General features: G+C 61.5%; 52 protein-coding genes (2 of these 52 cut by a window edge). 37 read left to right on the top strand and 15 right to left on the bottom strand.

Annotation, left to right across the window (positions count from 1 at the left end):
- Positions 1–2,676 carry the 3' portion of an RNA polymerase-associated protein RapA gene (gene rapA, locus LUU92_RS07020; protein ID WP_071488858.1) on the top strand. The gene continues 171 nt to the left of window position 1, outside the view, so the window shows 2,676 of its 2,847 coding nt (coding positions 172–2,847); its start codon lies off the left edge, out of view; the stop codon is at positions 2,674–2,676.
- A gap of 168 nt (positions 2,677–2,844) precedes the next feature.
- On the opposite strand, the gene LUU92_RS07015 is transcribed toward rapA, so the two are convergent.
- Entirely contained in the window at positions 2,845–4,191 is a 1,347-nt protein-coding gene (locus LUU92_RS07015) for a spinster family MFS transporter (protein ID WP_092241254.1), read from the bottom strand.
- Between the two features lie 251 nt (positions 4,192–4,442).
- Between LUU92_RS07015 and LUU92_RS07010 the strand changes: the two genes are divergently transcribed.
- The 3 genes from LUU92_RS07010 to LUU92_RS07000 all read left to right on the top strand — a co-directional run bounded on the left by LUU92_RS07010 (position 4,443) and on the right by LUU92_RS07000 (position 9,594).
- Entirely contained in the window at positions 4,443–4,808 is a 366-nt protein-coding gene (locus tag LUU92_RS07010) for a YkgJ family cysteine cluster protein (RefSeq protein WP_071488855.1), read from the top strand.
- Between the two features lie 139 nt (positions 4,809–4,947).
- Entirely contained in the window at positions 4,948–7,212 is a 2,265-nt protein-coding gene (locus tag LUU92_RS07005; protein ID WP_071488854.1) for a putative bifunctional diguanylate cyclase/phosphodiesterase, read from the top strand.
- Positions 7,213–7,416: 204 nt separating this feature from the next.
- Positions 7,417–9,594, top strand: coding sequence for a hypothetical protein (locus LUU92_RS07000; protein ID WP_071488853.1), 2,178 nt, complete (start codon positions 7,417–7,419; stop codon positions 9,592–9,594).
- A gap of 288 nt (positions 9,595–9,882) precedes the next feature.
- Here the strand turns inward: LUU92_RS07000 and LUU92_RS06995 are convergent, their stop codons facing one another.
- On the bottom strand, positions 9,883–10,188 hold the full coding sequence (locus tag LUU92_RS06995) for a DUF2288 domain-containing protein (protein ID WP_016970387.1): 306 nt from the start codon (positions 10,186–10,188) through the stop codon (positions 9,883–9,885).
- Between the two features lie 341 nt (positions 10,189–10,529).
- Here LUU92_RS06995 and LUU92_RS06990 point away from each other — a divergent pair, with 341 nt between their 5' ends.
- The 9 genes from LUU92_RS06990 to LUU92_RS06950 all read left to right on the top strand — a co-directional run bounded on the left by LUU92_RS06990 (position 10,530) and on the right by LUU92_RS06950 (position 18,143).
- The gene (locus LUU92_RS06990; protein ID WP_058425228.1) at positions 10,530–11,657 is read left to right on the top strand and encodes a branched-chain amino acid ABC transporter substrate-binding protein; all 1,128 of its coding nucleotides are present in this window, start codon (positions 10,530–10,532) and stop codon (positions 11,655–11,657) included.
- Positions 11,658–11,886: 229 nt separating this feature from the next.
- Positions 11,887–12,810: a high-affinity branched-chain amino acid ABC transporter permease LivH gene (gene livH, locus LUU92_RS06985; protein ID WP_071488852.1), complete on the top strand. Its 924-nt coding sequence runs from the start codon at positions 11,887–11,889 to the stop codon at positions 12,808–12,810.
- Positions 12,807–14,060 (top strand): high-affinity branched-chain amino acid ABC transporter permease LivM, encoded by a 1,254-nt coding sequence (locus tag LUU92_RS06980; RefSeq protein WP_058425230.1) that lies wholly within the window; start codon positions 12,807–12,809, stop codon positions 14,058–14,060. The genes livH and LUU92_RS06980 overlap by 4 nt, the downstream gene beginning before the upstream one ends.
- Positions 14,057–14,824, top strand: coding sequence for a high-affinity branched-chain amino acid ABC transporter ATP-binding protein LivG (livG, locus tag LUU92_RS06975; RefSeq protein ID WP_016975067.1), 768 nt, complete (start codon positions 14,057–14,059; stop codon positions 14,822–14,824). The genes LUU92_RS06980 and livG overlap by 4 nt, the downstream gene beginning before the upstream one ends.
- A 1-nt stretch (position 14,825) precedes the next feature.
- Positions 14,826–15,527: an ABC transporter ATP-binding protein gene (locus LUU92_RS06970; RefSeq protein WP_017844798.1), complete on the top strand. Its 702-nt coding sequence runs from the start codon at positions 14,826–14,828 to the stop codon at positions 15,525–15,527.
- A gap of 162 nt (positions 15,528–15,689) precedes the next feature.
- Positions 15,690–15,986, top strand: a complete 297-nt coding sequence (locus tag LUU92_RS06965; protein WP_071488851.1) for a BufA1 family periplasmic bufferin-type metallophore — start codon at positions 15,690–15,692, stop codon at positions 15,984–15,986.
- Between the two features lie 23 nt (positions 15,987–16,009).
- A complete protein-coding gene (gene bufB / locus LUU92_RS06960; protein WP_071488850.1) occupies positions 16,010–16,888 on the top strand; it encodes an MNIO family bufferin maturase in 879 nt (292 codons plus the stop codon).
- Entirely contained in the window at positions 16,885–17,661 is a 777-nt protein-coding gene (locus tag LUU92_RS06955) for an HvfC/BufC N-terminal domain-containing protein (protein ID WP_222541132.1), read from the top strand. Before bufB ends, LUU92_RS06955 begins: the two co-directional genes overlap by 4 nt.
- Positions 17,658–18,143 carry a DoxX family protein gene (locus tag LUU92_RS06950; protein ID WP_071488848.1) on the top strand — a complete coding sequence of 162 codons (486 nt, stop codon included), beginning with the start codon at positions 17,658–17,660 and terminating at the stop codon, positions 18,141–18,143. Before LUU92_RS06955 ends, LUU92_RS06950 begins: the two co-directional genes overlap by 4 nt.
- On the opposite strand, the gene LUU92_RS06945 is transcribed toward LUU92_RS06950, so the two are convergent.
- Positions 18,140–19,048, bottom strand: coding sequence for a LysR family transcriptional regulator (locus tag LUU92_RS06945; RefSeq protein WP_257103342.1), 909 nt, complete (start codon positions 19,046–19,048; stop codon positions 18,140–18,142). The genes LUU92_RS06950 and LUU92_RS06945 overlap by 4 nt on opposite strands.
- 103 nt (positions 19,049–19,151) lie before the next feature.
- Here LUU92_RS06945 and LUU92_RS06940 point away from each other — a divergent pair, with 103 nt between their 5' ends.
- The gene (locus LUU92_RS06940; protein ID WP_071488846.1) at positions 19,152–19,751 is read left to right on the top strand and encodes a short chain dehydrogenase; all 600 of its coding nucleotides are present in this window, start codon (positions 19,152–19,154) and stop codon (positions 19,749–19,751) included.
- On the opposite strand, the gene LUU92_RS06935 is transcribed toward LUU92_RS06940, so the two are convergent.
- Positions 19,736–20,116: a hypothetical protein gene (locus LUU92_RS06935; RefSeq protein WP_257103341.1), complete on the bottom strand. Its 381-nt coding sequence runs from the start codon at positions 20,114–20,116 to the stop codon at positions 19,736–19,738. The two genes, LUU92_RS06940 and LUU92_RS06935, sit on opposite strands and share 16 nt — an antisense overlap.
- Positions 20,117–20,297: 181 nt before the next feature.
- Here LUU92_RS06935 and LUU92_RS06930 point away from each other — a divergent pair, with 181 nt between their 5' ends.
- Positions 20,298–20,969: a COG3650 family protein gene (locus tag LUU92_RS06930; RefSeq protein ID WP_071488845.1), complete on the top strand. Its 672-nt coding sequence runs from the start codon at positions 20,298–20,300 to the stop codon at positions 20,967–20,969.
- 106 nt (positions 20,970–21,075) lie between these two features.
- Positions 21,076–22,689 carry an NAD(P)/FAD-dependent oxidoreductase gene (locus LUU92_RS06925; protein ID WP_071488844.1) on the top strand — a complete coding sequence of 538 codons (1,614 nt, stop codon included), beginning with the start codon at positions 21,076–21,078 and terminating at the stop codon, positions 22,687–22,689.
- A 66-nt stretch (positions 22,690–22,755) separates the two neighbouring features.
- Here the strand turns inward: LUU92_RS06925 and LUU92_RS06920 are convergent, their stop codons facing one another.
- A complete protein-coding gene (locus LUU92_RS06920; protein WP_071488843.1) occupies positions 22,756–23,850 on the bottom strand; it encodes a PLP-dependent cysteine synthase family protein in 1,095 nt (364 codons plus the stop codon).
- A 216-nt stretch (positions 23,851–24,066) separates the two neighbouring features.
- Between LUU92_RS06920 and nhaA the strand changes: the two genes are divergently transcribed.
- Positions 24,067–25,254: a Na+/H+ antiporter NhaA gene (gene nhaA, locus LUU92_RS06915; protein WP_257103340.1), complete on the top strand. Its 1,188-nt coding sequence runs from the start codon at positions 24,067–24,069 to the stop codon at positions 25,252–25,254.
- Between the two features lie 72 nt (positions 25,255–25,326).
- Here the strand turns inward: nhaA and LUU92_RS06910 are convergent, their stop codons facing one another.
- Positions 25,327–25,791 carry an outer membrane lipoprotein gene (locus LUU92_RS06910; RefSeq protein ID WP_003189251.1) on the bottom strand — a complete coding sequence of 155 codons (465 nt, stop codon included), beginning with the start codon at positions 25,789–25,791 and terminating at the stop codon, positions 25,327–25,329.
- A gap of 157 nt (positions 25,792–25,948) precedes the next feature.
- On the opposite strand from LUU92_RS06910, the gene LUU92_RS06905 reads away from it, so the two are divergent.
- A complete protein-coding gene (locus LUU92_RS06905) occupies positions 25,949–26,209 on the top strand; it encodes a hypothetical protein (RefSeq protein ID WP_071488841.1) in 261 nt (86 codons plus the stop codon).
- 36 nt (positions 26,210–26,245) lie between these two features.
- On the opposite strand, the gene pdxH is transcribed toward LUU92_RS06905, so the two are convergent.
- The 5 genes from pdxH to dinG form a co-directional block, all read right to left on the bottom strand.
- Positions 26,246–26,893: a pyridoxamine 5'-phosphate oxidase gene (gene pdxH, locus LUU92_RS06900; RefSeq protein ID WP_071488840.1), complete on the bottom strand. Its 648-nt coding sequence runs from the start codon at positions 26,891–26,893 to the stop codon at positions 26,246–26,248.
- Between the two features lie 27 nt (positions 26,894–26,920).
- Positions 26,921–28,081 carry an OmpA family protein gene (locus LUU92_RS06895; protein WP_093527652.1) on the bottom strand — a complete coding sequence of 387 codons (1,161 nt, stop codon included), beginning with the start codon at positions 28,079–28,081 and terminating at the stop codon, positions 26,921–26,923.
- A gap of 142 nt (positions 28,082–28,223) precedes the next feature.
- Positions 28,224–29,369, bottom strand: a complete 1,146-nt coding sequence (locus LUU92_RS06890) for a serine hydrolase domain-containing protein (RefSeq protein ID WP_093527740.1) — start codon at positions 29,367–29,369, stop codon at positions 28,224–28,226.
- 82 nt (positions 29,370–29,451) lie between these two features.
- A complete protein-coding gene (locus tag LUU92_RS06885) occupies positions 29,452–31,749 on the bottom strand; it encodes a beta-galactosidase (RefSeq protein WP_222541125.1) in 2,298 nt (765 codons plus the stop codon).
- An 89-nt stretch (positions 31,750–31,838) separates the two neighbouring features.
- Positions 31,839–33,983: an ATP-dependent DNA helicase DinG gene (gene dinG, locus LUU92_RS06880; RefSeq protein WP_071488837.1), complete on the bottom strand. Its 2,145-nt coding sequence runs from the start codon at positions 33,981–33,983 to the stop codon at positions 31,839–31,841.
- A gap of 99 nt (positions 33,984–34,082) precedes the next feature.
- On the opposite strand from dinG, the gene LUU92_RS06875 reads away from it, so the two are divergent.
- Positions 34,083–34,547, top strand: coding sequence for a CopD family protein (locus LUU92_RS06875; RefSeq protein ID WP_257103339.1), 465 nt, complete (start codon positions 34,083–34,085; stop codon positions 34,545–34,547).
- A 101-nt stretch (positions 34,548–34,648) separates the two neighbouring features.
- On the opposite strand, the gene LUU92_RS06870 is transcribed toward LUU92_RS06875, so the two are convergent.
- Together LUU92_RS06870 and LUU92_RS06865 are read right to left on the bottom strand one after the other, a co-directional pair.
- Complete coding sequence (locus LUU92_RS06870) at positions 34,649–35,407, bottom strand: collagen-like triple helix repeat-containing protein (RefSeq protein WP_071489101.1); 759 nt, start codon at positions 35,405–35,407, stop codon at positions 34,649–34,651.
- Between the two features lie 160 nt (positions 35,408–35,567).
- Complete coding sequence (locus LUU92_RS06865; protein WP_257103338.1) at positions 35,568–36,263, bottom strand: PA1041 family peptidoglycan-binding anchor lipoprotein; 696 nt, start codon at positions 36,261–36,263, stop codon at positions 35,568–35,570.
- A gap of 190 nt (positions 36,264–36,453) precedes the next feature.
- Between LUU92_RS06865 and LUU92_RS06860 the strand changes: the two genes are divergently transcribed.
- Genes LUU92_RS06860 through LUU92_RS06845 form a run of 4 tightly spaced genes read left to right on the top strand, consistent with a single transcriptional unit; the run spans position 36,454 to position 38,125 of the window.
- Positions 36,454–36,951: a DUF6231 family protein gene (locus tag LUU92_RS06860; protein WP_071488834.1), complete on the top strand. Its 498-nt coding sequence runs from the start codon at positions 36,454–36,456 to the stop codon at positions 36,949–36,951.
- Positions 36,952–36,955: 4 nt separating this feature from the next.
- On the top strand, positions 36,956–37,426 hold the full coding sequence (locus tag LUU92_RS06855; protein ID WP_222541124.1) for a YchJ family protein: 471 nt from the start codon (positions 36,956–36,958) through the stop codon (positions 37,424–37,426).
- Between the two features lie 19 nt (positions 37,427–37,445).
- Positions 37,446–37,928 (top strand): LEA/WHy family protein, encoded by a 483-nt coding sequence (locus LUU92_RS06850; RefSeq protein WP_222541123.1) that lies wholly within the window; start codon positions 37,446–37,448, stop codon positions 37,926–37,928.
- Positions 37,925–38,125, top strand: a complete 201-nt coding sequence (locus LUU92_RS06845) for an SEC-C metal-binding domain-containing protein (RefSeq protein ID WP_003189235.1) — start codon at positions 37,925–37,927, stop codon at positions 38,123–38,125. The genes LUU92_RS06850 and LUU92_RS06845 overlap by 4 nt, the downstream gene beginning before the upstream one ends.
- Before the next feature lie 127 nt (positions 38,126–38,252).
- Here the strand turns inward: LUU92_RS06845 and LUU92_RS06840 are convergent, their stop codons facing one another.
- The gene (locus LUU92_RS06840) at positions 38,253–39,638 is read right to left on the bottom strand and encodes an ATP-binding protein (RefSeq protein ID WP_257103337.1); all 1,386 of its coding nucleotides are present in this window, start codon (positions 39,636–39,638) and stop codon (positions 38,253–38,255) included.
- Entirely contained in the window at positions 39,635–40,345 is a 711-nt protein-coding gene (locus tag LUU92_RS06835) for a response regulator (RefSeq protein ID WP_058425253.1), read from the bottom strand. The genes LUU92_RS06840 and LUU92_RS06835 overlap by 4 nt, the downstream gene beginning before the upstream one ends.
- Before the next feature lie 197 nt (positions 40,346–40,542).
- Here LUU92_RS06835 and LUU92_RS06830 point away from each other — a divergent pair, with 197 nt between their 5' ends.
- From LUU92_RS06830 to LUU92_RS06765, 14 genes are all read left to right on the top strand, one after another.
- Complete coding sequence (locus LUU92_RS06830) at positions 40,543–42,936, top strand: TonB-dependent receptor (RefSeq protein ID WP_257103336.1); 2,394 nt, start codon at positions 40,543–40,545, stop codon at positions 42,934–42,936.
- Between the two features lie 130 nt (positions 42,937–43,066).
- Positions 43,067–44,179 carry an ABC transporter substrate-binding protein gene (locus tag LUU92_RS06825; protein ID WP_071488830.1) on the top strand — a complete coding sequence of 371 codons (1,113 nt, stop codon included), beginning with the start codon at positions 43,067–43,069 and terminating at the stop codon, positions 44,177–44,179.
- Complete coding sequence (locus LUU92_RS06820) at positions 44,176–45,234, top strand: FecCD family ABC transporter permease (RefSeq protein ID WP_257103335.1); 1,059 nt, start codon at positions 44,176–44,178, stop codon at positions 45,232–45,234. The genes LUU92_RS06825 and LUU92_RS06820 overlap by 4 nt, the downstream gene beginning before the upstream one ends.
- Complete coding sequence (locus LUU92_RS06815; RefSeq protein WP_071488828.1) at positions 45,231–46,016, top strand: ABC transporter ATP-binding protein; 786 nt, start codon at positions 45,231–45,233, stop codon at positions 46,014–46,016. Before LUU92_RS06820 ends, LUU92_RS06815 begins: the two co-directional genes overlap by 4 nt.
- 105 nt (positions 46,017–46,121) lie before the next feature.
- Complete coding sequence (locus tag LUU92_RS06810) at positions 46,122–46,766, top strand: glutathione binding-like protein (protein ID WP_071488827.1); 645 nt, start codon at positions 46,122–46,124, stop codon at positions 46,764–46,766.
- Positions 46,767–46,868: 102 nt separating this feature from the next.
- Entirely contained in the window at positions 46,869–49,310 is a 2,442-nt protein-coding gene (locus tag LUU92_RS06805) for a penicillin acylase family protein (protein WP_071488826.1), read from the top strand.
- Between the two features lie 138 nt (positions 49,311–49,448).
- A complete protein-coding gene (locus LUU92_RS06800; protein WP_071488825.1) occupies positions 49,449–50,453 on the top strand; it encodes a ligase-associated DNA damage response exonuclease in 1,005 nt (334 codons plus the stop codon).
- Positions 50,450–52,084 carry an ATP-dependent DNA ligase gene (locus tag LUU92_RS06795; RefSeq protein WP_071488824.1) on the top strand — a complete coding sequence of 545 codons (1,635 nt, stop codon included), beginning with the start codon at positions 50,450–50,452 and terminating at the stop codon, positions 52,082–52,084. Before LUU92_RS06800 ends, LUU92_RS06795 begins: the two co-directional genes overlap by 4 nt.
- A 250-nt stretch (positions 52,085–52,334) precedes the next feature.
- Positions 52,335–53,114: a transporter substrate-binding domain-containing protein gene (locus LUU92_RS06790; RefSeq protein ID WP_021492416.1), complete on the top strand. Its 780-nt coding sequence runs from the start codon at positions 52,335–52,337 to the stop codon at positions 53,112–53,114.
- 57 nt (positions 53,115–53,171) lie between these two features.
- The gene (locus tag LUU92_RS06785; RefSeq protein ID WP_071488823.1) at positions 53,172–53,900 is read left to right on the top strand and encodes an ABC transporter permease; all 729 of its coding nucleotides are present in this window, start codon (positions 53,172–53,174) and stop codon (positions 53,898–53,900) included.
- Positions 53,897–54,607 (top strand): ABC transporter permease, encoded by a 711-nt coding sequence (locus LUU92_RS06780; RefSeq protein WP_071488822.1) that lies wholly within the window; start codon positions 53,897–53,899, stop codon positions 54,605–54,607. Before LUU92_RS06785 ends, LUU92_RS06780 begins: the two co-directional genes overlap by 4 nt.
- Positions 54,608–54,616: 9 nt before the next feature.
- Complete coding sequence (locus LUU92_RS06775; RefSeq protein ID WP_071488821.1) at positions 54,617–55,735, top strand: succinylglutamate desuccinylase/aspartoacylase family protein; 1,119 nt, start codon at positions 54,617–54,619, stop codon at positions 55,733–55,735.
- Between the two features lie 13 nt (positions 55,736–55,748).
- Positions 55,749–56,513, top strand: coding sequence for an ABC transporter ATP-binding protein (locus tag LUU92_RS06770; protein WP_016973168.1), 765 nt, complete (start codon positions 55,749–55,751; stop codon positions 56,511–56,513).
- A 56-nt stretch (positions 56,514–56,569) separates the two neighbouring features.
- A protein-coding gene (locus LUU92_RS06765) for a ligase-associated DNA damage response DEXH box helicase (RefSeq protein WP_257103334.1) crosses the window boundary here: on the top strand, positions 56,570–56,719 show its 5' portion. The gene runs 2,331 nt beyond the window's last position; 150 of the gene's 2,481 nt are visible here — the first part of the coding sequence; its start codon is at positions 56,570–56,572; its stop codon lies off the right edge, out of view.

Here is a 56,719-nt window from a genome sequence, read left to right as displayed (position 1 = left end):
TCGCCGGGCGACAGCATCACCCATTTCGAAGGCTGGAAAATGACCGTGCAGGAAGTCGACGACGTCGACGGCCTGCTGGTGTACCACGGCCTCAATGGGCAGAACGAGCAGGTCACCCTGCCGGAAACCCAACTCTCCAACTTCATCCAGTTCCGCCTGGCCAGCGACCGTCTGTTCGCCGGGCAGATCGACCCGCTGGCCTGGTTCTCGCTGCGCTATCACACCCTGGAACACACCAGCCGCCAGTTGCAGTCCTCGTTGTGGGGCCTGGGTGGCGTGCGTGCGCAGCCTATCGCGCACCAACTGCACATCGCCCGTGAAGTCGCCGACCGTATCGCGCCACGGGTCTTGCTGGCGGACGAAGTGGGCCTGGGCAAGACCATCGAAGCCGGCCTGGTGATCCATCGCCAACTGTTGTCGGGCCGCGCCAACCGCGTGTTGATCCTGGTTCCGGAAAACCTGCAGCACCAATGGCTGGTGGAAATGCGCCGCCGTTTCAACCTGCAGGTGGCGCTGTTCGACGAAGAACGTTTTATCGAAAGCGATGCCACCAACCCGTTCGAAGACACCCAGCTTGCGTTGGTCGCCCTGGAGTGGCTGGTCGACGACGAGAAGGCCCAGGACGCGCTATTTGCCGCCGGTTGGGACCTGCTGGTGGTCGACGAAGCCCACCACCTGGTGTGGCATGAAGACAAGGCCAGCCCCGAGTACGCGCTGGTCGAGCAACTGGCCGAAGTGATTCCCGGCGTGCTGCTGCTCACCGCCACCCCGGAGCAATTGGGCCAGGACAGCCACTTCGCGCGCCTGCGCCTGCTCGACCCGAACCGCTTCCATGACCTCGCCGCCTTCCGCGCCGAGAGCGAGAACTATCGCCCGGTGGCCGAAGCCGTGCAGGAGCTGCTGGACAAGGGTCGCCTGTCCCCTGCCGCACACAAGACCATCCAGGGTTTCCTCGGCGACGAAGGTGAAGCCCTGCTCACCGCCGTCAACGATGGCGACACCGAAGCCAGCGCCCGCCTGGTGCGTGAGCTGCTCGACCGCCACGGCACCGGCCGTGTGCTGTTCCGCAACACCCGCGCCGCCGTGCAGGGTTTCCCGGAGCGCAAGCTGCACGCCTACCCGCTGCCAAACCCGGACGAATACCTGGAGCTGCCGCTGGGCGAACACGCCGAGCTGTACCCCGAAGTCAGCTTCCAGGCGCAGCCGGACGTCGAAGAAGAAAACCGCTGGTGGCGCTTCGACCCTCGGGTCGAATGGCTGATCGACCAGCTGAAAATGCTCAAGCGCACCAAGGTCCTGGTGATCTGCGCCCACGCCGAAACTGCCATGGACCTGGAAGACGCCCTGCGCGTACGCTCCGGCATTCCGGCCACGGTGTTCCACGAGGGCATGAACATCCTTGAGCGTGACCGCGCCGCCGCCTACTTCGCCGATGAAGAGTTTGGCGCCCAGGTGTTGATCTGCTCGGAAATCGGCAGTGAAGGCCGCAACTTCCAGTTCTCCCACCACCTGGTGCTGTTCGACCTGCCGTCCCACCCCGACCTGCTGGAACAGCGCATCGGCCGTCTGGACCGGATCGGCCAGAAGCACGTGATCGAACTGCACGTGCCGTACCTGGAAACCAGCCCGCAAGAGCGCCTGTTCCAGTGGTACCACGAAGCGCTGAACGCGTTCCTCAACACCTGCCCGACCGGCAACGCCTTGCAGCATCAGTTCGGCCCGCGCCTGCTGCCGCTGCTGGAAAACGCCGACGACGGCGAGTGGCAAGCCCTGATCGACGAGGCCCGTGCCGAGCGCGAGCGCCTGGAAGAAGAGCTGCACACCGGTCGCGACCGCCTGCTGGAACTCAATTCCGGCGGCGCAGGTGAAGGTGATGCCCTGGTCGAAGACATCCTCGAGCAAGACGACCAGTTCGCCCTGCCGATCTACATGGAAACCCTGTTCGACGCGTTCGGTATCGACAGCGAAGACCATTCGGAAAACGCACTGATCCTCAAGCCCAGCGAAAAAATGCTCGACGCCAGCTTCCCCCTGGGCGACGACGAAGGGGTGACCATCACCTACGACCGTAACCAGGCGCTGTCCCGTGAAGATATGCAGTTCATCACCTGGGAACACCCGATGGTGCAGGGCGGCATGGACCTGGTGCTGTCCGGCTCCATGGGCAACACCGCCGTGGCACTGATCAAGAACAAGGCGCTCAAGCCGGGCACCGTGTTGCTGGAACTGCTCTACGTCAGCGAAGTGGTTGCCCCGCGCTCCCTGCAACTGGGCCGTTACCTGCCGCCGGCCGCCCTGCGCTGCCTGTTGGATGCGAACGGCAACGACCTGTCCAGCCGCGTGTCGTTCGAAACCCTCAACGACCAGTTGGAAAGCGTGCCACGCGCCAGCGCCAACAAGTTCGTGCAGGCCCAGCGCGATCAACTCACGCCACGGATCAACGCGGGTGAAGAGAAGATCACCCCGCGCCACGCCGAGCGTGTGGCCGAGGCCAAGCGTCGCCTGGCGGCGGACACCGACGAAGAACTGGCGCGCCTGACGGCGTTGCAGGCGGTCAACCCGACCGTGCGTGACAGTGAGCTGGTGGCCCTGCGCAATCAGCGCGAGCAAGGTTTGGCCATGCTGGACAAGGCGGCGCTGCGGTTGGAAGCGATTCGGGTGTTGGTGGCGGGTTGATCACCGCCCTGCCCTGTTAAATGAAAAAGACCCGCGCAATGCGGGTCTTTTTCATTGGCCTTGGAGGCCCCATCGGGGGCAAGCCCCCTCCCACAACTGATCGGTGATCGACATGACAGCACCGTCAAATGTGGGAGGGGGCTTGCCCCCGATGGCGTCACCTCACTATCAGGCCGTTGCAGCAGCAGCCGGCACCTCAACCGTCCCCAACCCATCCTTCATCCGCTTGGAATCGCGCACAAAACTGCGCGACGCCTGGAACAGGAACAGCATGGTCAGGAACAACGCCACCGGAATCAGGTACATGGCATCGTGCAATCCCACCGCCTTGTAAGCCTCGGTCATCTGCTGCGCCCCCGCTGCATACATCGCCGAATGGGCAAAGTAGTCAGATAAGCCACCCACCACGATCGGCCCCATCCCGCCGCCCAGCAAATACAAGCCTGCGAAGAACAGCGCCATCGCCGTGGCCCGCAGGCGCGGCTCGACCACGTCCTGGATCGCTGTGTACACGCAGGTGTAGAAGTTGTAGGCAAACAACCAGCCCACGCTGAACAGCGCCACGAACACACCAATCTCGATGCGCCCGGCGTGCAAAGCCCACGCGGTGGTCACGGTAGAGATGATCAGACTGAACGCCGCAAACAAGAGACGGCCATTGGCGACCCGCTGATGGATCTTGTCGGCAACCCAGCCGCCCAGGGTCAGGCCCACCAGGCCGGTCAGGCCGACGATCACGCCGGTGGCGACCGCGGCGTCCTGCAAGGGCATCAGGAAGTAACGCTGCAACATCGGCACCAGGAACGAATTGCAGGCGTAGGTGGCGAAGTTGAAGCACAACCCCGCCAACACCAGCCACAGGAAGGTCGGCACCGCCAGCACGCGACGGATCGGGCGGTCGACACGCTCCTGGGAAACCTGCACGGTTTCTGCCGCGCCGCGCTTGGGCTCCTTGATATAGAACATGAACACCGCCAGGATCAGCCCCGGCACAGCGGCGATAAAGAACGGAGCGCGCCAGCTGTCGAACGCCTTGACCATCCAGCCGATGGTGAAGAATGCCAGCAGCAACCCCAACGGCAGGCCCAGCATGAAAATCCCCATGGCCCGCGCACGGCGGTGTGCCGGGAACAGATCGCCAATCAGCGAGTTGGCGGCCGGCGCATAGCTGGCCTCACCAATACCGATGCCCATGCGCACCAGCAGAAACGTCCAGAAACTGCCGACCAGGCCATTGACCGCCGTCAGCCCGCTCCAGGCGAACAGGCCCCAGCCCATCAGTTTGCTGCGTGAGCCGGTGTCGGCCAGCCGCCCGAGCGGTAGCCCGGCAATCGCATAGACGATGGTGAAGGCGGTGCCGATAATGCCGAGCTGAAAGTCGCTCAGGTGCCATTCCATGCGGATTGGCTCGATGATAATCGCCGGGATGGTGCGGTCGAAGAAGTTGAACAGGTTGGCGAGGAACAGCAGGAACAGAATGCGCCAGGCATTCGCCGCTTGGGTCGAGTTCTGCATGGGTCCGTCTCTTTTATTGTTATGAGAGCTGCGATGCCCGATGCATCCTGCCCGGTACCTGCAACATAGTCAGGCAGGGCCCGGTTGTCTGTAATGATTCGTAAAGCTGATAGGGCATGATTTCGCCCGGCAACACGGGACTTTCCCCACAAAAATATAAGTGCGCGCCCCCCTTCCCAACGGCCATGGCACGGATAGAATGGCGAGCCTTCCGTAGCATCCCCAACCTACTTTTCTTATTGATGACGCCCATGTCCGAAGCCAGTCCGTGTCTGAATTGCGGTGCCTGCTGTTCACACTTTCGTGTGTCTTTCTTCTGGGGTGAGTGCGCCTCGTCGGGGGGCACGGTGCCCGATGACCTGGTGGTGCAGATCAACCCGACCCGCGTTGCAATGATCGGCACCGACCAGAAACCCGCGCGCTGCTGCAGCCTTGAGGGCGAAGTGGGCCAAGGCACCCGTTGCACGATCTACGAACAACGCTCAAGCGTGTGCCGTGAGTTCGAGTCCTCGTGGTACGAGGGCGTGCACAACGCCGATTGTGATGCAGCCCGTGCCGCCTTTGGCCTGGCACCGCTGGAACAGCCTTTGGAACTGGCGTTGCCGATCAGCGCTTAGCATCAAACGCTATGGACGGCATGCCAAAATCGTAGAAAAGCAAAATGCCATTACTCCTTGCGAATTCTCCTATGCTTCTATACTCGACCTCATAGGTCATCGCCTCAGGCAGTGACGTGACTCTATGACGGGACATGCTATGGAATGGCTAGGTCTGCATTTTTTTACCGAGCTTCCAAAGAGCGGGCACTTATTACTCAATTGCAGTCATAACCCCTTTCTGGTGCTGCTCGCCTATCTGGTCGCTTGCGCGGCCGGCTTCGGTACGCTGGACATGGCCGAACGTGTCGGCCATGTCGAGGACGCTACCGCCAGACGTCATTGGCGCTGGCTCGGCGCCGGTTGCCTGGCAGGCGGGATCTGGTCCACCCATTTCATCAGCATGCTGGCCTTCCAGGCCCCCATCGCAATCCACTACGAATTATTGATAACGTTTGCTTCGCTGTTGATTGCGTTGGTCGCCTCGTTGTTCGCCATGCAAACCCTCAGTCATTCCAACCTGCGTTTCCACCAGTACCTGCTGGCGTCGGTGTGGATGGGCATCGGCATCGCATTGATGCACTACGTCGGCATGTCTGCCATGCGCTCACAGGCCCAGGTCTATTTCGAGTCCGGACTGTTCATGGCCTCGGTGGGCATCGCCATCGGTGCCAGCCTGGCTGCGCTGCTGCTGTCGAGCTACCTGCGTACCGGCGCCGGCGTGTTCCATCAACTGCTCAAGTACGCTGCCAGCCTGGTACTCGGCGCCGGGATCCTGAGCATGCACTTTACCGGCATGGCGGCCATGCAACTCATCGTTCCCACCGGGGCCGACCTTTCGTTACCCCTGGATAACAACCCCATTCAACTGGGCCTGTCGGTGGCCGTCATCACCCTGCTGGTGATCGGCAGCAGCATCAGCGCCGCCCTGGCGGACAAGAAACTGCAGCACAAGGAACGCGACCTGCGGCGGGTCAACGCCCTGCTCAGCGAACTGGACCAGGCCCGAGCATCGCTGCAACAGGTGGCGCATTACGACGCCCTCACCAGCCTGCTCAATCGCCGCGGCTTCAACCAGATCTTTGCGGAGAAGCTCGCCGAAAAAACCGCGTCCAACGGCATGATGGCGGTGATCTTCCTCGATATCGACCACTTCAAGCGCATCAATGACAGCCTCGGGCATGACGCCGGCGACCAGTTGCTCACCGTGCTGGCCGGGCATATCAAGGGTTCGGTACGCAGCCACGCGGATGTGGTGGCGCGCTTTGGCGGCGATGAATTCTGCATCCTGATCAGCATCCACCACCGCGACGAAGCGCGGCACCTGGCCCAACGCATCATGCAGCAGATGAAAGAACCCATCGAACTGGCCGGCCGGCGCATGGTGATGACCACCAGTATTGGCATCAGCCTGTTCCCCGACGATGGCCTGACCTGCGAAGAGCTGCTGAAAACCGCCGACCTGGCGCTGTACCAGTCCAAGGACGCCGGGCGTAACAACCTGAATTTCTTCAGTTCCAACCTGAAGACCCGCGCGTTCCTCGAACTGCAACTGGAGGAAGAACTGCGCAGCGCCCTGCGCACCCGCAACCAACTGGTGTTGTTCTATCAACCGATCTTTGACATGAAACTCGGCAAGGTCACACGCCTGGAAGCCTTGGTGCGCTGGCAGCATCCCCAGCATGGGTTGCTGGCGCCGGACCGGTTTATCGGTATCGCAGAAAGCAACGGGCTGATTGCCGAACTGGACCACTGGGTATTGCGCCAGGCCTGTCATGACCTGAGCCTGCTGTCTGACCGGGGCTACACCGATCTGACCATGGCGGTGAACTGCTCGGCCCTGAACCTGGCCCGTGACGAGCTGGCGGACGAAATCGAAGACGCCTTGCGCTTCAGTGGCATCGGCGCGAACCGCCTGGAACTGGAAGTCACCGAAAATGCACTGATGGGCAACATCAGCAGTACCCTGGCGTTACTGCGGCAAATCCGCGCGCTGGGCGTATCGCTGGCCATAGACGATTTTGGTACCGGCTACTCTTCCCTTGCCTACCTCAAGCGCCTGCCACTCAACACGTTGAAGATCGACCGCTCGTTTATCCAGGATATTCCCAGGTCCACCGCCGATATCGAGATTGTCCAGGCGGTTATAGGCATGGCCCATACCCTGCACCTGGAGGTCGTGACCGAAGGCGTGGAAACCCAGGCCCAGTTCGAGGTGCTGCTCAAGCATGGCTGCGATTTCGTCCAGGGTTACCTGCTGAGCCCGGCGGTGCCGGCCAGTGACATCGTTGGTGTGATGCAAGGCATCAACATGCGTAACCCGCTACACACAACCGGTACGCTGGCCGCCAAAGACATCAGTGCACCGAAAGAACCTGCCCCGGGTCGCGGTGGGTCCACGTCCATCGTCAGGCCAATTCGCTGACGCCGAATTTTTGGCATTTCGCCATCATTTGCCTAAAGAACCCCGACGAACGGCCGATTCATCAGAGTCCGGCCGTGTTCCCCCTGAAATCACAGGGGTAAAACCCAATCGTCCAGGACAAGGACGCACTGTAAAGTCGCGAACACCCATTCCGTGATGGCCCCTTGATCTGTTTCAGCCATCCGCCCAGGCACATGGCGCACAATGACTTCTAAAAATAACTCTGCCACCGTGGTATCCGACGTATTGCTCCCAGCGCCTGCGGACACACCCCCAGGTTCAAAGTCATTGAGCACCGCCCGCCCGCTGGCCACCCAGCAATACCTGTACTTCACCGAAACCAATACCGACCGCATCCTCGACAACCTCGACGGCCTGCGCGACATGGTGTTCCCGCGCCCGCCCCACCTGGAAGGCGACAGCGACCCGCGCAACGAACAGGAATTCCCCTCGGTGTGCCTGATCGGCCTGGGCCGCTGCGGTTCGAACATCGCGCTGGACGTCGCGGAACTGGTGTACAACGCGCGCAAGTTCTACCTGAACGAATTCAGCAACGAAGATAAGTCACAGGACAAGGGTTACAGCCCGGCCCAGTGGATCCGCAACAACCTGCGCCTGGGCAGCGGCAAGGCCAGCAAACCGGTATTCCTCGTCGAGCCGCTGGTGATGCTGGGCGACCTGGACAAGGACATCGCCGGACGTATCCGCTTCTCGCGCAAGGGCGAGAAAAGCGGTTTCCTGCGCGACTACAGCAAGATGAAAATCATGGACCTGTCGGAAGTCCATGCTGGTGGCGCCGGTAACGCGCCAATCCTCGGCCAGTACCTGGCCAAGATCATCCTGAACAAAGACACCCAGCGTTTTTCCAGCCCCGACTGGAAGATGATCCACTCGTACCTGATCGACTCCTGCGGTATCAAGGCCAACCAGTCGCGCCTGTACTTCTCGATCTTCAGCGCCGGCGGCGGCACGGGTTCAGGCATGGCCTCGGAATTCGGCCTGGCCCAGCAACACTCGTACATGAACAAGACCTTCGACACCAAGCCCGCCGATGAGCACGACAGCAAGAGCGGTCACGCCTTTGTGTTCGAGCCGATCTTCACCAGCGGCATCTGCGTGCTGCCGAACATTTCCGACCACCGCAGCGAAATGTCCGAGGCGCTGCACATCAACGCCGGGCGACTGCTGTGCAAATACCTGTCGGAAGAATGGGATTTCTCGTACAACTTCGCCAATGAAGACAGCAGCGAAGCCAGCGTGAAGGGACGGATCCGGCCGTGGAACGCGATGATGCTGATCTCCAATGACATCATGCGTTATGCCGAAGAAAGCGATGACGGCAATATCCAGAACATTGACGTCAATGCCATGGAAAAACACGCCAACCAGTATATTTCCCAGCAGATCTTCAACATCCTCACTGCCCAGGCCGTGACCACCGACTACGACCAGAACTACTTCCGGCGCGCCGGCATCGACATCGGCGAAACCATTCGCCTGGATGCCAACGACCTGTTCATGAGCCTGGCCGGCCCGGTGGCGATTGCCTACGCCGAGTCCGTGGTCCCGGAAACCCCGGCGCCGTCGAACGACAAGTTCAAGGTGTTCGAGAAAGAGCCGCAGCGCCTGAACATCGACGATCTGTTCTTCCGTTCCATCGACCTGCCGCATTTCAACAAGGTCACCCAGGCCATCGAAGGCATCAGCCTGTTGCCGATCGAATCCAAGCGCTACAAGGCGTCCCTGGAACAGTACAAGAACTCTGGCTACGACGCCGCCGCGCTGCATGACCTGCACTTCTTCAAGAACTGCTCGTCGGTGGTCTCGATTGTGTCGCTGCCCAAGGACTACAAGCTGTCCTACATGGACCTGAATCGGCTCAAGACCCACCTCAACAGCCTGTTCCCCAACACCACGCTCAAGCGCTACGCCCTGGTGATCGGCGCCTCGGCCAACCTGTCGTTGACCACCCTGATCGCCAAGAGCCCGTGCCTGTCGGATGATTTCCTCACGTTGATCGTGGCCTTCATCAAACGCTGTTTTGCGCGCAACCCTTATCGCTTCGATGACACGCTGGATAACTCGATCCTGGACTTCATCATCCACGAGGACTTCGACGAAGATCGTATCGACGAGTTGCTCAACGAGTTCGAGAACCCGGCGAAGATCCTCGATACCAACTGGTACGCGATCAAGCCGATGTATGAGAAGAAGTACCGCGAGCTGATCAACGACAAAGAGAAGTTCGTGTCGATCAATGACATTCGCCTGTCACGGGATTGCGTGAAGAAGGCGATCAAGTACCTGCGTGAGATCTACCGCCACCGGATTGGCAAGACCAAGGTTATCTCCTTGAACAACCATACCGGCAAGACGGCTTAGACCGAGGCGCGCCCATCGCAGGCAAGCCAGCTCCCACACTTGGAATGCATTTCAAATGTGGGAGCTGGCTTGCCTGCGATGACGGCCTGTATTGCAAAAAAATGTATAGCCTTGCCACACCACGAAACAATTCTGCAGCCGTTTAGCCACCCGCCCAACTGTTCCCGTGACGCGCACGTCACCCTCGGCTGTGACCTTTCTCTACGGCAAGATGCCATCACCGCCTCAGCGGTTACTCCGCTACACACTTACCGCGGCAAAAAAGACGCACCTTTTTCGTGCGGGCTTTTATTGCGCCGCCCTTTCCTGGATCAGAATCCACGGCGAAACCACCACCGCCCACAGGCTCGGATCGCGCTCCACCAGGTCCAGCGCCCGCGTCGCAGACACTTCGCCAAGGCTACCTGCGGCCAGCCAGGCAGCGACTTTGTCGCGGTTATCCTCGGCCATGCCTTCGGCCGCTTCGATCAAATCCAGGCCAGCGTCGACCCACAATAGGGCACCCTTGGCAAAGAACGGCTCAAGCTCCTTCCAGGAAATTTCGGCAGTTTCACCGAGCAGCTTGGCATAGAGGGTGCTAGGTTCTTGCGTCATGGGAGTTCACCTGAATAAAAAATCGGCGCAATCATAACGTCGAGCGTCAGGCAGAAAAACCCAGTTGCAAATGCGTCATCGATTGAAAGGGTCAGGAAAGCCAAGGATTGCCCGAAACTCTGGCATCACCCCGCCGCAATTCTGTCTTTTTCTTTCATTTAAGCGACATACCCGGGTTTTGCCCCCAGCAGCCAGCTTTTCAAGCGATCAACCGGCGCTCTACACTGTACCGGTACAGTTGCCAGGGCACTGCCGGGGGGATATCCGAGATATCTGATCCGGTTCTGCAGCTCACAAGGCCGCTAGAACTATAAAAAATACAACAGTAAGAGTGGAGCACTATGAATAAGGCTACTAAGCAGATTTCCAAACTGTTTGCCGCTATGGTCCTGGCTGGGGTTGCCGGCCATTCGTTCGCAGCCGACACCATCAAGATCGGTATCGCAGGTCCGAAAACCGGTCCTGTGACGCAATACGGCGACATGCAATTCATGGGTGCCAAGCAAGCCATCGCCGACATCAACGCCAAGGGCGGCGTCGACGGCAAAATGCTTGAAGCCAAGGAATACGACGACGCTTGCGATCCTAAACAAGCCGTTGCCGTGGCCAACAAAGTGGTCAACGACGGCGTCAAGTTCGTGGTCGGCCACCTCTGCTCCAGCTCCACTCAGCCAGCCTCCGACATCTATGAAGACGAAGGCGTGATCATGATCACCCCGGCTGCCACCAGCCCGGAAATCACTTCCCGTGGTTACAAACTGGTCTTCCGCACCATCGGCCTGGACAGCGCCCAAGGCCCTGCGGCCGGTAACTACATCGCCGACCACGTGAAGCCAAAAGTCGTTGCGGTCATTCACGACAAACAGCAGTACGGTGAAGGCATCGCCACCGCCGTTAAACAGACCCTCGAGAAGAAAGGCGTGAAAGTTGCCCTCTTCGAAGGCATCAACGCCGGCGACAAAGACTTCGGTTCGCTCATTCAGAAGCTCAAGCAAGCCAACGTCGACTTCGTCTACTACGGCGGCTACCACCCTGAGCTGGGCCTGATCCTGCGCCAAGCCAAGGAAAAAGGCGTGAACGCCAAGTTCATGGGCCCGGAAGGTGTCGGCAACGACTCCATCTCGCAAATCGCCCAGAACGCTTCCGAAGGCCTGCTGGTTACCTTGCCAAAGTCGTTCGACACCGATCCGGCCAACAAGGCCATCGTTGAAGAGTTCACCAAGAACAAGCAGGACCCAACCGGTCCGTTCGTGTTCCCGGCCTACTCGGCTGTTGAAGTCATCGCCGGCGGTATCGCTGCCGCGAAGTCCGAAGACACCGCCAAAGTGGCTGCGGCCATCCACGCAGGCACCTTCAAGACCCCAACCGGCGACCTGAGCTTCGACGCCAAGGGCGACTTGAAGGACTTCAAGTTCGTGGTCTACGAATGGCACTTCGGTAAACCAAAAACCGAAGTTTCCCCTCAGTAAGCCAGGCGTTACTGGTCCAACAAGCCCACTGTGAGAGCAGTGGGCTTTGTTTTACGAGGTTTATGGGCCTGACACCCGCGATCCGGGCGCTGGCTCACCTGAAAATCTTAAAACCGTCACCAGCGGTTCGCTGGCAAACGCTTTGTGCAAATGTGCTCACAGAACACAGCACGGGGCCGGAACATGACTCCACCAGTGAAATGCGTATCGGGTTTTTAGGAGCGCTGTAATGCCTGAGATCTATCATTTTTTCCAAACGCTGGTTAACGGCATGACCGTTGGCAGCACCTATGCCTTGATAGCCATTGGCTACACAATGGTTTACGGCATCATTGGAATGATTAACTTCGCCCATGGCGAGGTGTACATGATTGGCTCCTACGTGGCCTTCATCGCCCTTGCCGGGCTGGCCATGCTGGGTATCCACTCCCTGCCGCTGTTGATGACCGCTGCGTTCCTTGCATCGATCGTCGTGACCAGTGCCTATGGCTACAGTATCGAGCGCGTTGCCTACCGTCCCTTGCGTGGCAGCAACCGTTTGATCCCGCTGATTTCCGCCATCGGCATGTCGATTTTCCTGCAGAACACTGTACTGCTGTCCCAGGACTCCAAGGACAAGTCCATTCCCAACCTGATTCCGGGGAGCTTCTCCTTCGGCCCGGGTGGCGCACAAGAAGTGCTGGTTTCGTACATGCAGGTCCTGGTCTTCGTCGTCACCCTGGTGGCGATGCTGGGCCTGACCCTGTTCATCTCCCGCTCCCGTCTGGGGCGTGCCTGCCGGGCCTGCGCCGAAGACATCAAGATGGCCAACCTGTTGGGCATCAACACCAACAACATCATTGCCCTGACCTTCGTGATCGGTGCTGCCCTCGCCGCCGTCGCGGCGGTGCTGCTGAGCATGCAGTACGGCGTGATCAACCCCAACGCCGGTTTCCTGGTAGGCCTCAAGGCTTTCACCGCGGCGGTATTGGGCGGCATCGGCAGTATCCCGGGCGCGATGCTCGGTGGCCTGGTGCTGGGTGTGGCTGAAGCCTTTGGTGCCGATATCTTCGGTGACCAATACAAGGACGTCGTGGCGTTCGGCCTGTTGGTTCTGGTGCTGTTGTTCCGTCCGACCGGCATCCTGGGCCGTCCGGAGGTTGAGAAAGTATGAGCAGATATCTTAAATCGGCGTTTTTCAGCGCCTTGCTGGTATGGGCCGTGGCCTTCCCGGTACTCGGCCTCAAGCTGAGCATTGTCGGCATCAACCTTGAAGTGCATGGCACAGGGCCCGTCACCCTGACCGTCATCGCCCTGTGTTCGGTGCTGATGTTCCTGCGCGTGTTGTTCAGCGATCAGTTCAATGCCTTGCTCAAGAGCAACCGTGGTCCGTTGGTATCGCCCAAGGTCAGCCAATTCCTGACCCTGCCGCGCACCCAACGCTACATCATCATTGCCCTGATCATCGCCGCGTTGATCTGGCCGTTCTTCGGCTCGCGCGGTGCGGTCGATATCGCCACCCTGATCCTTATCTACGTGTTGCTGGGCCTGGGCCTGAACATCGTGGTGGGCCTGGCCGGCCTGCTCGACCTGGGTTACGTGGGCTTCTATGCCGTGGGTGCCTACACCTATGCGCTGCTCTCGCATTACCTGGGCTGGAGCTTCTGGATCTGCCTGCCACTGGCTGGCATGGCGGCGGCGACGTTCGGCTTCCTGCTGGGCTTTCCGGTGCTGCGCCTGCGCGGTGACTACCTGGCGATCGTGACCCTGGGCTTCGGTGAAATCATCCGCCTGTTCCTGCGTAACCTCACCGATATCACCGGTGGCCCCAACGGCATCAGCAGCATCCCCAAGCCAACGTTCTTCGGGCTGTCGTTCGACCGTTCCGCCGCTGAAGGGATGCAGACGTTCCACGAGTACTTCGGGATCGACTACAACCCGGTGAGCAAAGTGGTGTTCCTGTACCTGGTGGCGCTGCTGCTGGCACTGGCCGCCCTGTTCGTGATCAACCGCCTGCTACGCATGCCCATCGGCCGTGCATGGGAAGCGCTGCGCGAAGATGAGATCGCCTGCCGCGCCTTGGGCCTGAACCCGACCATCATCAAGCTCTCCGCCTTTACCCTGGGCGCTGCGTTCGCCGGTTTCGCCGGCAGCTTCTTCGCCGCGCGCCAAGGCCTGGTGACCCCGGAGTCGTTCACCTTTATCGAGTCGGCGATCATCCTCGCCATCGTGGTTCTGGGGGGCATGGGCTCGCAACTGGGCGTGATCCTCGCGGCAATCGTGATGATCCTGCTACCGGAAATGATGCGTGAGTTCAGCGAATACCGCATGTTGATGTTCGGTGCCATGATGGTGCTGATGATGATCTGGCGTCCTCAAGGTTTGCTCCCGATGCAACGCCCACACATGGAGCTGCGCAAATGAGTCGCGAGATCCTGAAAGTTGAAAACTTGAGCATGCGCTTCGGCGGCTTGCTGGCGGTCAACGGCGTGGCCCTGACCGTGAAAGAGAAACAAGTAGTCGCGCTCATCGGCCCCAACGGGGCCGGCAAGACCACGGTGTTCAACTGCCTCACCGGCTTCTACAAGCCGAGCGGTGGCAGCATCCTGCTGGACGGTCAGCCGATCCAGGGCCTGGCCGGTCACGAGATCGCCCGCAAGGGCGTGGTGCGGACCTTCCAGAACGTGCGCTTGTTCAAGGACATGACGGCGGTCGAGAACCTGTTGATCGCCCAGCACCGTCACCTGAACACCAACTTCTTTGCGGGACTGTTCAAGACCCCGGCGTTCCGCAAGAGCGAGCGCGAGGCCATGGAATACGCCGAGTACTGGCTGGACAAGGTCAACCTCACCGAGTTTGCCAACCGCCCTGCTGGCACCCTGGCCTACGGTCAGCAACGTCGCCTGGAAATCGCCCGCTGCATGATGACCCGTCCGCGGATCCTGATGCTCGACGAACCGGCCGCCGGCCTGAACCCCAAGGAAACCGAAGACCTCAAGGCGCTGATCAGCGTGTTGCGTGAAGAGAACAACGCCACGGTGTTGTTGATCGAACACGACATGAAGCTGGTCATGAGCATTTCCGACCACATCGTGGTGATCAACCAGGGTACGCCTTTGGCCGACGGGACACCGGAGCAGATCCGCGACAATCCTGAAGTGATCAAAGCCTATTTGGGGGAAGCGTAAAATGCTGCAATTCGAAAACGTTTCCACTTTCTACGGCAAGATCCAGGCCCTGCACAGCGTCAACGTGGAAGTGCGCCAAGGTGAGATCGTCACGCTGATCGGTGCCAACGGCGCCGGCAAGTCGACCTTGCTGATGACCTTGTGCGGATCGCCCCAGGCCCATAGCGGCAGCATCCGCTACATGGGTGAAGAGCTGGTGGGGCAGCAGTCGTCCCACATCATGCGCAAAAGCATTGCGGTAGTGCCGGAAGGCCGCCGCGTGTTCTCGCGCCTGACGGTCGAAGAAAACCTCGCCATGGGCGGCTTCTTCACCGACAAGGGCGACTACCAGGAGCAGATGGACAAGGTGCTGCACCTGTTCCCTCGGCTCAAGGAACGCTTCAGCCAGCGCGGCGGCACCATGTCCGGCGGCGAGCAGCAAATGCTCGCCATCGGCCGGGCGCTGATGAGCAAGCCCAAGCTGTTGCTGCTGGACGAACCTTCCCTGGGCCTGGCGCCGATCATCATCCAGCAGATCTTCGACATCATCGAACAACTGCGCAAGGACGGTGTGACGGTGTTCCTGGTGGAGCAGAACGCCAACCAGGCCTTGAAGATTGCTGACCGCGCCTATGTGCTGGAAAACGGCCGGGTGGTGATGCAGGGGACGGGCGAGCAGTTGCTGACGGATCCTAAAGTACGTGAGGCGTACCTCGGCGGCTAAGCGAACCGACGCTGAAATGTGGGAGGGGCTTGTTCCCTCCTACTTTTTTTGCGTCGCCTGAAATTATTTTTGGTCGACTTGTAACGGATTCCACCCTGCCGTCTCTAGTGGTACAAGCAGGCACTCTAGCCCGCCAACTCAACCCACTGCTGGAGATACATCATGACGACCAAACTGTCCGCCGCTACCCTTGTCCTGGCCCTCGGTTCCACCCTGAGCCTGTCCGCCCTGACCACCACCGCCCACGCTGCCGACGACATGCAGAAATGCTACGGCGTCGCTGAAGCTGGCAAGAACGATTGCGCCGCGGGCGCCGGCACTTCCTGCGCCGGTACCTCGAAAGTCAAAGACCAGGCCAACGCCTGGAAACTGGTTCCTGCCGGCACCTGCCTCAAAACCCCAAGCTCCACCTCGCCGACCGGTTTCGGCCAGGAAGCTGCCTTCACCGCTAAATCCTGATCCCTCGCAAAACCTGAGTACTGATGATGACTCTTTCATCCCTGCCAGCCGTCTCCCAGGCTCAGGCGCCCGGCCTTCCCGGCCGGGCAGGACTGGGGCTCAAGCATGAGCACTTCATTGAAGTGCTCGAGACCTCACCCGATATCGGTTTTTTTGAAGTGCACGCCGAAAACTACATGGTGGCCGGCGGCCCGTTTCATCATTACCTGGGGTTGATCCGCGAACAGTACCCGCTGTCATTGCACGGCGTGGGCCTGTCCATCGGCGGCGAAGGCCGGCTGGATCGGGCGCACCTGGCGCGATTGAGCACGCTGATCGAACGCTATCAACCCCACTCTTTTTCCGAACACCTGGCCTGGTCGAGCCACGGCCCGGTGTTCCTCAATGACCTGCTGCCTCTGGCTTACGACAGCGCCACCCTGCAACGGGTGTGCGAACACATCGACCAGGTACAGAGCACCCTCAAGCGGCCGATGCTGCTGGAGAACCCATCGACCTACCTGCAATTCCAACGCTCCACCCTCGACGAGACGGACTTCATCAGCGAAATCATCCGTCGTACCGGCTGTGGCTTGTTATTGGACGTGAACAACGTCTACGTGTCCTGCATCAACCATCAACGCGACCCCCAGTCCTACCTCGACGCCCTGCCGTTGCACGCTGTCAGTGAGATTCACCTGGCTGGATTTGCTGAGGACACTGACAGCCTCGGTGATCGCTTGCTGATCGACGACCACGGGGCGCCGATCGATAACGCCGTGTGGCAGCTGTACGAAAAAGTACTGGCTCAAGTCGGCCCGGTGCCAACCCTGATCGAACGTGACAACCAACTGCCGGCATTCAGCGTACTGCTGGCCGAGGCTCAACAGGCCGAAAGGTATCTGGCGCAGGTGAGCCCATGAGCCTTCAGGACGACTTCGCTGCAGCCTTGCTGGCACCGGAACAAGCCTGCCCCGATGGCCTGTTCAGCAGCAATGGTGCCGACCCGGCCAGCCGTTTCGCGGTGTATCGCAACAATGTGCACAGCTCGTTGATCAACGCATTGGCGGCAGCTTACCCGGTCACACTGCAATTGGTGGGCGAGGCGTTTTTCCGTGCCATGGCCAGCCTGTATGTGCAGGCGCACCCGCCTACCAGCCCGGTGATGAGCGAGTACGGTGGCGCGCTCGCCGAGTTCATCCAAGGCTTTGAACCCGCGCAAAGCGTGCCCTATCTGGCGGACATCGCCCGGCTGGAGCGCTTGCGCGTCCGTGCCTATCACGCCGCCGATTGCCAGGCGCTGGATCAGCAGGCCGTGCTCCTGGCGCTGCAGGGTCAAGCAGACCTGGGCACCCTGCGCCTGCAACTGCAGCCGTCGCTGGCCACGCTCAATTCGCCCTACGCGGTGGTGGCAGTGTGGGCCGTACACCAGACCGAGGGCGGCCTGGCCACCCTGAACCCCTGGCATCCCCAGGGGGCGCTGGTGCTGCGCCAGGGGCTGGAGGTCAAGGTATTTGCCATAGACCCTGGCTCAGTGGCGTTCATCAACAGCCTGGCGCATGGCAACGCATTGGGAACAGCCGTGGAGCATGCGCTTGAAGCATCCACCGAATTCGACCTGCACCAATGCCTGACGCTGCTGATCAGCCATAACACCCTCACTCATTTGCACCTGGAACAAAAGGTATCGCCATGAACACTCGCCCCTCAGGCCTGATCAAAAGGCTCATCGCGCTTTTCGAACAAATCCCCTACAGCCTGATCGCCTTTGTCGCGCGCTTTTCCATTGCCGCCGTGTTCTGGAAATCCGGGCAAACCAAAGTTGAAGGCTTTGCCGTTGATTTGATCAGCGGCACCTTCCAATTCGGCGAACCGAAACTGGCAGCCTCGACATTGCCGCTGTTTCGCAGCGAGTACCACGTGCCGTTGTTGTCGCCGGAAATGGCGGCGCATATGGCTGCATTTGCCGAGCATTTTTTCCCGTTGCTGATCCTCGTAGGCTTCGCCACGCGCTTTTCGGCCTTGGCCCTGATCGGCATGACCCTGGTGATTCAGCTGTTCGTCTACCCGGACGCCTACCCAACCCATGGCACCTGGATCGCGCTGCTGTTGCTGCTGGTGGCCAAAGGGCCAGGACGCCTGTCCATCGATCACCTGATCGCCCGACGCTACGCCTAAAGCCGGTCCAGCGCCTCGCCGCTGCGCTTGAACCAATCCACCAGGTAGTCGGCCAATACCTGGGTACGACGCGGCAAGCCACCCTGATAGGGATGCGCCAGGTACATCGGCATGCTGCGCGTCTGATAATCGCGCAGGAGCCAACGCAATCGGCCATCCGCCAATTCCGTCGGCAACACGTAGGACGGCAGCCGTGCAATGCCCGCTCCCACCAGCGCAGCCTTTTTCAGCAGGTTGTAGTGGTTGGAGGCAAAGGTGCCGCTGACGCGTACCCGCAGTAATTCGTGCTGCTGGTGGTACAACCACTCTTCACGGCCGCTGTAGTGGCTGTTGAGCAGGCAAGCATGGTTGCCCAGGTCGGCCGGCGTCTCAGGTTCGCCGTGTTGCTCAAGATAGGCCGGGCTGGCACAGGTCATCTCACGCCAGGCCAGCAACGGCTTGACCACCAGGCGCTCGCTCTCAATGGAACCTGAGCGTACCCCCAGGTCGAACCCATCTCGCGCCAGGTCTCGATAGCTGTTATTGAGCTCCAGCTCAATTTGCACCTGCGGGTATTGCTTGGAAAACTCCAGCAGCAGCCCATCAAAAAAGGTTTCCCCCAAGGACACTGGCACCGTCATGCGCACTGGTCCGGCAAGATCGTCCTTGAGCCGGGCCAATGCCTGACGGGCACGATCCACCTGCACCACCAGGGCCTGGGCCTGGGGCAACAAGGCCGCACCGGCTGCGGTCAGGCTGAGCTTGCGCGTGGTGCGGTGCAGCAACACCACAGAGAACCGCGCTTCCAGCTGGCTGATACGCTTGGACAATTGCCCTTTGCTACAGCCCAGTTGCTCGGCGGCGACGGTAAAACTGCCGGCTTCGATCAGCACGGCAAAGGCTGCCAAGTCATCCATCTCGCTCATGGATTGTTTCCAAAAGAAAACCAAAGGTTGCCTATTAGCGCGTTTATCCAGCAAAAAAGCCACTCTAGACTGAGCCTTCACTTACTCCCGGAGGAACAGCACCATGAAAATCCTATTGATTGGCGCCAGCGGCACCGTCGGCTCGGCGGTCAAGGCGGAACTGGCTCAGCGTCACGAAGTGATCAGCATCGGCCGCAGCAGCGGTGACTTCCAGGTGGATATCAGCGACAGCGCGTCGATCCGCAAGCTGTTCGAACAGACTGGCAAATTCGACGCCCTGGTCTGCGCAGCAGGCAGCGTGAACTTCGTGGCATTGGGCGAAATGAGCGAGAGCGATTTCGAGCTGGGCTTGCGTGACAAGCTGATGGGCCAGGTCAATCTGCTGCTGATCGGCCGTGAGTTCGCCAACGATGGTGCCTCGTTCACCTTCACCAGCGGCATCCTCAACCGCGACCCGATCCGCACCGGCGCCTCGGCTGCGTTGGTCAATGGCGCCATCGATGCCTTCGTCAGAGCGGCCGCCATCGAGCTGCCACGAGGCCTGCGCGTAAATGCTGTCAGCCCGACAGTGCTGGTGGAAGCCATGGGCAGCTATGCACCGTATTTTCGTGGTTTCAAACCCGCGGCAGGTGCTGACGTGGCGTTGGCCTACGCGAAGAGTGTCGAGGGTTTGCAGACCGGGCAGACTTACATCGTCGGTTGAGCGGCAACTGTCTCAGGTGATAACTGAGACATCCACCCAACCACCAGCGCACGCGGGGCTATAAATCTGAACGCCCCGCCCAATTGGCTGTGAACCCTGACGGTACTTAACTGATACCCGTCTACATAAAATGTTACGTACTTTAGGTAGGCCAGCAACGTGATGGATTTTGTCCTTGCTGTCGCCTCTGGGCTCAGTGAAACATTCACTTCAACATAACCCGGCGCAGGGTTCCCAGCGCCCTTGAGTATCACCGAAATATGCGTGAAATCAGTGGCTGACGAGTAGGAAAGCTGGGCGGGCTCGTCTGAAAAAGCTGCATTTGCCCAGAGCATGAGCACGCAGATACACCATTTGATATTCATTGCGGCTCCCAATCAAAAGAGCTCGACGCTCTCACACCTCTCCAAATCCAAGTGTAGGAAACGTCCAATCGACAGTGCTATTTTTCCCATCCGTTCCGGGCCGATGGTTCAAACCCTGTCACGGGCTTGTGATGCGGCGCCGGCCTGAGTAACGTGGCGGCACTTGCCTGGAGACCCGATAATGCGTGCCGCCCCTACCCTGTTCCTGTTTGCCCTGCTTCCCTTGTTCGCTGCCTGCCAGATGTTCGAGAGTGATCCTGCCAAGCCGTCGCTCGCCGGGCTGACGCGCATGCAAGGTGAACTCACCGCAGTCGGCGGCAAACTGCTGTTCCAGCCGTGCAACGACAAACGCAATTACGTGGTCAATGACACCGGCGGCACCAGCATCCTGCAGGAAGCGGCCTCACTGGCCGGCCAGCAAGGCGCGTTGTTTGCCGACCTGCGCGGCAAGTTCTCCGGGGTTGCCAGCGGCACCGAGGGCAGCGTCGACCTGCAACAACTCTACCGCGTCGAGCGCTCGACCTCGGCCTGCGGCGACCCGGACTTCAAGCGCATGATCCTGCGCGCCAACGGCCACAAGCCGACCTGGGTGATGAACGTGACCGCCAAGGGCCTGGTGCTGGAACGCGAAGGCCAGCCACCACTGGCGGTGCCCTATGTGGAAGAGCAAATCGGTGACGGTCGCTTTAACCTGATGACCGAGGCCAACAATCAGCACGTGGAATTGTGGGTGGCGCCGCAGCGTTGTGTCGACCCGGTCAGCGGCAGTTTGCAACACATGACCGCCGAGTTGCGCGTCAATGGCCAGGTCCAGCGCGGTTGCGCATCGTTCGGCGGCTCGCGCGACGACTGACGCGACGCCATGCTGTTTTAACATGACGGGAAACGGTCATTGGGGCTTATAATCGCCGGTTTGCAAAACAGCCGGCCTCTCTGCCCGCCGCCTACCGGATCCCGTCATGTTACGAATCACCGAACTCAAGCTGCCCATCGACCATCCCGAAGAAGACCTGCGGCCTGCCATCGTGCAGCGCCTGGGCATCGCCAGTGATGACCTGCTCGATTTCACCCTGTTCAAACGCAGCTACGATGCGCGCAAGAAGTCGTCGGAACTGTGCTTCATCTACACCATCGATCTGAACGTAAAGGGTGAAGCCGCCCTGCTGCTCAAATTCGCCGATGACCGCAACGTCAACCCGGCGCCGGATGTCAGCTATAAGGTCGTAGGCCAGGCACCGCAAGGCCTGACCGAACGCCCGATCGTCGTCGGCTTTGGCCCGTGCGGGATCTTCGCCGGGCTGCTGCTGGCGCAGATGGGCTTCAAGCCGATCATCCTCGAGCGTGGCAAGGAAGTGCGCCAGCGCACCAAGGACACTTGGGGCCTGTGGCGCAAAAGCGTGCTCAACCCCGAGTCCAACGTGCAGTTCGGTGAAGGCGGCGCCGGGACCTTTTCCGACGGCAAGCTGTACAGCCAGATCAAGGACCCGAAATTCCACGGCCGCAAAGTGCTGCACGAGTTCGTCAAGGCCGGTGCGCCGGAAGAAATCCTCTACGTCAGTAAACCGCACATCGGCACGTTCCGCCTGACCGGCGTGGTGGAAAACATGCGCGAGCAGATCATCGCCCTGGGCGGTGAAGTGCGCTTCGAGCAGCGGGTGACCGATGTGCTGATCGAAGACGGCCAGTTGAATGGGGTGGTCATCGATGGCGGCGAACAGATCCTGTCCAAACATGTGATCCTGGCCTTGGGCCACAGCGCCCGTGACACCTTCCGCATGCTCCACTCCCGTGGCGTGTACATGGAAGCCAAGCCGTTCTCGGTGGGTTTCCGTATCGAACATCCGCAGTCGCTGATCGACGCCGCGCGCCTGGGCAAATACGCCGGGCACCCGAAACTCGGCGCCGCCGACTACAAGCTGGTGCACCACGCCAAGAACGGCCGCTCGGTGTACAGCTTCTGCATGTGCCCGGGCGGCACCGTGGTGGCGGCGACTTCCGAGCCGAACCGCGTGGTCACCAACGGCATGAGCCAGTACTCGCGCAACGAGCGCAACGCCAACTCCGGCATCGTGGTCGGCATCACCCCAGAGGTGGACTACCCAGGCGGCCCGCTGGCCGGTATCGAGTTGCAGGAACGCCTGGAGTCCCACGCCTATGTCCTCGGTGGCAGCAACTACGAGGCTCCCGCACAACTGGTAGGTGATTTCATCGCTGGCAAGCCGTCCACCGCGATTGGTAGCGTGGAGCCCTCCTACAAACCTGGCGTGTCTCTTGGCGATTTGGCCCTGGCCTTGCCCGACTTCGCCATCGAAGCGATCCGTGAAGCGTTGCCGGCGTTCGAGAAGCAGATCAAGGGCTACTCGCTGCACGACGCGGTGTTGACGGGTATCGAAACGCGCACCTCATCACCGTTGCGGATCACCCGTAACGAATCGATGCAGAGCTTGAACGTGAAAGGGCTGTTCCCGGCTGGTGAAGGCGCTGGTTACGCCGGAGGGATTCTGTCGGCGGGCGTGGATGGGATTCGGATTGCCGAAGCGTTGGCGCGGGATATGTTGGGCCTGGAAGCCTGACGCATTGCCCTGCCGGCGATAGCGTCTTCAAGATCGCCATCGCCGGCAAGCCGGGCTCCTACAAGGTTAAATGTTTGCCCGCAGGATGCTGTCCGGCAATGGCTCGCCCCGCTCGACACTGTCCGCAACAGCAGTAATCAAACCGTCCAACGCATAGCCCTGCCCCGCCAGCCAGGCCTGGTCGTAATAGGTTGTGGCATACCGCTCCCCCCCGTCGCACAAGATCGCCACGATCGAGCCGGACTCCCCTGCCGCTTTCATCTGTTGCGCCGCGACCAGTGCGCCAATCAGATTCGTCCCGCTGGAACCTCCGACCCGCCGCCCCAGCCGGTCGGCCAGGTAATGCATGGCCGCCAGCGACAGGGCATCCGGCACCTTGACCATCGCATCGATGACCTTGGGCAAAAACGATGCCTCGACCCGTGGTCGGCCAATGCCTTCAATCCGCGAACCGCAGTCCAGGCGCAAGCTGGCATCACCACTCTGGTAGAAATCAAAGAACACCGAACGCTGCGCATCGGCACACAACACGCGGGTACAATGCTGGCGATAACGCACATAACGACCGAGCGTAGCGGTGGTGCCGCCGGTGCCGGGGCTGGAGATCAACCAGCTCGGCTCCGGATGCTGCTCGAAACGCATCTGCTGGAAGATCGACTCGGCAATGTTGTTGTTCGCCCGCCAGTCGGTGGCACGTTCGGCGTAGGTGAACTGGTCCATGAAATGACCACCGCTTTCCCGCGCCAGGCGTTCGGATTCGGCGTATATCTGCGTGGGATCCTGTACCAGGTGGCTCTTGCCGCCGTAGAAGGCAATCTGTGCGATTTTTTCCTGGGACGTGGTGGCTGGCATTACCGCAATAAACGGCAAACCCAGCAGACGCGCAAAGTAGGCTTCGGAAATCGCCGTCGAGCCACTGGATGCTTCGATCACCGGCGCACCAGGCTTGAGCCAGCCATTACACAATGCGTACAGGAACAACGAGCGTGCCAGCCGATGCTTCAGGCTGCCGGTGGGATGGCTGGACTCGTCCTTGAAGTACAACTCGATACCCGGCAATCCTGGTAACGGCAAGGGAATCAGGTGCGTATCGGCACTACGCTGGAAGTCTGCTTCAATGATACGAATGGCTTCGCGGGCCCAGGGACGGTGGTCGCTCATGGAGAGTTTCTCTGAAGGTGTCAGCCCTGATTTTAGGGGGTTTCCTACACGCCACACAGATACAGTACCGACTCAATCAGACACACAATTGCTAGGCTTGGCGGCAACATCACCCCAGCCAGCCCCTTATAACAAATAAGAATATAACTTTTGTTTTAACAACTAACGGTACGGGTTAGGGTACCCACCTATTGAACCTGGATTGGAGAGCATCCCTTGCCTCTGCGTAGCACTTTCACCCGTTTCTTCCAGCTGGAAGCCGCCAGCGGTCTGTTGTTGATCGCGGCTGCGGCCCTGGCGCTGATCATTAACAATTCACCTTTGTCGCACCTGTACAGCGCGTTTCTCGATGTGCCGGTGGTGGCGCAGATCGGCGCGCTGAAAATCGCCAAGCCCGCCCTGCTGTGGATCAATGATGGCCTGATGGCTCTGTTCTTCCTGCTGATCGGCCTGGAGGTCAAGCGCGAGTTGCTCGACGGCCACCTGTCCAAGCCCTCGCAAGTGGTGCTGCCTGGCGCCGCGGCCATCGGTGGCATGGTGGTGCCGGCGCTGATCTACTGGGCGATCAACAAGGACTACCCCACCGCGCTTTCCGGTTGGGCGATTCCCATGGCCACCGACATTGCCTTCGCCCTCGGCGTACTGGCCTTGCTGGGCAAACGCGTGCCGGTGTCGCTGAAACTGTTCCTGATGACCCTGGCGATCATTGACGACCTCGGCGCGATCATCGTGATCGCCGTGTTCTATTCTGCCGATCTCTCCGGTGCCGCCCTGGCGGGTGCGGGCGCCTGCCTGATTGCGTTGATCGCGATGAACCGCCTGGGCGTGATCAAGCTCGGGCCGTACCTGATCGTCGGGCTGATCCTGTGGGTGTGCGTCCTAAAGAGTGGTGTGCACGCAACGCTGGCCGGTGTGACATTGGCGTTCTGCATCCCCATGCGCACCAAAAACGCCGAGCCCTCGCCGCTGCTCACGCTGGAACATGCCCTGCACCCCTGGGTGGCCTACGGCATCCTGCCGCTGTTCGCCTTTGCCAACGCCGGCGTGTCCTTGACCGGCGTGAGCCTGGAAAGCTTCACCCACCATGTGCCCATGGGCATCGCAGCGGGCCTGCTGATCGGCAAGACCATCGGTGTGTTCGGCCTTACCTGGCTGGCCATCAAGACCGGCCTGGCCGCCCTGCCCAGCGGCGCGAACTGGGGCCAGGTATTCGGCGTGGCGATCCTGTGCGGTATCGGCTTTACCATGAGCCTGTTTGTTGGCTCCCTGGCATTCGTACCGGGGGCCAGTGAGTTTGCCGGGGAAGACCGGATGGGGATTTTGACCGGGTCGATACTGGCGGCGTGTATCGGGTATGCGGTGACGGCAATGGCGAGTCGTAAAAAGGCCGTACCTCAGGTTTGAATTTGACAGCCTCGAAAACCAAAAACCCCAACCAGTCACCCGGTTGGGGTTTTGTGTTTCTACAACCGACGGTTAGCGAGTAACGCGGCTGGTACCGTCAACGGTCATGATGCGTACGCGGTCGCCGATGCGGAAGATTTCATTCTCCTGCACGGCCTGCACGTAGGCACGCATGCTGCCGTCGTCTTCGCGCACGGTGATTTCCACACCTTGGGTACGGGTCAGGCCTTCTTCGGTGGCCGAACCCAGCAGGCCGCCAGCAACAGCGCCGATCACCGCGGTCACGATACTGCCACGGCCACCGCCGATGGCACTGCCGCCAACACCGCCGATAACGGCGCCGGCAGCGCCGCCGATTGGGGTCTTGGTGCCTTCGATTTTCACCGGACGCAGGGATTCGATGGTCCCCATGCGCACGGTCTGGACACGACGCGCCTCGTCACGGGAGTACGAGTCGCCGGTCAGACTCGAGGCGCAGCCACCCAGTAGCAACGACAGGGTGGTAAAGCAGGCAACCAGTAAAACAGACTTACGCATAGCATCAACTCCAAAGGACAGGTGGTCATTAAACGCTGCAGCTTGACGCCTGTCACGGCAAGCACCGCAGAAAATTGCTTTCATTCAGCCTTAGTACAGACTGCCCACACCAGAAAAACAGACGAACGGTAGCGCTGTTCTCTCAACCGGGATCTTCATGGATTACTTCATCATTGTAGTCACAACCCTTGCGGGACTGTATTTCCATGCCTGGTTGTACCTGCGCATCCGGCGTTGGATAGACCGTGACCTGGCCCTGTCGCTGGCGGGTAATGACCTGCACAAGCGCACCTTCATGCTGCAACAGCTGGAGAAGGCTCGCCGCTTGAAGATCAAACGGTCCCACTTGCCTCACTGGCTGAAGAACGCGGCGCAGCAGTACACGCCCGAAGCCTCTTCAATAGAGACGTCGGGGTGACAGGCATCATTCAAGCGGAGTGACGAAAGGTGCAGCTCAGGGTGCCAGGCGTTCGCGGGTCCAGTCGGCCCCTTGCAGGCGATAATTCAGACGGTCATGCAAGCGGCTGGCGCGGCCTTGCCAGAACTCGATGCGCTCGGGTAACAGGCGATAACCACCCCAGTGCTCCGGGCAGTCAGGCTGGGTATCGCTGAAACGCTGCTCGGTAGCCTTGAGCAGGTCCTGCAGCTCTTCCCGGTCACGGATGACCTGGCTTTGCGGAGACGCCCAGGCCCCAAGGCGGCTGCCCAAGGGACGAACCTGATAATAAGCATCCGACTCTTCAGGCGTGACCTTCACCACCCGACCCTCAATGCGCACTTGGCGCTCCAGGGTCGGCCAGAAAAACGTCATGGCTGCAAACGGCCGCGCCGCAAGCTGTTGGCCCTTGGCGCTCTGATAATTGGTGAAGAAGGTAAAGCCCTGCGCATCCAGGCCCTTGAGCAACAGGATGCGGCAGTGCGGGCGACCGTCCTGGTCGACCGTGGCCAAGGTCATGGCATTGGCCTCCACCGGTGGCTGCTCGGTTTTCACCGCGTCGGCAAACCACTGGTGGAACAAGGCAAACGGCTCGCTCGGGGCCTGGGCCTCGCTCAAGCCATCCCGTGTGTAGTCACGGCGCATATCGGCCAGTGCCTGGGTCATGCGGCTTTATCCTTCTGGTTCAGCGGATCAGTTTTTCGCCTGGTCGTTTGCCGGTGCAGCAGCCTTGGCTTTGGCGGGTGCCGCTTTTTTCGCCGCTGGCTTGGCCGGGGCTTTCTTGGCCGCTGGCTTGGCAGCCGCTTTCTTGGCGGTCGAAGCCTTCTTGGCCGGTGCCTTGGCGGCTGGAGCCGGGGCGGGAACGTCCTGCACCGCCACCATTTCGGCGACAGGCGGGGTTTTGCCCGACTGATACTTGCTCAGCAGCGCCAGCATGGTAGTGCGCTGGGTGAACATGATTTCCATGCGACGGTTCAAGGCGCGGCCCTGGCTGCTGTCGTTGGCGGCACGTGGCATCAGGTCGCCCATGCCGCGCAGCATCAGGCGGTCCTGCTTCAAACCGCTGAGGCTGAAGATCGAGGCGATGGACTGTGCACGCTCCTTGGTCAGCGCCTGGCTGGCCGGGGCGGTGCCGGTGGCATCGACGTGACCCAGTACCAGCACGGCAGTCTTCGGATCGGCTTCAACGGCCTTGGCAACCCGGGTGAACGGACCGAGGGTAACCGGCAGCAGCATGGCCGGGCGTTTCGGGTTGTAGGAACCATCAACCGGGGCAATCACCACGAGCACGTTGTCGCGACGCTCGAGTTGCAGGTTGCTGTCCTTGATAGCCGCGCGCAGACGCGGCTCATAGTCGTCCAGCCAGGCTTGGGTGATTTTCGGGTCGGGCATCGGCACGTTGGTCACGTCGACCTTGGCCAATGGCTTGGGTTTGCTTTCGAACGGCCACCACCAGTGAGTTTCGGTGTCGGTCTTGGCGACTGCTGGGGCTGGATCAGCGGCCTTCAGGTCGGCTTTCAGGTCGGCCTTCGCATCGGCCGCCTTCTCATCGGCGCTCTTGGAGGAAAACGGCCACCAGCTGGAACCGGTGTCCGCCTTGGCGGCGGGAGCTGGAGCCGAAGCTGGCGCTGCGGCGGCGGCAGCTACCGGTGCGGCAGGCTTGGCGCCTGCAGCCGGCTTGGCGTCTGGCTTAGCTTCCGGCTTGGTGTCGGCCTGGGTCACTGCGTCCTTGGTCGAGGCCTTATCGGATCCAAATGACCACCAATGCCCGCCCTCGGCATCATTTTGTGGAGTTTGTGCGCAACCGGTAATAGTGAGACATAGCGCAAGAGCCAAGGACTTGTTCGATAACATGAGATATCCACAAAATGAGAAAAAACCAGGGACCTAGATGATCCGTTAAACAGACGCTTGCAGAAGAATAAAGTTACAACTTTTCCTACAGCGTCTTCTTATAGTTGCCTTTGTAACAAAAAAATGTGAAACAGCAAGGGGTTTACAGACAACCGGCCAATATTCTGACCAACTTCTGTGCCCGCGGGTCCATAAGTACATAAGGTCCGAGTGTATTAGTCACGAAACCGAACGCAACATCATGTTCAGGATCGGCAAACCCCACCGAACCACCAGCACCCGGATGCCCGAATGCACGTGGGCCAAGGCCGAAGGTGGCATTGGCCAACTGCGGCTGATCCAACATGCAGCCCAGGCCGAAACGGGTTTGTGTCAATAATGTTTTATCCGGGCCGATGCTGTGCTCGCGAGTCAATTGTTCGAGCATGTCGGCCTCCAGCAAACTACCGTCCAACAGTCCACTATAAAAACCCGCCAGGCTGCGCGCATTGCCGTGACCATTTGCCGCCGGCTGCTGCATACGGCGCCATTCGGGTTTATTAGTGCTGGTCAGAATAGACGGTGGATTGGCAAATGCACGCGTGGTCATCGCCGTCGGTTCGCGCATCATTACTTGCAGTAAACGTTGCGCGGCTTCATCGCCCATATTGCCTTTGCTGCGCGCTATATGGGCCACGCGATAAAACTCTTCGTCCGCCAGGCCCACATGGAAGTCCAAGCCCAATGGCCGTGCGACCCGCGCCACGATGGACTCTCCCGGCCCGCGCCCATCGGCACGCCGCAGCAACTCACCGACCAGCCAGCCGTAGGTGATCGCCTCGTAGCCATGGCCCTGGCCCGGCGTCCACCACGGGGCTTCGGCCGCCAGGGTGTCGACCATCAGTTGCCAGTCGTACAGGGCTTCGGTGGGGAGCATCTCGCGGATCGCCGGCAACCCGGCCTGATGGCACAACAACTGGCGCAGGGTGATGGTTTCTTTCCCGGCCGCGGCAAACTCCGGCCAGACGTTTGCGACCGGCGCATCCAGTTGCAACTTGCCTTCGGCCACCAATTGCAGGGCCGTGACGGCGGTAAAGGTCTTGGTACAGGAGAACAGGTTGACGATGGTGTCGCTGTGCCAGGCCTCGGCGCCGTCCTTGTCGGCGGTGCCGGCCCACAGATCGACGACCGTTTCGCCGCCGACCTGGATGCAGAGCCCGGCACCACGCTCCTGCGGGTCATCGAACAACGCGGCGAACGCTTCACGTACCGCTTCGAACTGGAGTTCGTAATGACCCTGGATCTGCACCTGAGCGCCCTCGGAAAACATCGAAAAAAGTGGCCGACATTGTTCCAGCCCTGGTGGGTTTTGTGAACCCGTCAGCGTTCAATCAATGACCATTCCCGGAGTGACCGCCTGCATGCCCGGCGCCCTGCCCCGGGCCCTTGCCTTCATGCCCGGCCCTGCCACCTTCGCTTTCACGCGTGGCGCCTGCCGCCTTGGCCTTTTGCGCTTCCTTGCCCAGTTGGTCGACCGCCGCCAGGTTGCTTTTGCGCACACTCTCCACAAAACCCTGGAACGGTACGTCGGTGATACCGACCAGGCCAAAGTGACCGTTTTCACCGTCCAGCAGACGCCCGGTCACCGGCTGGTCCAGGTACTGGAACCAATGCACGCCGACAATCGACGGCTCGGCCATGGCCTGCTTGAGGAAGTTGCCATACGCCGCGCCACGATCTTCTTCCCTGGCCAACTGTGTCACGCCGCCCCAGAACGGCCCGCGGTCGGCCGAGCCGAAGTTGAATTCGGTGATCAGCACCGGCTTGTCCAACGCCCGCAACGCGGCGAAGTCGTAGCCGTCCTGAGGCTTGAGGGTGTACATGTTGAAACTCAACACATCGCAGTACTGCGCGCAGGAGGCCACGGCTTCCGGCGTGCTGACCGCATAACGGCCACCCAGCAGCAGTTGATGGGGCGCGTGCCATTTCAGCGAGTCGGAAATGGTCTTGAAGTAGGCATCGGCGAAGGTCTTCTGGAAGTATTTGAAGTCCGCCTCGATTTCCGGGTGCTCGGGATTCGGCATCGGCGGTTCGAAACCCGGGTCCTCCATCAGCTCCCAGCCCTTCAATTCGATACCCCAGGCTTTCGACAAACCTTCTTCGTTGCGGTACTTGTCGCGCAGTTGCTTGAGGAACGCGCGCTTGGCCGGTACGTCGGTGGTCATGCGCAACGTGCCGTACGCCAAGGCGTAGCGGGATTTCGGATCATCGCCAGGGCCGGCCCAGGCCAACTCGTTGTCGGCAAAAAAGCCGATCAACCACGGGTCATCGCGGTGGTCACGGGCGGCAATCGCCACGGCGCGCTCGGTGGCCATGGCGAAGCGCGGGTCGAACGGGTCGGGCATGCCGCCCCACCAGTCGGTGCCGGTGCTGATGCTGGCGTAATCGCCGACGATCGACAGCGGCAAGGTGTAGGGAACCCGGCCGGCAGTGGCCAGGCTCTCGTCGCTCCAGTTGCCGACAGTGTTGAAACCCCAGGCCTGCAAGCGATCGAGGGTGTGAGTGACCCAACGTTTCTGGTCGAAGCCGTCACCGCCATAGGTACGCTGCAAGTTGGCGCCGTAAAAGTCATACCAACGCCCGGCACCGAAGCCACGGCCTTCCCCCGCGCCATTGCCGGTGCGGTTGTCGCCGCTGCCGTAATACTTGTCGAAGGGTTCGCCGCCCTTGGGCAGCGCGGCGAACATCCATTCACGGCCGGCCACATAGGTCTGGCTGTTGTCCGGGGCCACGGTGTTGACGCCCAGGGAGTAGAACGGATGCCCTTGCGGTGTCACCAGGTACCAGCGCCCGTCGCGCTTCTCGGTACGGAAAAACCCGCTGGCGTCGAATGCCGGGCCTTTGTTCCAGCCACCGTATTGGTCCAGCGCGGATTTATCCCGCGTGGCCAGCCAAGCCTGGAGCTGCTGTTGCTCCTTGGCGGCAGCGGCTTTGAGTTGTTCGTCGCTGCTGACTTTTTCCGGCCACCGCGCACGGGTGGATTGACCATAGGCATCCACCAGCTCGCTGTAGGCCGCCTTCAGCACCGGCTCGCTGTCCTGCACGCCAAAGCGCTCCAGCAGGATGCTCTGGGCGGCGTTGGGTTTGAGCATCGACAGCGTCACCGAAACCACCTGGCTGCGGTCGATCTCGCCGGCGCTACTGGCCAGCAACACACGCTGGCCGTCCACGGTGATCGGCATCGGTGGGCCGGCCTTCATGCCCTGGCTCAGCGGCGAATTGGCCTGCAGCGGAACCAGCAAGGTCTGAGCCGGGCCGGCGGGCAGGTCGATGCGGCTGACCAGGGTCTTGCCATCCGCGCTCTGCACCTTGACGTAGAGGGTCAACGCCCAGTCCATCGCACTCTGGATGCGCAGGCTCATGGCACCCGACCGGGACCAGTCCCAGGTGCCGGCCTGCGGGCTCAGCACCAGGCTCGGTTCGGCGGCCGGGTTGAACGTGATGCGGCGCAGCACTTCGCCTTCGGGGGTTTGTTCGGCGTTGTATTGCGGCAGGCTGGCGTCCTGGGTCGCCACCTTGACCACATCGGCAGGCCGGACGAAGTTGAACAAAGTCTGTTGCCCCGCAGGGGCAGCCATCAAGGGCGCGGCGAGCAGCAAGGCAAAAAGAGCGGGCAGCGTGCGAATCATACGAACAAGGTTCTCCCAGACGGCCGATGAATGGCCTGATGAAATACAGTGAGATAGACCACGAAGTGGGCGAAACCGCCCACCGTGGCTTAAGAAATTTCGCGCCTGAAAGGCGGCAAGGCATTCAGGATAGCCTTGCCATAGCGCTGGGTGACCAGACGCCGATCAAGCAAGGTGATGGTGCCCCGGTCCTCTTCGGTACGCAGCAGGCGACCGCAGGCCTGGACCAGCTTCAAGGAAGCATCCGGCACCGAGATCTCCATGAACGGATTACCGCCCCGCGCCTCGATCCACTCGGCCAAAGCCGCCTCGACCGGATCGTCCGGCACCGAGAACGGGATCTTGGCAATCACCACGTGTTCGCAATAGGCACCCGGCAAGTCCACCCCTTCGGCGAAGCTGGCCAGGCCGAACAGCACGCTGGAGTCGCCGCCGTCTACACGCGCCTTGTGTTTGTTCAGGGTCTCCTGCTTGGACAGATTGCCCTGGATAAACACTTGCTTGCGCCAATCACGGTCGAGGCCGTCGAACACGTCCTGCATCTGTTTGCGTGACGAGAACAGCACCAGCGTTCCGCGCGAGCCTTCGACCAGCTCCGGCAGGTCGCGGATGATCGCGGCGGTGTGGGCCGCTGCGTCCCGTGGGTCGGCCTTGAGGTCCGGCACCCGCAGCACGCCCGCATCGGCGTGATGGAACGGGCTCGGCACCACGGCGGTGACGGCTTTTTTCGGCAGGCCGGCGCGCATGCGGAAGCGGTCGAAGGTGCCTAGCGCGGTCAGCGTGGCGGAGGTCACCAGGCAGCCATAGGCCACGTTCCACAGGTTGCGGCGCAGCATTTCGGCGGCCAGGATCGGGCTGGCGTTGACCTCGATATCGAACAGCGCACCGCTTTCCGACAGGGTCAGCCAGCGCGCCATGGGCGGGTTGTCTTCCGGGTCTTCGACGGTGAAGGCGGTCCACAGCTCCCAGTTGCCCTGGGAACGGGACAGCAGGCTGCCGAACAGCGGGTACCATTCCTCGGCCTGGTTGCTGGCGATGCCGATATTGACCTCGCCGTCCATGCCTTCCTTGAGCAAATCCGTAAGACGGGTGAACAGATCGGTCAGGCGTGAAAAGCCTTTCTTCAGCTCGATGCCCATTTCGCGCATGTGCTCGGGGATCAGCCCACCGACAAAACGATGGCGGGGACGCTCACGCCCCTCCACATCTTCACCGGGCTTGAAGTCGGCCACCTGCTCGCAGGCACTGAACATGAATTGCTGCTGGGTCTTGATCTCGCGCGCCAGCTCCGGCACCTGTTCGATCAGCTTGCCCAGGTCGCCCGGAAGCGGGTGCTGGGCCAGCAGTTTGGTGAGGTTCTTCGCGGTGGTTTCGAGCCAGTCGGCGGTGGAGCGCAGGCGCGTGTAATGGGCGAAATGGCCGATGGCCTTGTCGGGCAGGTGGTGGCCTTCGTCAAACACATAGAGGGTGTCGCGCGGGTCCGGCAACACCGCACCGCCGCCCAGGGCCAGGTCGGCCAGCACCATGTCGTGGTTGGTGACGATCACATCGACCTTGCCCATGCCTTCGCGAGCCTTGTAGAAGGCGCACTGGCCGAAGTTGGGGCAATGGCGGTTGGTGCACTGGCTGTGGTCGGTGGTCAGGCGCGCCCAGTCGGAATCCTCCAGGGCGGTGGGCCAGCTGTCGCGGTCACCGTCCCATTTATTGCCGGCCAGTTTCTCGATCATGCTGGTAAACAGCTTCTGGCTGGCCTCATCGACTTCGATCTTGAAGCCTTCTTCTTCGAACAGCTGGGCGGTGGCGGTTTGCGCGTGACCTTCCTGCAACAGCACATCGAGCTTGGACAGGCACATGTAGCGGCCACGGCCCTTGGCCAGGGCGAAGGTGAAGCTCAGGCCACTGTTGCGCATCAGGTCGGGCAGGTCCTTGTAGACGATCTGCTCCTGCAGGGCGACGGTGGCGGTGGCGATCACCAGGCGCTTGCCGGCGGCCTTGGCGGTCGGGATCGCGGCCAGGCTGTAGGCCACGGTCTTGCCGGTACCGGTGCCGGCCTCGACGGCCACGACCGCGGGCTCACCCTCGCGGCGGCCTTCGTCGTCGGTGTCGATATCCCCGAGGACCTTGGCCACTTCGGCGATCATCAGGCGTTGGCCATAGCGCGGTTTCAAGCTCTTGGCTTCGAGAAAACGCGAATAGGCACCCTGGATCGTGGTTTTGAGTTCAGTGCTGATCATGGATAGTCGGGCGCAAAAAACGCTGGATAAATTTTCAGTGGTTCGGATCGGCGGCTATCATACCCCGCTAATGAATCCCGCGCAGAACGGAGTACCACAATGACCGCGTTTAGCCTCGCTTACACCCTGCATGTATTGGCCGCCCTGGTATGGGTCGGCGGTATGTTTTTCGCCTGGATGATCCTGCGCCCCGCCGCTGTGGCGGCACTTGAAGGCCCTGCCCGGCTCAAATTATGGGCAAATGTGTTTCAACGTTTTTTCGTATGGGTGTGGATCGCCGTGGCGGTTTTGCCGATCAGCGGCATTGGCCTGCTGCACTTGCGCTTCAACGGGTTTGAGACGGCACCGCGTTATGTGCAGGTGATGATGGGCTTGTATCTGGTGATGACGGCGCTGTTTATCCGCATCCAGGCGCTGAAGTTCCCGGAGTTGCGCAAGGCAGTGGCGGCTGAGGATTGGCCGGCGGGTGCGGCGGTGCTGGGGCAGATTCGCCGATTGGTGGGCATTAACCTGATTGTGGGGTTGATGGTGGTGGCGATTGCTTCGGCTCGGCCGATGTTCTGAGGCCGGCTTTAGTCCGCTATCGGGGGCAAGCCCCCTCCCACAGTTGGAATGCAGTCCAATTGTGGGAGGGGGCTTGCCCCGATGGCGTCAGAGCAGGCAATTCAAAGCCGCTGGATGGTCACAGTCCCCGCAGGCCCAGCCGGCCCCGGCTGCCCTTCCAAGCCTGGACGGCCTTTCTCGCCGCCATCGGCGCGGTACACCAGGCAGCCTTTGGACTGGCCGCCCTTGCCCGGCTTGCCCGCCGTGCCAGCCAATCCACCGGGACCGCCATCGACCCAGACCTTTATATGCTCGGCCGGAAAGTCCTGGGGCAACTCGACGCGCACCTGCGCGCCCGACGCGCCAGGCAAGCCATCACCGCCGTTATCCCCGTTGGCACCGCGACCGGCCGAGCCCCAGGTGCACCCTGGGTCTTCGCCGTTGGCGCCATCCAGCCCGGCATAACCCTGGGCGCCGGCACCGCCACGGGCGTCCACCGAGAGTTCTTCTGCCGCCAGGGAGTTGATACGCAAGGTCAGGTCACGCCCGGCCTTGGCCGGTTTTTCGTGGGTGCCGGGAGCGCCGCGGGAGGTGATCTGGCTACCGTGGTCCAATTGCGCATGGCGCACCTGCAATTGCAAAGCGGTGTTGCCGGGCACAATGGTGATACGGGCGTCGCGGCCCAGGTGCAGCTCATCCACGGAGACCTGGCTGATGTTGGCGGGAATCAGCAAGGTGCCATAGTCCGCCACCTCCAGGCGCTCCAATTGCAACACGCTGGTGCTGTTGGGCAGGCGCATCAACGAGTTGGGTTCAACACTGACGCTCTGGGCCAGGGCAACGGGGCTGACCAACAGGGCCAACAGAAAAACCTTACGCATCATGGAGCTCCCCTGAATTTTTTCAAAAAATTTTTCTAGTTTTTCTTTGGACGCACAGTAACGACTTCCGCAGGCGCTTTGCCAGTGAAGGATCAAAAAAGTTAATAAAGGGGGAGGATTGGCAGCAATGCCCCTGTGTATCCCACAGGGGCAAGGGCCGTCAGCGGTTGATCTGGATTTCCGTACGACGGTTCAAGGCACGGCCTTCAGCGGTTTTGTTGTCGGCTACCGGATGGCTCTCGCCTGCACCGGTCACCGATACAAAACTGCTGCGCGGCACGCCGGACTTGATCAGGTACTCGACCACCGAATGCGCGCGTTTTTCCGAGAGTTTCTGATTGTAGGCCTCTTTGCCGACGCTGTCGGTGTGGCCACTGACCCGCAACTGGGCGCCTGGGGCTTCCTGTTTCAGGCGGGTGGCGACGGCGTCGAGCTTGGCGGTATCCGCCGCCGTCAACTTCGCCGAGTCGAACTGGAAGTGCACGTCACGGATCACGATGGTTTCCTCCTTGACCACGACCACTTCCTCAACCACGGCCGGTGGCGGTGCGGGCGGGCAACCATTGGCATCCACCTGCACACCTTTTGGCGTGCCCGGGCACTTGTCGCGGCTGTCCGGCACGCCATCGCCATCTTCGTCACCGTCGCCATGCACCCAGCAATAGGCGCCGGCCATACCGCCGATCAACAACGCGCCATAGCCTGCATAGGCCGAGCTTTCAGTGGCACCGATCGCCGCACCGGTCACACCGCCAACGGCGGCGCAGGTGGGCCAGTCGGTTTTTTGCAAACCTGCGCAACCTGTCAATACTCCGGTTAGCAGAACCAAGGGTAGAGCTGTCCGCATGATGCTCATCTGATTTCTCCTGAGGGGATCGGCGGGGGCCGATGAGTGGAGTAAAGACGGCTCTTTTCATCTGCGCCACTACGCCGCGCGCCCGTATTCATTGAGGATCGTCGCCCTCGTAGGACTTTTAGCCACCGCCCGCTCTAGGCCCGCACGCTCAGCCGCGCTAGTCTCTACGGTCCTGATGTGAGGATCTCTGATGACCGCCGGTATTTCTGACCGTACACCCCAGCAGGCCCTGGCCGCCTTGCTCGACCTGCACCAGCCCAAACGCCTGTTGCTGTTGGGCGCCAGCCAGTTCCCGGCGCTGGAGGCTTTTCAAGCAGCACACCCCGGCACCCAGGTTGCTGTTGCCCCACCCGGCCCACTGCCGGCGGAGCTGGCCGCGCAGCGTTTTGACCTGGCGCTGGTGGTGGATTGCCTGGAGCACCTGTCAAAACCGCAAGGCCTGACCCTGCTGGGCGGTATCCGCAACCTCAACGCCAGCCGCATTGCGGTGCTGGTTGACCTGGGGGCCTGCGACTGGAAGGACACCGACTTCTTCTCCCTGGCCCTGCAGGCTGGCGAGCGTTTCCAGCGTGACGAACAGGTTCTGACGCTGTTTACCTATGATCTGCTTGACTATAAACAGGTACCGGACTGGCTCAACGCCCGCTTCTGGGCCAACCCGGAAAACTTCGGAAAGTATTGGTGGTAACCCGATGAGTACATCCATTTGCCCCTGCGGCAGTGGCAACCTGCTGGATGCTTGCTGCGGCCATTATCACGCCGGGCACCCCGCGCCCTGCGCGACCGCGTTGATGCGCTCGCGCTACAGCGCCTACGTACTGGGCCTGGTGGACTATCTGGTTGCCACCACGCTGCCCGCGCAACAGCCCGGCCTGGACTGTGCCGCCATCGCCGCGTGGAGCGCCCAGAGCACCTGGCTCGGCCTTGAAGTGGAAAGCTCCGAGGTATTCGGCGGCCAGCCGGAACACGCGTTCGTGACCTTCACCGCGCGCTGGCATGACAGCACCGGCGAACATAGTCACCGCGAGCAGTCTTCTTTCGTACAGAATGACGGGCGCTGGTACTTCATCGACCCGACCGTGGAAGTGAAGACCGGACGTAACGATGCCTGCCTGTGCGGCAGCGGGCAAAAATTCAAGAAGTGTTGTTCCAGCTATCTCTAGCCATCACAGGACTCACGCCATGCTCCGAATCTACAGCTTGATGCTGGCGTTAACCCTTGGCCTGACCGGCTGCGCGTCGTGGTTCGAGGACGACGCGCCGCCCCCCCACATCTCCCTGGTGAAGGTCGAAGTGGTGCGAGCCAAGCTGCTGGAGCAGAAATTCAAGCTGTACTTTCGCGTGGACAATCGCGACGACGCCGACCTGACCGTGCGCGGCCTGATCTACAAAGTGACGCTGGATGACTTTGTGCTGACCGAAGGCGAGTCCAACGAATGGCTTACCGTGCCGCCGCGCGGCCATGCCTTTTTCAAGGTGTCGGTGCGCACCAACCTCTGGCCGCAGATCCGCGATGTGGTGCAGATGCTGAAAAAACCCGACCGCCCCGTGCCCTATCGCCTCGAAGGCGAGCTGAAAACCGGATTATTCATCGGTTATGACGTGCAGGTGAATCACAATGGCGAGATAATCCCCGGCGATTTTATTCCGGAGCGACATCGATGACTCAGCAACCCCATGTCCATGGTCCTGACTGCAACCATGATCACGATCACCATGATCACGACCACGGCCATGTCCACGGCCCGAACTGCGGCCACGCTCACCAGGAGCCGGTGCGCAATGCCCTGAAGGACGTGGGTCGCAACGATCCTTGCCCGTGCGGCAGCGAGAAGAAATTCAAGAAGTGCCACGGGGCGTAAAGCCACGCTGAAGATTTAAATGTGGGAGGGGGCTTGCCCCCGATAGCGGTATACCAGTCTCCTATTCAGTGCCTGACAGCCAGCAATCGGGGGCAAGCCCCCTCCCACATTCAGTTGCGTTCCACATTCAGGATTTGCGTTGAAACACCAGTTCCACCTCAATCCCTCCGCCGTCCCGGTTGCGCAACTCCAAACACCCGTCATGCGCCTTGGCGATGGTGTGGGCAATGCTCAATCCCAGGCCATACCCGCCGGTCTCGGCATTGCGTGAACCTTCCACGCGATAGAACGGCTCCATTACCCGCTCCAACTGTTCCTGCGGAATCCCGGGGCCACGGTCACTGATGACGATCTTCAAGCTGTCCGCCTGGTCCTCGACCCGCATCACCACATCACGGCCATAACGCACAGCGTTCTCCAGCAGGTTCTGCACGCAACGTTTAAGGCTGCGGGCATACCCCGGCAATGGCTGCTTCGCCCGGCCTTCGATCACCACCTGCTCGCCAACGTCTTGCAAGTCCGCCTGCAGGCTTTGCAGCAAGGCGTTGATATCGATGTTCTGCCGCGTCTCGTTGATTTCGCCGCTGCTGACAAAATCCAGCGTGCTGGACACCATGTGCTCCATTTCTTCCAGATCGCTGCGAAAACGCTCCTTGGTGCGATTGTCCTCAAGCATCTCGGTGCGCAGGCGCAGTCGTGTGATCGGTGAACGCAAATCGTGGGAAATCGCCGCAAGGAAACGCGTGCGTTCGGCGATGTTGGCGATCAGCCGCTGTTGCATCGCATTAAATGCCTGGGCGGCGCGGCGGACCTCAGTGGGACCGTCCACCGACAGCGGCGGGCGCTGGATATCCCGGCCCAATGCCTCGGCGGCCTTGGCCAGGGTGTTGAGCGGGCGAATCGCCAGGCGTACCGCGACCAGCGCGATCACCACCAACACCAGCACCCGCAACAGGTAGATGCGCATCACGTAATCGAACAGCAGGTCCAGCGGCGAGGTACTGGTCCAGCCCTGCTCTTCACTGGCATCCACCTGCAACCAGCGCCCGTCGGGCAGGCGCAGGTCGATCAAAAATTGTCCCACCACCGGTTGGGAACCGAGCAAGGTCGACAGGCCGGCGGTCTGCCCGTCGCCATCGACCAGCGACAGGCGCAACAGGATCAGGGTCTGGGCGTAACCGGTTTTTTCCGACAGCACCTTCTTGATCAATCGCTCGGTGGGCCGGTCACTTTCGTGCAGGGTGCCCGGGGTGTTGCTGGCCTGGTCGCTGAGGGTCAGGCGGAAGTTTGGCGTGTCGAGCAGCTTGATCAGCACATCCGCTTGCTGCGGATCGCTGTGCACCAGGCGCACCACGTCCGCCAGGCGCGTGGCGATCAACCGCGCCGGGATTTCCAGCACCTGCCCATGGCGTCGGTCGTACCAGATGCTGCTGGTCAGGGCCTGCGCGGCGAGCATGCCGCTGACGAGGATCAGCACCAGCCGGCCGAACAGCGAACGCGGCAGCAGTCTCACGACTCCAACACCACGTCATCGGCGGTGAGCATGTAGCCCTCGTTGCGCACGGTCTTGATCAACCCTGCCGGCAATTGCGAGCGCAGGCGGCTGACGCACACATCGATGGAGCGGTCGAACGGCGTGCTGTCCTTGTCGAACACATGGTTGAGCAGAAAGTCGCGGTTCAACGGGCGGTTGGGGTGCTGCAACAGCAGGCGCAACACGCGGTAATCCGAGTTGCCCAGGCTGACCACCACGCCCTGCGGCGACAGCAATTGCCGCGCCCGCGTGTCGAGTTGCCAGCCGGCGAAACGAATGCTCGGCGCTTCATCCAGGCGGGCGCGGTCGGGAAAGCTCTGTACCCGGCGCAGCACCACTTTTATCCGCACCAGCAACTCACGTGGGTCGAAGGGTTTGGGCAAGTAATCGTCGGCGCCGATTTCCAGGCCGACGATACGATCGATCAACGAGCCCTTGGCGGTGAGCATCACCACCGGCGTGTTGGAGTTCACCCGCAGTTCGCGGCAAAGGCTCAGGCCGTCTTCGCCGGGCAGCATCAGGTCGAGCACGATCAGGTCGATCACATTCAGCGCCAGGCGGCGGCGCATTTCCTTGCCGTCGGCAGCGGTGGACACCTGGAAGCCGGCGTCGCTCAGGTAGTCGCAGAGCAGTTGGCGGATTTGCGGGTCGTCGTCAACGATCAGCAGGTGGTCTTGCTTGGCCATGGGCAGTCAATCCGAAAAACGATGAAACGCAGCAAATAGCCGAAAATTCAGCCGGCAGCGCAGGCAAATGTAATGGAATGTTGTAGGAAACCCTAATCACGCATCAGCGATACAAACCTGGGGTATGGCAGGAGGAATCGCTCTTTAGACTACCGAACCTAAATGAGAGTAATTGTAATTTAGACTCGGACGCTACCATGTCATTGCCCCTATCATTGCCCACGCCTCACCACCACACGCGGCACACCACCCTGGCACCGATGTTCGGTTTGCTGGCTGCCGGAAGCGTCGCACCGGTCGCCCTGGCTGGCGCCCCAACCGCCACGTCCAGCGATTCGGTGTTGAGCCTGCCGGAAATCAAGGTCGACGGCGAAGCCACTTCCACCTTCAAGGTGGACCGCGTCACCTCGGCCAAAATCAGCCAGCCGCTGCTGGACGCACCGCAAAGCGTGACCATCGTGCCGCAACAGGTGCTCAAGGAGCAGAACGCGCAGACCTTGCAGGAAGTGTTGCGCAATGTCCCGGGCATTACCTTTATGTCCGGCGAGGGCAACCTGGGCTGGGGCGATCTGTTTTCGATCCGCGGTTTTTCTTCCGAGCAGAGCCTGACCGTCGACGGTGTGCGCGATGCCGGCATGTCCACGCGCACCGACACCTTCAACCTGCAGCAGGCCGAAGTGTTCAAGGGCACCGGTTCCATCGAGTCCGGGGTCTCGGCCGTGGGCGGCAGCGTCAACCTGGTCAGCAAGGAAGCGCATCTGGGCAATGCCAACAAAGTCTCGGCCGGGATCGGCACCGACAGCTACCGCCGCCTCACTGCCGACCTGAATAAACAGCTGAACGACACCACCGCCGTGCGCATCAACCTGATGAAGCACTACAACCAGGTGGCCGAACGCGACGATGTGGACTACGACCGCTGGGGCATTGCCACCTCGTTCGGCTTCGGCCTGGGCACCGACACGCGGTTGTTCATCGACACCTTCTACCAGAAAGACACCAACACCCCGGACGGCGGTGTGCCGATCCAGCGCGGCACCAACGGCGACCGCATGCCGGGCGTGAAACGCTCCAACTGGTACGGCGACTCCCGCCTCTACACCCAAGAGAACAAAACCACCTCGCTCACGGCGCGCTTCGAGCATGACTTCGCCTGGAACGACGCCAACCTGCGCAACCAGACGCGCTGGGAACGCAGCGACAACTTCGCCGTGCTTTCGCCGGCGCGCTTCTTCGCCGCCAACGCCAGCGGCCAGAAGACCTGCACCGGCACCCGCTGTGCGACTTTGGGCTACACCGGCGTAGGCCCGATCAGCCAAGTGCCGGGCAGCACGGTGAATGCCTACACCGACTACGTAAACAACAGCAACACCGCCTACGGCATCCTGCGCGGCAGCGACTTTGGTTTGTCCAAGCGCTACACCATCCTGGACAACCAGACCGACTTCAATTTCAACCTCACCACCGGCAGCCTGCAGCACGCGGTGGTCAGCGGCCTGGAGTTCTATCACGAGACCTACGGCGGCCTGAGACGCAACGCCGAAGTGCCGGCCGGCAACATGCTGTTTGATATGCACGACCCCAGCCACAGCTTCGCCAGCACCTACGTGACCAAAGGCGAAGGCGACCCGCGCTCGGTGATCGACAACGCCGGTCTCTACCTGGGCGACACCCTCACCCTCAACGAGCAGTGGCAAGTACTCGGCTCGTTGCGCTACGACAACTGGCGCGCCGAAACCCGCCAGCGCGGCCAGGCGACGATCAGCAGTACCGACGGTGCCGTCAGCGGTCGGGTTGGCGCCGTGTTCAAGCCGTTGCCCAACGGCAGCATCTATGTGTCCTACAGCGAGGCGGCGCAGCCCTCGGCGCTGGGCGCGTCCACCAACAACCAGATCTACGGCGCGGCCAGCACCCTTCGTTACAGCCCGGCCAAATCCAAGACCTATGAACTGGGCACCAAGTGGGACATCGCCCATGACATGCTCAACGTTACGGCGGCGATCTTCCGCACCGAACTGGACAACGCCTGGGAATACCAGGACGGCGAATCCGCCCCGGTACGCGCCCTGCCCGCCAAGCGCGTCGACGGCATCGAGCTGGGCCTGCAAGGCAATATCACCCCGCGCTGGACCGCCTACAGCGGCTTCTCGGCCCTCAAGAGCACCCAGACCAAAGGCATCAACAAAGGCGCCGAAGCCAAGAACGTCCCGGACCTGACCGCCAACCTGTGGACCACCTACGCCGTCACCGACGCCCTGAGCCTCAGCTACGGCGAGCAATACGTGGGCCGGCGCCGCTACACCGACAACAAATACGTCGGCGGGTTGAACAACAACAGCAGCTACGCCAACGGCCCGTCCGGGGTCTACGCGATCTACACCCGCGACCACGAAAAAGCCCCCGGCTACTGGCTGAGCAACCTGGCCGCGCAATACAAGGTGAACAAGGACACCACGGTCAACCTCAACCTCAACAACGTGTTCAACACGTTCTATTACAGCCAGGTCGGCGCGTCCCTCGATGGCTTCCAGCTCTACGGCATTCCGGGCGCCGGGCGCACCCTCACTGCCAGCGTCGACTATGAGTTCTGAACCGTGCTGGTCGAGATCCCGGCACTGCTCAACGCCTGCGATGTCGACACCTGCCCGGCCGCCTTGCCTCACAACCCCTTGCGGCGCTGTAGCAATGCCTGATGCGCCGCCTTCACCTGGAGTTCCTGCCATGTTGAAACCCCGTAATGTCCTCAAGCTGTGCGTGCTGTTCGCCGCGCTGGTCCTCGGCCATGCCGAAACCGCTGCCGCCCATGAAGTCACCGATGTGCTGGGGCGCAAGGTCGACGTGGCGGACAACGTCAAGCGCGTGGTCCTCGGTGAAGGCCGCTTGATTTCGGCGTTTGCCCTGTTGGACCGCGATGCGCCGTTCCAGCGCATCGTCGGTTGGCAGAACGATTTGAAGCTGCTGGACCAGCACACCTATAACGCCTACGTGGCGAAATTTCCCAGCGTGAAAGACATCCCGCTGATCGGCCAGGCGTCGGAACAAAGCGTCAGCGCCGAGGAAATCCTCTCGCTCAAACCCGACCTGGCGGTGTTCAGCATTTCCGGCCACGGCCCGACCGAACACAGCCCGGTCGCCGATGTGCTGGCCAAGGCGGGCATCCCGGTGCTGTTCGTCGACTTTCGCATCAACCCGGTGCAAGGCACCCACACCAGCATGAACGCGCTGGGCCAGGCGCTGGGGCGCGAAGCCCAGGCCAAGGCCTTCCTGGACTTCTATGACCAGCACCTCAAGGTCATCACCGACGCGGTCGCCACCTTGCCGGCCGGCCCGCGTCCGAGCGTGTTCCTCGAACTGCTGGCCGGCGCCTGGCAAGCGCCGGGGCACACCACGGGCAAGAGTGGCATGGGGGAAGTGATCAAGCTGGTGGGCGGGCGCAACATCGCCGCCGATGTGGTGCCGGGGGCACTGGGGGATATCAGCGTGGAATACGCCTTGAAAGCGGACCCGGATATTTATGTCGCCACCGGTAACCACAAGCCGGGGCTGATCCTGGGTGCCGGCGTGAGCCATGACGAGGCGCGTGAAGCCTTTGACCGCGTATTGGCGCGCCCCGAGTTCGCCAACCTGCGTGCCATCCGCGCAGGCAATGCCCACGGTCTGTGGCATGACTTCTACAACTCGCCGTACAACCTGCTGGCGATTGAGTCGCTGGCCAAGTGGGTGCATCCGCACTTGTTCGCCAAGCTGGACCCGCAGGCGACCATGGAACAGATCAACCAGCAATTCCTGGGGATGCCGTTGCAGGGTGCCTATTGGATCGACACCTCTAAATGACCACGCAAACCCTCGACCTCGCCTCAGCCACCCACGGCTATCGCCGCCTGCTGGCGCGCCGTGCCTGGCTATTGGCGCTACTGGGCATGGCGCTGGTGTGCGCCATGCTGGTGGACCTGGCCAGCGGCCCGTCCGGCATGGGCCTGCTGGCCTTGCTTGACGGGATTGCGCACCCGTCCCACCTCAGCGCCACCGACCAGGTGATCATCTGGAACGTGCGCCTGCCCTACGCGTTGATGGCGGTGCTGGTGGGCTGTGCGTTGTCGCTGGCCGGGGCGGAGATGCAGGCGATCTTGAACAACCCGCTGGCCAGCCCGTTTACCTTGGGCGTGTCGTCGGCGGCGGCGCTGGGGGCATCCCTGGTGATTGTGTTCCCGGTGACGACCTTGTGGGTGTCGGCCAATACGGCGATTTCCATTTCGGCGTTCATCTTCGCCGCCGCCTCGGTGTTTTTGCTGCAAGCCATGTCGCGCCTGCGGGGCGCCGGCGTAGAGAGCCTGGTGCTGTTCGGCATCGCCCTGGTATTCAGTTGCAACGCGGTGGTGGCTTTGTTGCAACTGGTGGCCACCGAGGATGTGCTGCAACAACTGGTGTTCTGGACCCTGGGCAGCGTGACCCGGGCCAACTGGGACAAGCTCGGTATCCTGGCCCTGGTGGTCGCGGTGGTGTTGCCGTTTTCCTTCGCCGCCGCACCGCACCTGACCTTACTGCGCATGGGCGAAGACCGCGCGCAAAGCTTCGGCGTGGACGTCAAGCGCCTGCGGTTTTTCTCGTTGCTGCGCATCAGCCTGTTGTCGGCTACCGCCGTGGCGTTCGTCGGCACCATCGGCTTTATCGGCCTGGTGGGTCCGCATATCGCGCGGATCCTGGTCGGTGAAGACCAGCGCTTCCTGCTGCCGGCCAGCGCCCTGACCGGCGCGCTGTTGCTGGCGCTGTCGTCGATTGCCAGCAAGCTGATCATGCCCGGTATGAGCGTGCCGGTGGGCATCGTCACGGCGTTGGTGGGCGTGCCGATTTTCGTGATGCTGGTGTTCAAGCGCGGGAGGCAGTTATGAGCGAAGGGTTAAGCGTGCACAACGCCAATGTAAGTTATGGCCGCCGGCAGATCGTGCATGACCTGAGCCTGCCGACCTTGCCCCACGGCAGCCTGACCGCCCTGATCGGCCCCAACGGCGCCGGCAAGTCCACCTTGCTGCGCGCCGTGGCCGGGCTGGAAAAGATGCACGGCGTCGTACGACTGGATGACCTCGACCTGTCAGCCATGTCCGTGGCCGAGCGCGCCAGGCGTGTGACCTACATGCCGCAGAACCTGCCACCGGGCCTGAGCCTCAGCGTAATGGAGAGCGTGATTGCCGCGTTGCGCGTCACCCCTGTGGACGGCCTTCCATTGTCCAACGACGCTTGCCTGCGCGAAGCCTTCGAGGCATTGCAGCGCATTGGCATCACGCACTTGGCCGATCAGTGGTTAAACACGCTGTCGGGCGGTCAACGCCAACTGGTCAGCCTCGCACAACTGATTGCACGGCGCCCCCAAGTGATGCTGCTGGACGAACCCACCAGCGCCCTCGACCTCAATTACCAATTGAAAGTCATGGAGTGCGTGCGTGGGCTGGTGCGCGAACACAACCTGATCGCCGTGGTGGTGTTGCACGACATCAACCTTGCCGCACGTTTTGCCGACCATATTGCCGTGCTGCGCCAAGGTCGCTTGTACGCCAGTGGCGCAGCAAACGAGGTGCTCAATCCGCTGTTGTTTGCCGAGGTGTATCGCGTGCGGGCGCGCATCGAGCGCTGTTCAGAGCAGTCGCTGCAGGTGTTGGTGGATGGCGCTTTTTGATTTGCTTCTAAGGGTATGCGCAAATGTTTCATTGAATTTTCGCACACCCAGCATTACCTATACCTACAGGCATCCGTTCAAGCATCACCACTTTTGGAGAGCTTCATGATCGACCTGTATTACTGGACCACCCCCAACGGCCACAAAATATCGTTGTTCCTGGAAGAAGCCGGCCTGCCCTACAAGGTGCACCCGATCAACATCGGCCAGGGTGAACAGTTCAAGCCTGACTTCCTGAAGATCGCTCCCAACAACCGCATCCCGGCCATCGTCGACCAGACCCCGACCGACGGCGGCGCACCGATTTCCCTGTTTGAGTCCGGCGCGATCCTGTTGTACCTCGCGGAAAAAACCGGCCAGTTCATTCCAAAAGACCTGCGCGGTCGCCAGGAAGTGCTGCAATGGCTGTTCTGGCAAATGGGCGGCTTGGGCCCGATGGCGGGGCAGAATCATCACTTCAGCCAGTTCGCCCCGGAGAAAATCCCCTACGCGATCAAACGCTACGTGGATGAAACCGCACGCCTCTACGGGGTGCTCGACCGGCGCCTGGCGGACCGTGCGTTCGTGGCCGGCGAGGACTACAGCATTGCCGACATGGCGATCTACCCCTGGATTGTTTCCCACAAATGGCAAAGCCAGCGCCTGGAAGATTTCCCACACCTGCATCGCTGGTTCAACAGCATCAAGGAACGGCCGGCGACGGTCCGGGCGTATGAGCTGGTGCAGAAAGTCAACCCGCCCAAGTCTTGATACGCAATTGCTGAAAATAAGGCATGGCTCCCGCTTGCGTCGTTTCGCCGCGCTCACTAACGTAGCGCCTTTACTGACGCTACCCCCCGCAGGAGCTTTGCCATGGCCTCGCCAGCCCTCTCACATTTTCTTCCCCGGTTCGGCGTTGCCGCGGCAGTGGCCAGTGCGTTAAGCCTGGCCGGTTGCCAGCTCCAGAGCACCCAGGACACCCTGCCGCCGGTTGCCGGCGTACAGCCGATCAAAGGCCTCGCGCAGAATGTATCGGTACGCCGCAATGCTCAGGGCATGCCGCTGATCGAAAGCAACACCTTCCATGACGCGCTGTTCAGCCTCGGTTACGTGCATGCCAGTGATCGCATCACCCAGATGGTCACCCTGCGCCTGCTGGCCCAGGGCCGCCTGGCGGAAATGTCCGGGCCTGAAGTGCTGGATGTCGACCGCTTCATGCGCGCGGTCAACCTGAAAAAAAGCGCCGGCGAGCTGTACAACGCCTCCAGCCCGCGTCTCAAGCGCTTCTTTGAAGTGTATGCGCGTGGCGTCAACGCCTACCTGTTCCGCTACCGCGACAAGCTGCCGCCGGACCTGGCCCAGACCGGCTACAAGCCCGAGTACTGGAAGCCGGAAGATTCGGCGCTGCTGTTCTGCCTGCTGAATTTCAGCGAGTCGGCCAACCTGCAGGAAGAGATTTCGTCGCTGGTGCTGGCGCAGAAAGTCGGCGTCGACAAACTCGCCTGGCTCACCCCAAGCGCGCCGGATGAAGCGATCCCGCTGGCCGAGGCCGAAAAACTCAAGGGCGTGAACCTGGGCCAGATCACCGGCCTGGCCGGGCTGGACGCGGTCAGCCAGCAACTGGGCAGCCTCAACGCCCTGGCGGTCACCACCTCAAGCAACTGGGCGATCGGCCCACAGCGCAGCCGCAGCGGTAAAAGCCTGCTGGCGGGCGACCTCGCCGCCCAGCCGCAGGCACCGTCGCCGTGGAGCTACGTACAGATCCGCGCACCGAAATACCAGGCCGCCGGCGCTTCGATTGCCGGCCTGCCGACGCTGCTGTCCGGCTTCAACGGCAAAGTCGCGTGGAGCATGAGCACGGTCAAGGGCGACACCCAAGACCTGTTCCTTGAAAAAGTCAGACGCCAGGGCAGCGCGCTGTATTACGAGAACAACGGCAAATGGCTGCCGGCGGGCGTGCGTAACGAAACCTTCTTCGTCAAAGGCCAGCGCTCGATCCGCGAAGTGGTGTACGAAACCCGTCACGGCGCCCTGCTCAACAGCAGCCAGGCGCTGACAACCGGTCTGGGCCTGGCCCTGCAAACCGCCGACTTCAAGGACGACAAGAGCCTGGATGCGTTCTTCGACCTGTCCCGCGCGCAAACCATCGGCAAAGCCTCGGACGCGACCCGGGAAATCCGTGCCATCGCGTTGAACATGATCTTCGCCGACGCCGGCAGCATTGGCTGGCAAGTCACCGGCCGTTTCCCCAACCGCCGCGAAGGCGAAGGTTTGCTGCCGTCGCCGGGCTGGGACACGCGGTTTGACTGGGATGGCTACGCCGACGCCATGCTGCATCCCTATGACCAGGACCCGGCCCAAGGCTGGATCGGCACCGCCAACCAGCGCACCGCGCCGCGTGGCTATGGCATGCAACTGTCCAATTCCTGGGATGCCCCGGAGCGCAGCGAGCGCCTGGCGCAACTGGCCAATGCCGGCAAGCATGACAGCCGCAGCCTGATCGCCATGCAGTACGATCAGACCACCACCTTCGCCGCCAAACTCAAGAGCATGTTCCAGGCGCCGGGCATGGCCCAGCCGCTGAAACAGGCGATTGACGCACTGCCGGCGGCGGAACAGGCCAAGGCGCGTGAAGCGCTGGGTCGCCTGATGGCCTTCGACGGTCGCCTGGTGTCGACCTCCGCCGACGCTGCGCTCTATGAACTGTTCCTGCAGGAAAGCACCAAACAGATCTTCCTCGACGAGCTGGGTCCGGAAAACAGCGCCAGCTGGAAAGCCTTTGTCAGCAACGCCAGCCTGTCCTATGCCGCCCAGGCCGATCATTTGCTGGGCCGCGAAGACAGCCCGTTCTGGGATGACGTGCGTACGCCGCAGAAAGAAGACAAACCGGCGATTCTCGCCCGCAGCCTGGCCGCCGCGATCAGCGCCGGCGACAGTCAGCTGGGCGCCGACCACAAGGCCTGGCAGTGGGGCAAGCTGCACACCACCACCTGGAAAAACGCCAATGGCCAGGTGATTCGTGGCCCACTGGCCTCCGGTGGCGATCACAATACCTTGAACCCGGCGCCCTACAACTGGGGACAGGACTTCGCCACCACCCAGGTGCCCGCGCTGCGCCTGATCGTCGATTTCGGCCAGGTGGAACCGATGATGGGCCAGGGTGGCATCGGCCAGTCCGGCAACCCGGCCAGCCCGAACTATGCCAATGGCATCGACCCGTCGCTCAAGGCGCAATACCTGAGCTTCCCGATGCAGCCGCAGAACTTCGAGAAGGTGTACGGGAAGGCCAGGTTGACCCTGACACCCGGCAAGTAACCCGGCTTTCCTGAAAAACCTGGATCTAATGTGAGAGGGGGCTTGCCCCCTCTCACATTTGGACTGCATGCATTCAGATAGAACTTCCCAGCCCACACCCGCCTCATAAGTAACAAGCCCACCTCCCCCGGTCACCCCATGGACCTTGTCATCGCCCGCCCCGAAGGCCTCTACTGCCCCGCCGGAGATTTCTATATCGACCCCTGGCGCCCGGTGGAACGCTCGGTCATCACCCACGCCCATGGCGACCACGCCCGCACCGGCAACCAGCACTATCTGGCGGCGGCCCCCGGCGAAGGCATCCTGCGCTCCAGGCTGGGCCAGGACATCAACCTGCAGACCCTGGCCTACGGTGAGCCACTGGTGCACCACGGCGTCACCTTGAGTTTCCACCCGGCCGGGCATGTGCTCGGCTCGGCTCAGGTGCGCCTGGAATACCAGGGCGAAGTCTGGGTCGCGTCCGGCGACTACAAGGTCGAGCCCGACGGCACTTGCGCGCCGTTCGAGCCGGTGCGCTGCCACACCTTTATCACTGAATCCACCTTCGGCCTGCCGATCTACCGCTGGCAGCCCCAGGCGCAGATCTTCGCCGGGATCAACGACTGGTGGCAGGCCAACATCGCCGCCGGCAAGGCCAGCGTGTTGTTCTGTTATTCATTCGGCAAGGCCCAGCGTATCCTGCATGGCATTGACGCCAGCATCGGGCCCATCCTCAGCCACGGCGCGGTCGAACCGTTGAACCGGGTGTACCGCGAGGCCGGCATCCATATCCCTGAAACCCTCTACGCCGGCGACTTCAACAAGACCGACCCATTGCTGCACCAAGCCTTGATCATCGCCCCGCCCTCCGCCGGCGGCAGCAGTTGGATCAAGCGCTTCGGCGACTACAGCGACGCCTTCGCCAGTGGCTGGATGCGCCTGCGCGGCACCCGCCGCCGGCGCGGGGTAGACCGGGGCTTTGTGCTCTCGGACCACGCCGATTGGCCCGGCCTGTTGTGGGCCATCGAGCAGACCGGCGCCGAGCGGGTGATGGTCACCCACGGTTCTGTCGGCGTATTGGTGCGCCATCTGCGGGAAAAAGGCCTGGATGCCCAGGGCTTCACCACCGAATACGGCGATGACGAAGAAGAGGCCGGCGCATGAAGGCCTTTGCCGAGCTGTACGCGAATCTCGACGCCACCACTTCCAGCAACGCCAAGCTGGCTGCGTTGCAAGCCTACTTCCGGGATGCCGCGCCAGAAGATGCCGCCTGGGCCGTGTATTTCCTGTCCGGCGGACGGCCACGGCAACTGGTGCCGACGCGCCTGCTGCGGGACATGGCCACAGAAGCGTCCGGCATCGAGCCGTGGCTGTTCGAGGAAAGCTACCAGTCAGTGGGTGACCTGGCGGAGACCATTTCCCTGCTGCTGCCGGAATCTACCTACACCTCGGAGGACGGCCTGGCCGTATGGCTGGAGGAAAAACTCCTGCCATTGCGCGGCTTGCCTCCCCTGGAATTGGCTGAGCGCCTACCGGCGTTGTGGGCGCAACTGGATCAACCCAGCTTGATGGTGTGCATCAAATTGATCACCGGCAGCTTTCGCGTCGGCGTGTCCAAGTTGCTGGTTACCCGTGCCCTCGCCGCCATGGCCGATCTCGACAGCAAGCGTGTGGCGCAGCGGTTGGTGGGCTACACCGACCTGTCCAATCGTCCGACCGCTGAGGGCTACCTCAAGCTGATCGCTGCCGAATCGTCCGACGAGCATGCACAACGGGGCGGCCAGCCTTATCCGTTTTTCCTGGCTCATGGCTTGGCGCAACCGGTGGAGCAATTCGACGCGCTGCTCGGTGCCCCCACCGACTGGCAGGTGGAATGGAAATGGGATGGCATCCGCGCACAATTGGTCAAGCGCGACGGGCGCCTGTGGGTCTGGTCCCGTGGCGAAGAGCTGGTCACCGAACGTTTTCCCGAACTTCACAGCCTGGTGAGTGGGTTACCGGACGGCACGGTGATCGACGGTGAGATCGTGGTGTGGAAGGACGCAGTGCAACCCTTCGCCCTGCTGCAACAACGGATCGGCCGCAAGACTTTGAGCAAGAAAGTGCTGGAGGATGCGCCGGTGGCGGTCCTGGCCTATGACCTGCTGGAACATCAGGGCGACGACTGGCGCAACCATACCCAGGCCGAACGCCGCGCCCAGCTTGAGCAGGTGGTCACCCAGTGCAACCAACCGGTATTGCTCGCCTCACCGTTGCTGACCGCAACCACCTGGCAAGCGCTGGCCGAACAACGCGAAGCTTCGCGCAGCCTGGGCGTGGAAGGCATGATGCTCAAGGCCCGCGATGGCCTGTACGGCGTCGGCCGCACCAAGGACATGGGCGTGTGGTGGAAGTGGAAGGTCGACCCGTTCAGCGTCGACGCGGTGTTGATCTACGCCCAGCGCGGCCACGGCCGGCGCGCCAGCCTCTACAGCGACTACACCTTCGCGGTGTGGGACGGCCCGCCCGGCAGCGAACGCACGCTGGTGCCCTTTGCCAAGGCCTACTCCGGGCTGACCGATGAAGAAATGCGCAAGGTCGACGCGATTGTGCGCAAAACCACCGTAGAGAAATTCGGCCCGGTGAGCAGTGTCACGCCCAGTATGGTGTTTGAGCTGGGGTTCGAGGGCATTGCCTTGTCCAAGCGGCACAAGAGCGGGATTGCGGTGCGGTTTCCGCGGATGTTGCGCTGGCGGCAGGATAAGGCGGTGGATGAGGCCGACAGCCTTGCCACCCTGCAAGACCTGCTGACCTGACACCGATCAACAGGTGGGAGTGGGCAAGCCCCCTCCAACATCTGAATTTCTTTATGACTCGAAATGGTGCGCTCATTTTTCTGCGCCCATTTTCGGGCATTTCCTACACTCAGATCTCCCTTGTCCCACCTTTTAAAACGCTCATTCGGAACTATGGTGCAGAAATTGCTACTTGTGATCCGTCTGACACCGTTCAGTAACAGTCCTAAACGCGCCACAAGCGCTTATCTTGGTTTCCAGGGATTACATAATGAAAAAAGCATTGCTGACCCTTTCTGCACTGGCTCTGTGCATGGCCGCAGGTTCCGCCTTGGCCAAGGAATACAAGGAACTGCGTTTTGGTGTCGATCCGTCCTACGCGCCATTCGAATCCAAGGCAGCGGACGGCAGCCTGGTGGGCTTCGATATCGACCTGGGCAATGCGATCTGCGCCGAGCTGAAAGTGAAGTGCAAGTGGGTCGAAAGCGATTTCGACGGCATGATTCCAGGCCTGAAAGCCAACAAGTTCGACGGCGTGATTTCGTCCATGACCGTGACCCCGGTGCGTGAAAAGGCCATCGACTTCTCCAGCGAACTGTTCTCTGGCCCGACCTCGCTGGTGTTCAAGAAAGGCGCGGGCTACTCGACACCTGAGTCTCTCAAGGGCAAGTCCGTAGGCTACGAGCAGGGCACCATCCAGGAAGCCTACGCCAAGGCCGTGCTGGATAAAGCCGGTGTGACCACCAAGGCCTACGCCAACCAGGACCAGGTGTACGCCGACCTGACCTCCGGCCGTCTTGACGCCTCCGTGCAGGACATGCTGCAAGCCGAACTGGGCTTTCTGAAGTCGCCGGCCGGTGCCGGTTACGAAGTCAGCGCGGCCATCGACGACCCTTTGCTGCCGTCGAAAACCGCCATCGGTATCAAAAAAGGTAACACTGAACTGAAGGCGCTTTTGGATAAAGGTATCAAAGCGTTACACGATGATGGCACCTACGCCACCATCCAGAAGAAACACTTTGGCGATCTGAACCTGTACAGCGGCAAATAATGCCTGGAGCGCCCTTCCCTGGGAGGGGCGCTTTTTTATCGCCATAGGTCCTGATTTATGTTCGAAGAACTGTTGCAAACCCTCGGGTTGAGCGCGCTCAGCCTGAAGGGTTTCGGCCCGCTGTTGCTGCAAGGCACCTGGATGACCATCAAGTTGTCGGTGCTGTCCCTGGCCGTCAGCGTGGTGCTGGGCCTGCTCGGCGCCAGCGCCAAACTTTCCAGCCTGCCCTTCCTGCGCATCCCCGCCCAGCTCTACACCACCCTGATTCGCGGCGTGCCCGACCTGGTGCTGATGCTGCTGATTTTCTACAGCCTGCAAACCTGGCTTACCGGCCTGACCGACTTCATGGAATGGGAATACATCGAGATCGACCCGTTCAGCGCCGGGGTGATCACCCTGGGCTTTATCTACGGGGCGTATTTCACCGAGACTTTTCGCGGCGCGATCCTCGCGGTGCCCCGTGGCCAGCTGGAAGCCGCTACCGCCTATGGGCTCAAGCGCGGGCAGCGGTTTCGCTACGTGACCTTCCCGCAAATGATGCGCTTTGCCCTGCCGGGTATCGGCAATAACTGGATGGTGATGCTCAAGGCCACGGCCCTGGTGTCGATCATCGGCCTGGCCGACCTGGTCAAGGCCGCCCAGGATGCCGGCAAGAGCACCTACCAACTGTTCTACTTCCTGGTCCTCGCCGCGTTGATCTACCTGTTGATCACCAGCGCGTCCAACTTCGTCTTGCGCCGCCTTGAACGTCGCTACTCCGCTGGCGCCCGGGAGGCCGTGCGATGATCGAACTCTTGCAGGAATACTGGCGCCCTTTCCTTTATAGCGACGGCCAGCACATCACCGGCCTGGCCATGACGATGTGGTTGCTCAGCGCCGCCCTGGTCATCGGCTTCCTGGTGTCAATCCCGCTGTCCATTGCCCGCGTGTCGCGCAAGCGCCTGATTCGCTGGCCGGTGCAGTTCTATACCTACCTGTTCCGGGGCACGCCGCTCTATATCCAGTTGCTGATCTGCTACACCGGCATCTACAGCCTCGCCGCCGTGCGCGAACAACCGTTGCTGGATGCGTTCTTTCGCGACGCGATGAACTGCACCATCCTGGCCTTCGCCCTCAACACCTGCGCCTACACCACGGAGATTTTCGCCGGGGCGATCCGCAGCATGGCCCATGGCGAAGTCGAGGCGGCCAAAGCCTACGGCCTCAGCGGCTGGAAGCTCTATGCCTACGTGATCATGCCGTCGGCGTTGCGTCGCTCGCTGCCCTACTACAGTAATGAAGTGATTTTGATGCTGCACTCGACCACGGTGGCCTTCACCGCAACGATTCCAGACATCCTCAAAGTGGCGCGGGATGCCAACTCGGCCACCTTCATGACCTTTCAATCATTCGGTATCGCTGCGCTGATCTACCTGACCGTGACCTTTGCCCTGGTCGGTCTGTTTCGTCTGGCGGAGCGCCGTTGGCTGGCCTTTCTCGGGCCGAGCCATTAAGGAGCGTTCATGCGGCATCAGATTCATGAGTTGATCGCGCCCGTGCCCGGCACGGCGCGGCAGATTCACAGTTTTCACTTCGGCCCGGAGCAGGCCGAGGGCAAGATTTACATCCAGTCATCGCTGCATGCCGATGAACTGCCGGGCATGCTGGTGGCCTGGCACCTCAAGGTGCAGTTGGCGAAATTGGCCGCCGCCGGTCGCCTGCGCAGTGAAATCGTGCTGGTGCCCATCGCCAACCCGGTCGGCCTGGAACAGGTGTTGATGGACATCCCGCTGGGCCGCTACGAACTGGAAAGCGGGCAGAACTTCAATCGCCGGTTTGTCGACCTCGGTGAAGCGGTGGGTGACCAGGTCGAGGAGTTACTCGGGGATGATCCCCGGCACAACGTCGAACGGATCCGCAGCGCGCTGTCCACCGCCCTCGCAGAGCAAAGCGCCGACACCCAACTGCAGTCCCAGCGCCTGGTACTGCAACGCCTGGCCTGCGACGCCGATATGGTGCTGGACCTGCATTGCGACTTCGAAGCCGTGGCGCACCTGTACACCACGCCCGAGGCCTGGCCGCAGGTGGAACCCTTGGCGCGCTATATCGGCTCGGAGGCGAATCTGCTCGCCACCGACTCCGGCGGGCAATCCTTCGACGAGTGCTTCACCCTGGTGTGGTGGCAGTTACAGCAACGCTTCGGCGAGCGCTTCCCGATCCCCATGGGCAGCTTTTCGGTGACCGTCGAGCTGCGCGGGCAAGGCGACGTCAACCATGGCCTGGCGGCGCTCGACTGCCAGGCGATCATCGATTACCTGATTCACTTCGGTGCCATTGCTGGCGATGTCGCACCGCTGCCGGACCTGCCCTACCCCGCCACGCCACTGGCCGGCGTTGAACCAGTGGCGACGCCGGTGGGCGGCCTGCTGGTGTTCAGCGCCCTGCCCGGTGAATACCTGGAAGCCGGGCAACTGATCGCCGAAATCATCGACCCCATTACCGACCGCGTAACGCCCGTGCACTGCCAGAAGGCCGGCCTGCTTTACGCCCGTTCGCTGCGCCGCATGGCCACTGCCGGGATGGTCATCGGCCATGTCGCAGGCTTAGAGGCCTACCGCAGCGGCTACCTACTTTCGCCTTGAGGATGCACGCCCCATGTACAAATTGACCGTTGAAGGCCTGCATAAAAGCTATGGCGACAATGAGGTGCTCAAAGGTGTGTCGCTCAAGGCCAGGACCGGTGACGTGATCAGCCTGATCGGCGCCAGTGGCTCGGGCAAGAGCACTTTTTTGCGCTGCATCAACTTCCTGGAAACCCCCAACGACGGCGCGATGACCCTCGACGGCCAGCCGATCCGCATGGTCAGCGACCGCCACGGCATGCGCGTGGCCGATGACGCCGAATTGCAGCGCCTGCGTACGCGCCTGGCCATGGTGTTCCAGCACTTCAACCTGTGGAGCCACATGAGCGTGCTGGAAAACATCACCATGGCTCCGCGCCGGGTGCTGGGTTGCAGCAAGAAGGACGCCGAAGACCGTGCCCGTCGCTACCTCGACAAGGTCGGCCTGCCGGCACGCGTGGCCGATCAATACCCGGCGTTCCTGTCCGGCGGCCAGCAGCAACGCGTCGCCATCGCCCGCGCCCTGGCGATGGAGCCGGAGGTGATGCTGTTCGACGAGCCCACCTCGGCCCTCGACCCGGAGCTGGTGGGCGAAGTGTTGAAGGTGATCCAGGGCCTGGCCGAGGAAGGTCGCACCATGATCATGGTGACCCACGAGATGAGCTTTGCGCGCAAGGTGTCGAGCCAGGTGCTGTTCCTGCACAAGGGCCTGGTGGAAGAGCAAGGCGCGCCGGAGGACGTGCTGGGCAATCCGAAGAGCGAGCGTTTGCAGCAGTTCCTGAGTGGCAATTTGAAGTAAACCTTTGCGCGCTCTGGAAGGTCTGTGAAATAGACCTTCCAGAGTTCCGCCGCCCCATGGCAAAACCCATCGACTTCGCCAAACAGTGGTTTGCCGCCAAAGGCTGGAAGCCGTTCGCTTTTCAGAAAGAGGTGTGGGCGGCGGTCAAGGGCGGCCAGTCGGGGTTGCTGCATGCCAGCACCGGCGCCGGCAAGACCTACGCGCTG

The sequence above is a fragment of the Pseudomonas extremorientalis genome, from assembly GCF_024584605.1.
GTDB lineage: Bacteria > Pseudomonadota > Gammaproteobacteria > Pseudomonadales > Pseudomonadaceae > Aquipseudomonas > Aquipseudomonas extremorientalis.
This window is presented reverse-complemented; position numbering and strand designations above follow the sequence as displayed.

What these genes read in the sequence shown, in the direction of transcription:
- LUU92_RS07015 (WP_092241254.1), bottom strand. Translation starts at nt 4,191, where the DNA reads ATGCAGAACTCGACCCAAGCGGCGAATGCCTGGCGCATTCTGTTCCTG.
- LUU92_RS07010 (WP_071488855.1), top strand. Translation starts at nt 4,443, where the DNA reads ATGTCCGAAGCCAGTCCGTGTCTGAATTGCGGTGCCTGCTGTTCACAC.
- LUU92_RS07005 (WP_071488854.1), top strand. Translation starts at nt 4,948, where the DNA reads ATGGAATGGCTAGGTCTGCATTTTTTTACCGAGCTTCCAAAGAGCGGG.
- LUU92_RS07000 (WP_071488853.1), top strand. Translation starts at nt 7,417, where the DNA reads ATGACTTCTAAAAATAACTCTGCCACCGTGGTATCCGACGTATTGCTC.
- LUU92_RS06995 (WP_016970387.1), bottom strand. Translation starts at nt 10,188, where the DNA reads ATGACGCAAGAACCTAGCACCCTCTATGCCAAGCTGCTCGGTGAAACT.
- LUU92_RS06990 (WP_058425228.1), top strand. Translation starts at nt 10,530, where the DNA reads ATGAATAAGGCTACTAAGCAGATTTCCAAACTGTTTGCCGCTATGGTC.
- livH (WP_071488852.1), top strand. Translation starts at nt 11,887, where the DNA reads ATGCCTGAGATCTATCATTTTTTCCAAACGCTGGTTAACGGCATGACC.
- LUU92_RS06980 (WP_058425230.1), top strand. Translation starts at nt 12,807, where the DNA reads ATGAGCAGATATCTTAAATCGGCGTTTTTCAGCGCCTTGCTGGTATGG.
- livG (WP_016975067.1), top strand. Translation starts at nt 14,057, where the DNA reads ATGAGTCGCGAGATCCTGAAAGTTGAAAACTTGAGCATGCGCTTCGGC.
- LUU92_RS06970 (WP_017844798.1), top strand. Translation starts at nt 14,826, where the DNA reads ATGCTGCAATTCGAAAACGTTTCCACTTTCTACGGCAAGATCCAGGCC.
- LUU92_RS06965 (WP_071488851.1), top strand. Translation starts at nt 15,690, where the DNA reads ATGACGACCAAACTGTCCGCCGCTACCCTTGTCCTGGCCCTCGGTTCC.
- bufB (WP_071488850.1), top strand. Translation starts at nt 16,010, where the DNA reads ATGATGACTCTTTCATCCCTGCCAGCCGTCTCCCAGGCTCAGGCGCCC.
- LUU92_RS06955 (WP_222541132.1), top strand. Translation starts at nt 16,885, where the DNA reads ATGAGCCTTCAGGACGACTTCGCTGCAGCCTTGCTGGCACCGGAACAA.
- LUU92_RS06950 (WP_071488848.1), top strand. Translation starts at nt 17,658, where the DNA reads ATGAACACTCGCCCCTCAGGCCTGATCAAAAGGCTCATCGCGCTTTTC.
- LUU92_RS06945 (WP_257103342.1), bottom strand. Translation starts at nt 19,048, where the DNA reads ATGAGCGAGATGGATGACTTGGCAGCCTTTGCCGTGCTGATCGAAGCC.
- LUU92_RS06940 (WP_071488846.1), top strand. Translation starts at nt 19,152, where the DNA reads ATGAAAATCCTATTGATTGGCGCCAGCGGCACCGTCGGCTCGGCGGTC.
- LUU92_RS06935 (WP_257103341.1), bottom strand. Translation starts at nt 20,116, where the DNA reads ATGAATATCAAATGGTGTATCTGCGTGCTCATGCTCTGGGCAAATGCA.
- LUU92_RS06930 (WP_071488845.1), top strand. Translation starts at nt 20,298, where the DNA reads ATGCGTGCCGCCCCTACCCTGTTCCTGTTTGCCCTGCTTCCCTTGTTC.
- LUU92_RS06925 (WP_071488844.1), top strand. Translation starts at nt 21,076, where the DNA reads ATGTTACGAATCACCGAACTCAAGCTGCCCATCGACCATCCCGAAGAA.
- LUU92_RS06920 (WP_071488843.1), bottom strand. Translation starts at nt 23,850, where the DNA reads ATGAGCGACCACCGTCCCTGGGCCCGCGAAGCCATTCGTATCATTGAA.
- LUU92_RS06910 (WP_003189251.1), bottom strand. Translation starts at nt 25,791, where the DNA reads ATGCGTAAGTCTGTTTTACTGGTTGCCTGCTTTACCACCCTGTCGTTG.
- LUU92_RS06905 (WP_071488841.1), top strand. Translation starts at nt 25,949, where the DNA reads ATGGATTACTTCATCATTGTAGTCACAACCCTTGCGGGACTGTATTTC.
- pdxH (WP_071488840.1), bottom strand. Translation starts at nt 26,893, where the DNA reads ATGACCCAGGCACTGGCCGATATGCGCCGTGACTACACACGGGATGGC.
- LUU92_RS06895 (WP_093527652.1), bottom strand. Translation starts at nt 28,081, where the DNA reads ATGTTATCGAACAAGTCCTTGGCTCTTGCGCTATGTCTCACTATTACC.
- LUU92_RS06885 (WP_222541125.1), bottom strand. Translation starts at nt 31,749, where the DNA reads ATGATTCGCACGCTGCCCGCTCTTTTTGCCTTGCTGCTCGCCGCGCCC.
- dinG (WP_071488837.1), bottom strand. Translation starts at nt 33,983, where the DNA reads ATGATCAGCACTGAACTCAAAACCACGATCCAGGGTGCCTATTCGCGT.
- LUU92_RS06875 (WP_257103339.1), top strand. Translation starts at nt 34,083, where the DNA reads ATGACCGCGTTTAGCCTCGCTTACACCCTGCATGTATTGGCCGCCCTG.
- LUU92_RS06870 (WP_071489101.1), bottom strand. Translation starts at nt 35,407, where the DNA reads ATGCGTAAGGTTTTTCTGTTGGCCCTGTTGGTCAGCCCCGTTGCCCTG.
- LUU92_RS06865 (WP_257103338.1), bottom strand. Translation starts at nt 36,263, where the DNA reads ATGAGCATCATGCGGACAGCTCTACCCTTGGTTCTGCTAACCGGAGTA.
- LUU92_RS06860 (WP_071488834.1), top strand. Translation starts at nt 36,454, where the DNA reads ATGACCGCCGGTATTTCTGACCGTACACCCCAGCAGGCCCTGGCCGCC.
- LUU92_RS06855 (WP_222541124.1), top strand. Translation starts at nt 36,956, where the DNA reads ATGAGTACATCCATTTGCCCCTGCGGCAGTGGCAACCTGCTGGATGCT.
- LUU92_RS06850 (WP_222541123.1), top strand. Translation starts at nt 37,446, where the DNA reads ATGCTCCGAATCTACAGCTTGATGCTGGCGTTAACCCTTGGCCTGACC.
- LUU92_RS06845 (WP_003189235.1), top strand. Translation starts at nt 37,925, where the DNA reads ATGACTCAGCAACCCCATGTCCATGGTCCTGACTGCAACCATGATCAC.
- LUU92_RS06835 (WP_058425253.1), bottom strand. Translation starts at nt 40,345, where the DNA reads ATGGCCAAGCAAGACCACCTGCTGATCGTTGACGACGACCCGCAAATC.
- LUU92_RS06830 (WP_257103336.1), top strand. Translation starts at nt 40,543, where the DNA reads ATGTCATTGCCCCTATCATTGCCCACGCCTCACCACCACACGCGGCAC.
- LUU92_RS06825 (WP_071488830.1), top strand. Translation starts at nt 43,067, where the DNA reads ATGTTGAAACCCCGTAATGTCCTCAAGCTGTGCGTGCTGTTCGCCGCG.
- LUU92_RS06820 (WP_257103335.1), top strand. Translation starts at nt 44,176, where the DNA reads ATGACCACGCAAACCCTCGACCTCGCCTCAGCCACCCACGGCTATCGC.
- LUU92_RS06815 (WP_071488828.1), top strand. Translation starts at nt 45,231, where the DNA reads ATGAGCGAAGGGTTAAGCGTGCACAACGCCAATGTAAGTTATGGCCGC.
- LUU92_RS06810 (WP_071488827.1), top strand. Translation starts at nt 46,122, where the DNA reads ATGATCGACCTGTATTACTGGACCACCCCCAACGGCCACAAAATATCG.
- LUU92_RS06805 (WP_071488826.1), top strand. Translation starts at nt 46,869, where the DNA reads ATGGCCTCGCCAGCCCTCTCACATTTTCTTCCCCGGTTCGGCGTTGCC.
- LUU92_RS06800 (WP_071488825.1), top strand. Translation starts at nt 49,449, where the DNA reads ATGGACCTTGTCATCGCCCGCCCCGAAGGCCTCTACTGCCCCGCCGGA.
- LUU92_RS06795 (WP_071488824.1), top strand. Translation starts at nt 50,450, where the DNA reads ATGAAGGCCTTTGCCGAGCTGTACGCGAATCTCGACGCCACCACTTCC.
- LUU92_RS06790 (WP_021492416.1), top strand. Translation starts at nt 52,335, where the DNA reads ATGAAAAAAGCATTGCTGACCCTTTCTGCACTGGCTCTGTGCATGGCC.
- LUU92_RS06785 (WP_071488823.1), top strand. Translation starts at nt 53,172, where the DNA reads ATGTTCGAAGAACTGTTGCAAACCCTCGGGTTGAGCGCGCTCAGCCTG.
- LUU92_RS06780 (WP_071488822.1), top strand. Translation starts at nt 53,897, where the DNA reads ATGATCGAACTCTTGCAGGAATACTGGCGCCCTTTCCTTTATAGCGAC.
- LUU92_RS06775 (WP_071488821.1), top strand. Translation starts at nt 54,617, where the DNA reads ATGCGGCATCAGATTCATGAGTTGATCGCGCCCGTGCCCGGCACGGCG.
- LUU92_RS06770 (WP_016973168.1), top strand. Translation starts at nt 55,749, where the DNA reads ATGTACAAATTGACCGTTGAAGGCCTGCATAAAAGCTATGGCGACAAT.